We start from the raw sequence: 46,482 nt of genomic DNA on the forward strand, positions 1-46,482 counted from the left end.
CCACCATCCCGTCCGCTGGCCGTACCGGCGGCGTTCTACGGGAATGCCGGCACGGGAAAAACGAAAGCAGTTTTTACGGATGAAGATACTGAGGAGGAAATTTTAGATACGGCTTTGGCGGATGATACAACAGTTACAATATCACCGGTACGAACGAATAGCATTTCAGAAATCATGACGGAAGCAATTACCGGATAGAACTAAACATTAAGGTAAAGAAAGACTGATATGGAAAGGAGATTCCAAGGCCTCAGAACGTCCTTCCGGCGAGGACGTTCTTTTGCCATAACGGATTAAACTCTATCCGGCAAATCTTTAAATTTCCATCTGCTCACTTTCCGTCAGGAACGAGAGGCAGTCCATAATTCCCGCCATATAGGCCAGCACATTATTATTTGTGTCGATTTCTTCCCTTACTGCCAGCAGCTCGTCAACGGCCCGGCGCTCCTCCTGGGTCAGTTCTAATTCGCTGAATTTCCGTTCGGCTTCCTGCAGCTTATCCCAATGGTTACTGCAGCTTCGATCCATTTTATAAAATTCTGCAATCGTATCACCGGACATTCTGTCTGCCAGTCTCTTTAAAATTTTCCAGTATTCTTTTTTCATCATTGATGTCTCCTTTAAGTATGAATTATGTTATCGGTTATCTGTTATCTGTTATCTGCAGTCTGCACGGCCTGAGGCGGTCCCCGGCATCCCGTGCTCCTTCCGGTTTTCCGGCCGTATCTCTGAGATGTACATTTCTCCGCCGGTCTTGACGGACGAAAGTTTTCCATGGCATAAGCTCCTTCTACTGTTGATAAAAATATGGTATATGGAATAAAATCACCTCGGCCTGCCCGGATACGGCTCATATAAATGAAGCGTAGATATCAGTATCAGGACGGTTTTCCCTGTAAGAAAAGTTTAAGGAACTTTAAGAAAAATAGGGTGGGACAAAATCGGTCTATTATGTATAATAAGATAGAACAACCATTCTAGCAGTCCGTAAGACTGAAATCCACAATTAATAGTCAGGACCGTCGGCTGCAGAACAATACGGGAGGAACAGACTTGGAAGAAATCGGCAAAGAACAGATAAAAGAGAGGATTCCCGCCATACAGGTGAGAAATTTATATAAAGTATACCGTGTCGGAGAGACAAAGGTATACGCCTTAAATGGTGTGGATTTTACAATGTATAAAGGTGAATTCTGTGCCATCGTCGGTACCTCCGGTTCCGGGAAATCCACACTTTTAAATATGCTTGCGGGCCTTGAGAAGCCGACAAAGGGGGAAATTGTCATTGCCGGGAAACATATTGAAAAGCTGAATGAGAACCAGCTGGTTTCTTTCAGAAGGGAAAGGGTCGGCTTCATCTTTCAGTCCTATAACCTGCTGAACACAATGAATGCGGTGGAGAATATAGCGCTGCCCCTGTCGTTCCAGGGAATTCCCAAGAAGAAACGGATAGACAGGGCCCAAAAATATCTGGAATTAGTGGGCCTTGAAAAGGTCGGCAGGCATATGCCCAACCAGATGTCAGGAGGACAGCAGCAGCGTGTGGGAATTGCCAGGGCGCTGGTGGTTCATCCTCAGATTATCTTTGCCGACGAGCCGACCGGAAACCTGGATTCCAGGACAACGATGGAGGTTCTGAAACTGATGCAGAAGATTGTGCGGGAACATAACCAGACGCTTGTCATGGTCACCCATGACAACCATCTCGCTACATATGCGGACAGGATATTTCATATTATCGACGGAAAGATCGTAAAGATAGAAGAGAATCACCAGCGAGCCGGTGAGGAGACAGAAGACAGGGAGGGTGCTCAGGATGAATAAATGGAAAAGACTGCCGGTTATTGCATTGCTTGTAATGCTGCTGGCGATAACGGGAACCAGGACGGTAACAGCCGAGATGCTGGATATGAATGAGTTTAATGATGATATGATTACCGTTAACAAGGTGCCGAGAGGAAAAGCGGGAAGCAAGATTTCGATTAAGATGACAATCCATAACACCGGCACAAAGGGTGATAACAACATAGAGAAAATCAGGCTGGCCAATTCTTATGAATATGAGCGGATTATGGAGCGGCAGTTTGGAGAGGCTGACGACGGCGAAGACGGCGATCTCCGCTGGTACGATAAGTCCTTCCCGTTTGAGGCAGATTCTTCAACCTTCAAGGAGAAGGATGTCAACGTAAAACCCGGCTCTTCCAAATCGGTCACATTGAGCTATAAATTAAGGCGGGATCTGGCGGCCGGATACTATCAGGCATTCTTTATTATTGACGGAGGCACGGAGGTCGGAGTTAATATCTGGGTTTCCGCCTATGACGGCTCCACCGAAGAGGATGAAAATACGAAAATCGAGTACGATTTTTCGATTGGAGACGGTCAGTTTACCCCTTTTGCCGCTTATAACCAGGTGATGAATTTTGGCGTCAACCTGACGAATACGGGATTAAAAAAGGTCTACGACGTGCGGGTGGAGATGCAGCTCGATGCCGATGTGACAAAGTTCCCCTTTAATATTAACGAAGGAAATTACAGCCGGAAGATGGGGGATATGGAGCCGGGACAGATGGTTACGGTTCCCTACAGTATGGCGGTACGGGAGGACGTAAAGTCGGGATTCTTCCCGATTCATTATCTGGTATCCTACCGGGAAGAGGAAAACGGTGATTTTTCAGAACCGGTTGACCTTATATTTTATGTCCGCGTCAAAGGAGAAGACGATGATAAACTTTCGTCCGATGCGGGTGAAGAGGACAGAACAAAGGCCAGAATCATAGTCGACAGCTTTTCTACGGTTCCTGAAGAAGTGTTCGCAGGCCAGCCGTTTGAACTTCGGGTCAGAATGAAGAATGCCTCGTCTAATGTAACCTCCAGCAATATCATGTTTACCTTTGCCTCGGAGGAAGTGGAGAGCAGTCCTGTCTTTACTTCAGATTCCGGTTCGACTTCCATGGTAGTCAATCAGCTGGCGCCCGGCGCAACAACGGATCTGGTAATGGTATTTAAATCATCACCGACAGCGGAGCAGAAGTCTTACACGATGACAATCAAAGAACAGTATGACAGCCCGGAATTTAAGAATGCAAAGGAAGAAGTGAAGATATCAATACCGGTAAAACAGGTTCCGAGACTGAATACGGGAACGATTGAAGTCATGCCGGACAGTATTAATGTTGGTTCCGAGACCAATGTTATGTTTGGTATCAATAATACCGGAAAGGTCCTTTTATATAACGTTATGGTGCGTTTTGAGGCCGATTCCATTCAGACGACAGATGCTTATGTCGGCAATATCAAACCGGGTGATACCGGAAATCTGGACACGATGGTCTCCGGCGTGGCTCCGACCACAGATGAAGGCAAAGTGAAAATTATTATTTCATATGAAGATGAAAATGGATTGACAACAGAGGTGGAGAAAGAGATGATCCTTTTCGTCAATGAGCCGATGGACGACCTCGGAGGAATGGAGGCCGGAAACATGGACGTTGACGGAATGGGAGGAGCCGGCGGCATGGATGGGATGAACGGGGAACAGACCTTTTTCAGCCGGTATAAGAAGGTGATTTTCCCGGCAGCCGCGCTTTGCATTATCATAATAGGAACAACCGTAATCGTTATCAGGAAAAAGAAGAAGGCAGCGCAGGAAGAAGGAATGGACGATGAGATTCTTTGATCTTTTATCAATGAGTGTCAACAGTCTGCTGCGGAGAAAGCTCAGGACGTTTCTTACAGTCCTGGGAGTGGTGATAGGAACTGCCTCCATTGTGGTCATGATCTCCCTGGGAATCGGACTGAATAAATTCACGATGGAGCAGTATGAATCATCCGGCAGCCTGACGGCGATACGTGTCTATAATTACGACAGGGGAAACACGAATGATAAGACAAATCCGGAAGATGGTTTTATGACTGATGAAACCATGAAGGTTTTTGAGCGGATTCCTCATGTGGTCTCCGCTTACCCAAAGCTTAACATGTTTGTCATTATGAAGCAGGGTGTCTATGAGGGAAATATCCAGTTGATCGGAGTTCCCCGGGCTTCCATGAAGGACATTAAACTGGGACAGGGAGAGCTTCCTTCCCCCGATTCTCCGGATCTTGAGATGGTGGTGGGAAATATGGCGGCCCAGAATTTTTACAATTCAAAGACAGGAGAAGGATACTGGGACAGCGGTGAGATGCCGGACATAGATTTTATGAACAAACCGGTATTTACAATATTCGATACCGACAGCTATTATCAGTCCAAATACCCGTCCGGCGGGGATGGCAAGACTGCGGCAAAACCGCCGAAGAAATATATGCTGAAAACAGCCGGGATTGTTGAGGGAGGGCCGGAGGACTGGAATGAATACAGTTATGGCATATACGTTGACATTGAAAAGCTGAAAACCCAGCTAAAACAGATCTTCAAGAAGAAGCCGATACCCGGGCAGCCGACGAATAAAAAGGGTAAGCCCTATAATTACTTTGTCTATGAGCAGGCAACCGTGAATGTGGACGACATGAAGAATGTTATTGAAGTTCAGAAAGCAATTAATAATATGGGATACGAAGCAAACAGCCAGATGGAATGGCTGGAGCAGTCCCAGAAGCAGTCCAATATGGTTCAGGCCGTGCTGGGCGGTATCGGAGCCGTCTCCCTGTTTGTAGCGGCGATCGGCATTGCCAATACGATGATGATGTCCATCTACGAGAGGACAAAGGAGATTGGTGTTATTAAAGTACTCGGATGCGCAATGGGAAATATCAGAAGCATGTTCCTGATAGAGGCCGGATTTATCGGCTTTGTCGGCGGAGTTGCCGGTGTAATCCTGAGCTACGGCGTATCATTTCTGATTAATAAATTCCTGGCGGGAGCTTTGCTGTACGGTATGTCCAGCAAGCTGTCAATGATACCGCCGTGGCTTGGATTTGCTTCCATCGGTTTTGCCATATTGATTGGTATGCTGGCCGGATTCTTCCCGGCGCTCAGAGCCATGAAACTGAGTCCGCTGGCGGCAATCAGGAATGATTAAAACCACCTAGTCAACTGTCGTCACATCCTGTTTCCATCTCCCGGTGGCAATATAGGCGAATACCAGGATTCCGCCCCCGAGGGTGGCGGCAGGGACGGCGATTCCAATTCCCAGGATTCCCATATTAAGACCCAGCGCAAGAGCCCAGGCGACGGGGATACGGATAACAATTCCCTGAAGAACATTGCTGCACAGAGTGATCAGGGTATGTCCGGTACCGGTGATAAAGCCGTTGGCGGAAAAGACAAATGCAGTCAGAAGATAGTCTGCACAGAAGCCGCGGATATACAGTGTGCCGTACCGGATTACCTCGGGTTCTCCGCGGGCCAGTATGCTCATAAACTGCGGCGTGAAGCTGATGCTTGCCAGGAACAGGGGAATACCGACTATGAGAGAAAGTCCAATCCCTTCTTTCAGGCAGGAGAGGGCGCGCTCATATTTTCTGGCGCCGATATTCTGGCCCGACATGACCGCCATGGCTCCCGACATTGCGGAGCTGGGAAGCATGGCAATGTTATTGAATTTACCGGCCAGCTGAGCGGCTGCGGAAGCCGCGTAACCATACTGGTTGATCAGAGCCGTCAGAAACATGAAGGATACGGATGAGATACTGTTCTGAACGGCAGCGGGAAAGCCGATTTTAATAATTAAAAGAACCTTTGTACGGCTGAGCCTGAGATTCCTGCGTGTCAGCCGGAATATACTGCTTTTTCTGATCAGATATGCTGCGGAAATGACAAAACTGACTGCCTGGGATAGTACCGTTGCCCAGGCGGAGCCGTTCGGGCCCATTTTGAAGCCGGCAACAAATAAAAGGTCCAGAAACACATTAAGGGTCCCTGATATGGTTACAAATATCAGGGGCCTTTTAGAATCTCCGGTTCCGTTCAGAACCGAACTTATGGCATTGTATTCAAATACAAAAAAATTTCCCAGCATGCAGATTTGCATATAACTGCACGCATTCTCAAAGGACTCGGCGGGAGTTCTGAGCAGAACCAGGAAGGGGCGGGCGGCAATGTACATGACGGCAGTCATAAAGACGGCGGCTAAGGCAAACAAAGTCAGCAAGGTTCCGATCGTCTGCTCTACATCCTCCCCGCGCCGCGCTCCGACATATTGGGATATTAAGACGGTTCCGCCGGAGGCGAAACCGATTATCAAAAATGTAAATGCAGATACAATCTCGCCTCCAATGCCGACTGCCGAACTTCCGGCAGCTCCGTTGACCCACTGGACGATCAGCATATCGGCAGTCATGTACAGATTTTGAATCAGGCTGGACAGGAAGAATGGAAAACTGAATAGGATCAGCTGCCTTCTTACACTGCCTTCGGTAAGACTGTGTCCAATCTGCATGAGGTGAAACTCCTTTTCTTAAGTTTCTGGTTGTACATCTATTATGATAAGTCACAAATTATAATTCATAAATTATCAGTGCATCCGGTTTTCCGGAACTTGTTCCGGTTTTTGGCTGAGGGTGTGCGCGGCGGCCGGCATGAATCAGTTCGATGGAGTTTACGGCGCTATGGTGTTTAATCTCATCGGCACAGTCGATCTAATAGGGGAGTATCTCTTCTGCATCGAGGGGGACCATACGGCCGCGTGTTTTACCGGCAGAACAGTCTGACGGATTTTCTCCAATGGTTACAATACCGGCGCCGCCTTTTGCGCGTTCTCCGCAGAGGGCTATGTTTGCCGGAGTAAAATATTCTTCCGGCATAAGATTGGAGACGCCCATGGGTGTCACTGTTAGACCAATCATACAAAAAAAGCAGAGTGAAGTCATTTCAGAAAACAGGCAGTTTATTTTAATATTTGTGCATCGGAGCGGAAAATGATCTAGCCCAATGCTGTAAATGGTATATTTTTTATTAAAAATATTGTATAATTATAATCCAGGAGACGAGGTGGGACGAGATATGAGAATCAAAATCGATATGAACGGCAATTCACCGGCTTATATACAGATGTCGGCTCAGATTGCCGCGGCAATCAGGGCGGGAGAATACAGGCCGGGCGATAAACTGCCGTCGGAAGCAGAATTCTGCCATGAGACGGGACTGGCCAAAGGCACGGTCAGAAAGACATTCGACAAGCTGGAAGAAGAAGGCTATATCCGAAGAGTGCACGGAAGCGGCACTTATGTTCAGGGCTGGCAGCCGGAACTGCGCAGGATGGTGCAGTTTGATAATAGCTGCAAAAAAGAAGGAATGAAACCGGACGAATGCTACCGGCTTTTGAAAGAAGCCTGCGGCCGTTTTTTTGCCGCTGATATTCCGGATCAGGCAGCGATGATTGACTGTACCCCGGAGATAGCGGGAGATATTACGAGAGAACTTGTAAAAATCTGGAACTTTGATATGAAATACTATCAGATTGACGGAGTACGCGCCGGAACATTTATCCCTCCGGAGGAGATATGGATTACAACAAAAACTCATTTTGAAGAGATTCTGGCTGTGGCTGAGAAGGCTGGAAAGGCACTTTTGCAGGTCAGGCTTTCGGTTCCCGCTACGGAAGAAGAGGAGATTGCCGCTTTGGATGATGACTGTCTGCTGGGCATAGTGTATGACAGCCAGGATTTCCTGATGCATATCAGCCATACGCTGGCTTTGCTGGGAAGGCATAATACATATTATCTCTGCCAGAAAGAAGAATGGTGCGATAAAAAAAGAGCCATTCGGACAGAGGACATCATATGGCTGGTTTCCGTGCAGGAGGAAGAGATTATCAGGCAGATGGAGACGATGGGCAGCCATTATATTGTATTCAATTACGGGGTAACGAAGGATTCATTGGATGAAATCAGGGCAATTATGGAGCAGAGAAGAAAATGACAGATAAAAAACCAGAGAAGAAAGAAACGCCTGTTTATGGAAAGATTGTGGATGACGTCAGAAGCAGGATTGAGTCGGGACAGTGGAAAGAGGGTCAGAAGCTTCCCGGAGAGAGGGAACTCTGCAACCTGTATGGTGTGGCCCGGGGAACATTAAAAGCCGCTTTTTCCGAGCTTCAGAAAGCAGGGCTTATCAGACAGGTCCGGGGAAGCGGAACTTATGTGGAAAAGCGGGATGGGAGAGGGAATGCTTTGGAAAAACAGGCGGATGAACTGGTAGCTTATCTGGCCTCTTTAAAACTTTCCAAGGCTGAGATACTGTCTCTTGGAAGAACGATAATCTACAGTGATATAACGGCCCAGCACTTCCATAAGCAGCCGCTGTGCGATGACCGGAAAGAATAGAATGTACGGCCGCACAACACGCTTAGCGAGGCACAGAAACGGCAAGAAACGCAGTTTCGCGCCGTGAACCCCGGGTTTCCGTGCAGAATGCGCACGAAAGCACCCCGCGGAACACAACCGTGTGAACAGTAACGGGAATGAAACGGAGAATTAAAATAATTACAAATATATATTGACAATTTACAAAAAAAAATAGTAAACTTTGGACAAGTTACCGATTGGTAGTGAAGCAATCTGAGATATTGAAATGTGTGTGGAATTTCAGAAAGTTTTGCTAACCTTTATTTTAGTGAAAGCAATTCTATAATCAAATCAGTAAGGATATCGGTATTTCAGTCATTGCTTCCGTTCCTGTTAACGTATTAAGGAAAAGGAGAGAAGCAAATGAAGGGAATCAAAAATTTTAAAAGATCCAACAGGAAATATCTTGCGCTGCTTATGGCCGCATTGACGGCAGCAGCCTCATTGAGCGCATGTTCCGGAAGTACCTCGGGTGATGCGTCACAATCCTCATCAGCAAAAACAGAAAATAATGGAAGCGGTGCAGCCGGTTCTGTGCTTCGTGTGGGAAGAACATGGGACTCCGGGAGCGGCAACTTTGATCCGGCAACCTTCTCGGGGATCTCATTTCAGTTTGGCCCGGATGTGTTTGAATCGCTTCTTACCTACAACGACAAGCAGGAACCGGCTCCGTATCTGGCTGAGTCATGGGAAACATCCGATGATTTGAAGACGTATACGTTCAAGCTCCGTGAAGGCGTTCAATTTCACTATGGCTTCGGCGAGATGAAAGCAAGCGACGTCGTATTTTCAGTCGGCCGCCTTTTGGACCCGGCCATTAACAACACGGCAACCAATTCAACAAATCTCGGCCTGGCCAATATCGAAAGCGTCGAGGCCGCCGATGATTACACGGTTGTCTTTACTTTGAAGGAAGGAGACGTATTCTTCCCTGATAAAGTTGCCAGATCTTACCTAACCATTACCAGCCAGAAGGCAGTGGAAGAAATGGGTCTGGAAGAGTACCAGAAACGTCCGATCGGAACCGGTCCATTCATGCTGGAAGAAGGCGGTGTTCCCGGAGAAAAATATTGTACGGTTAAATTTGACGATTACTGGGGCCAGAAAGCAAAGCTGGACCGTGTGGAATATTATGTAATTCCCGACGATGTAACGCTTGCCAATGCGATGGAAGCAGGCGAGATTGATACATATGACGTAAACAATCTGGAAAAAGTGGAAGAGTATATGGCCGATCCGGATACTTACGTTCTTCTCAACGCAAGGGATTCCGCGCAGTCCTATATCGGAATCAATGCGAATTTCGAGCCGTTAAATGACCCGAAGGTACGAGAAGCGATTGCATTAAGTATTGACCGCGATATGGTTTGCGATGAGTATTTCAAAGGCACGGAAGAAAAATCCAAAGGTTTCCTTCCAACCTTCTGCCGCTATGCACTGGAAGACTACTGGAACCCGGAATATAATCCGGAGAAGGCAAAACAGCTGCTTGCAGAAGCCGGATACCCGGATGGTTTTGCCATCGACATGTATGCTCCTAATGATACGCTGAGCGCAGGACCGGCCACATTAGTGCAGCAGTTCCTGACACAGATAGGCCTGAAGGTGGATCTCCAGACTGTGGATTTCGGCGTATGGCTTGATAAGGCAAAGGCCGGAGAAATCCCGATTTATCTGTTCTGGGATTCCTGTCCTGTTATTCCTGACAACGTGTTAAAACAGTTTACAAGCGAGAGCACAATCAACTACATTGCTTACAATGATCCTGAGTACGACAGAATCGTGGCGGCAGCGGTGGAAGAAAACGATCTGGCAAAGAAAGCGGAGCTTTACAATGAAGCACAGAAAAATATCATGGATTCCGGCTGTCTCTATACGATGACTACATACTCTATTCATCAGGTTGTCAACCCGAGAGTAAAGGACCTTAAGATTACGACAGGACTTATGCTTACCTGCAGAGAGGCGTATATCGAAGAGTAAGGTTACGACGGCAAAGCGCGCGGGCCTGCCGCACGCAGCCTGCGCGCTTTGCAATGCGGTAGTTGTATAGCGCTGGACAATTACCAGTACGGTATAAATTTAAGGAGTAGTCTATGAAAAAATATTTTGGTATGCGGGTTTTGATGGCGATACCTACCATTTTAGGCGTGTTCCTTGCGGTGTTTCTGATCATCCGGATGGTGCCGGGTGATCCGGCTTCCGTTATGCTGGGCAAAACTGCCACCCCGGAAGAGATCTCACTGTTCCGTGAGCAGAACGGCCTGGATGAACCGCTAATGACGCAGATGGTAATCGCGGTAAAGAAATTCTTCACAGGCGATTTGGGAGAATCTCTTTCTTCCCATAAAAAAGTGACGGAACTTTTAAAGGAACGCTTTCCCAGGACGCTGGAGCTGGTGTTGTGGGGAATGATACTGAACTCCATCCTGGGAATTATATGGGGCGTTGTCGCCAGTGTGTATCGCGGCAGATGGCCCGATTACATGATTAGCGGCATGAGTACCATAGGTATGTCGCTGCCGTCATTTTACGTGGCGATTCTGGTGCTTGTAGTTCTGGCTGTGAAGCTGAAGCTGATACCGGTTATCGGCATTCAAAGTGAAAATGCCAATTACTTTCAGACCATTGTAGCTCCTGTTCTTACGATGGTTCTTGCCGGAAGCGCCCTGACCATCCGTACGACCAGGTCAAGCATGCTGGAAGTGATGGGAGAGGATTTCATCAGAACCGCCAGGGCAAAAGGGCTGAGCGAAAAAGCCGTTTTATTTAAGCATGGTCTGAGAAATGCGGCGATTCCGATTGCCACGATTATCGGATATAATCTGGCATCCAGTTTCGGCGGTTCCATTGTAATTGAGACGGTGTTCAACAGGCCCGGTATCGGAAAGCTTTTGATGGACGCGGTGACGAAGAGAGATTATCCCGTAGTCCAGGGAACGGCCGTATTCATCGCCATTCTGCTGATTGTCGTAAATCTGTTGACAGATGTCATGTACAGCATTATCGATCCGAGAATCCGTGTTCAGTCGGACAAATAAAGGAAAGGCAGTTGGGACAATGAGTGTAATACAGGAATGTATGCAGGATAATGACAATATCCTGCAGGTTGAAAATATATGTAAATACTATAAAGCCGGCAGCGGCAGATTATTTGATAAAACAGTTTTCAAGGCTGTCAATCAAGTGTCCTTTTCTGTAAAACGCGGAGAAACCTTCGGTCTGGTGGGAGAATCCGGCTGCGGAAAAAGCACTCTGGCGAAGCTGGTCATGAAACTATTGGAAGCATCGGGCGGCAGGGTTTTGTTTGACGGGCAGGATATTACAAAAATGCCGAAGAGGCAGCTGGATGCGATCAGAAAGGATATGCAGATAGTATTTCAGGATCCTTATGATTCCCTGAATCCCCGCTTTAATTTAAAACAGATCGTGTCCGAACCGATGGAAAATTTCGGATACAGCAGACAGGAAATCGATGCGCGCGTTAAAGAGCTGTTTCAGGAAGTCGGCCTGCCGGAGAAGCTGATGGTGCGCTATCCCCACCAGTTATCGGGAGGGCAGAGACAGAGACTCTGTATTGCCAGAAGCCTGGCCCTTTCACCGAAGCTGTTGCTCTGCGATGAGGTGGTGTCGGCTCTGGATGTATCCATACAGGCTCAGATACTGAACCTTCTGCTGGATTTAAAGGATAAAAACGGCCTCACCTATGTTTTTATTTCCCATAACCTGGCAGTCGTCAAATTTGTTTCGGATAAAATCGGAGTCATGTATTTCGGAAAGCTGGTAGAGGTAGCGGGAAAGGACGAGCTGTTTGAAAACTGCCTCCATCCCTATAGCTGCGCCCTGCTCTCGGCAGTTCCCATCCCCGATCCCGACGTGAAGACGAAACGTCTGATATTGGAAGGCGATCTTCCCAATCTTATGAATCCGCCGAAGGGATGTATCTTCCAGGACAGATGCCCGTTTGTAAAGGATATCTGCCGCAGGGAGGAGCCGGAGCTTACCGAGTTTACGCCGGGTCATCAGGTAGCCTGCCACAGGGCCGGAGAACTCGATTTGAGAATTGTTGAGGAATAGGCAGGAGGATAAAGCTATGATTAAATTTTTGAAGAAAAATAAGGGGATTGCGGCCGGCCTGTTCATCCTGACTATCATTGTCTGCCTGGCGGTGTTTGCCGACTTTTTAACTCCTTATGCATTTGATACGATAACGCTGTCGGATAAATTACAGCCGCCAAGCGCCGCCCACATCATGGGTACGGATAATTTCGGCCGTGATATCTGGACAAGAGTTATCTACGGAGCCAGAATTTCCCTGACCGTATCGCTGGCGGCCGTGGCGCTGGGACTGGTTCTCGGCTGCCTGCTCGGCCTGATGGGCGGATACTTCAAAGGCCCGTTTGACTTTGCCCTGGGCCGTGTTATGGACATATTCATGTCATTTCCTTCGATTCTTCTCTCACTGTTAATCGGAATCGCCCTGGGACCGTCCATTCTCAACATGTGCCTATCCCTGGGAATTCCGCTGATACCGGCATTCTACCGCGTCACAAGGGGAGCGGCCCTGAATGTGGGGGAGAGAACTTATGTTATGGCGGCCAGGTCCATGGGCACGAAAAGCAGTAAGATTTTGTTCCGCCACATTCTGCCCAACACTCTGCCGCAGATTTTTGTAATTCTGTCCTTCAGTGTCGGCGGCTCCATCATGGCGGAATCTTCCCTGGGTTATCTGGGCTTCGGTATTCCAAAGCCGACACCGTCCTGGGGGCTTGTAATCAGCGAGGGCAAGAGCTACATATTCAACGCCCCGTGGATTGCCGGTTTTTCCGGCCTGATGATTGCGCTTACAATCTTTGCATTCAACCTTTTGGGAGACGGTATCAGAGATTACCTGGATCCGAAATTAAAATAATGGCAGTGACGCTTTAGGAGGTACGAAGTTGGAGAATGATAAAATTTTGGAAATAAAAAATCTGTTTGTAAAATTTCCAATGGACGGCGGAGCAATTAATGCGGTAAACGGCGTTAACCTGTCACTGGGTAAAGGTGAAACTCTGGGAGTGGTAGGCGAGTCCGGCTGCGGAAAGAGCGTTACGATGTCAACGATTCTACGGCTTGTAAAGACGCCGCCTGCAAGGATTGAGGGGGAGATTTACTATAAGGGGCAGAATATTCTGGATATGCCGATGCGGGATTTTACCAGAATCAGAGGGAAAGAGATATCAATGATATTTCAGGAGCCGATGACCAGTCTCGATCCGGTCATTAAAATCGGGCCGCAGATAGCAGAGAGCCTGATGCTGCATGAAAAACTTCTGAAGAATGCGGCTATGGCAAAGGCGCTGGAGCTTTTGAAACAGGTGGAGATTCCCAACGCGGAAAAGCGGATTAATGATTACCCGCACCAGTTATCCGGCGGTATGCGCCAGAGAGTCATGATTGCAATGGCGCTGGCCTGTAAACCGCAGATTCTGCTGGCGGACGAACCGACGACAGCTCTTGATGTAACAATACAGGCGCAGATTATGGATTTGATCAAGAAGCTGAGAGGCGAATACGGAATGAGCATCATGATAGTAACTCATGACCTGGGTGTTATTTCCGATGTAGCCGATCGCGTCGTCGTATTTTACAGCGGACAGATTGTTGAGGAGGCCCGTACGGCCGACCTCTTTAAGCATCCGAAGCACCCTTACACAAAGGGGCTGCTGGCATGTATACCGACCCTGCAGACAAAAGCGCAGCGCTTACAGGTTATCGAAGGAAATATCGCAGATCCGGCAAACCGCCCAAGCGGCTGTCCTTTCCACCCAAGATGCCGTTATGCGACAGAGCGGTGCAGGAAAGAGAACCCGAGGCTGTATCCATGCGGAGACGGCCATATGGCGGCCTGCCATCTGATGGAAGATAACGGCTGACGGCGGATGAGCAGGAAAGGAAAATTAACAGAATATAGGAACGGGACGGCCGGTTAAGAAAAATGGAAGACGGCCGGTTAAGTTCAGGAGGAAACTATGTCAAGAATAACGACTGTATGCGGCGATATTGCGCCGGAAGAGCTGGGATACACCGATATGCATGAGCATGTGATGTTCGACGGAACAGATATGGGAAACATCTGCCGCCCCGGGATGCCGGGAAATCTTCCAATCCAATGGGAAGATAAGATATCGTTGGAAAATATCGGCCTTTTGAAGCGTAACTTCACGCTGTGCCGGGATGCAATGAATCTGGACGACGAGGAGGTTATGACGGGAGAGGTGGCTGATTATAAAGAGTCGGGAGGGGATTCACTTCTGGAACTGAGTGTTCCCGGGATCCGGCTGAACGTGGCTGCAATCAAAAGAATCTCAGAAAAAACGGGAGTTAACATTATTACGGCAACCGGATTTTATATCGAATCATCGTGGATGGGCCGTTTTGACGGATGGAATACAGCGGATTTCTATAAACGTATCATGGACGAATTTGAGAACGGAATTGAGGGAACCGGAATAAAACCAGGATGTGTTAAAATCGCTCTTTCCAGCTTCACCCAAAGAGAGGAGATGTCCCTGAGGGCAGGCGGGCAGGCGGCGAAGGAAACGGGAATGTCCATAACGGTGCATCCCTGCGGCCGGGGAGGAGGAGAACCCGGTAAGGTGGTGGAGATCTTAAAGGAAGAAGGCGTACCGGCGGAAAAAATAGTCATTGCCCATGTGCCGATGGCCAATAACCGGGGATTATCTGAGATGATTCGCTATCCGGAGCTGTGGGCGCTTAACCTTGATGTGGCAAAGTCAATACTGGCGGAAGGAGCCAATATATCGGTCGAATTCATGTCCGGGCAGATAGATTTAGAGGCGCTGGGCTCCCAGTCCAATCCGGATTATATGAAGCTGGCAGGTCTTGTAAAGCTGATCAATGAAGGCCACTGCCGTCAGATGGTGCTGGGGACCGACATGTGCGTGAAAACAATGACCAGACGCTGCGGCGGAGAGGGCTACTGCCGGCTGACCAAATTTGCCGTGCCGGCATTGAAGCAGTACGGCGGTGTATCGGATTATGCTGTCAGAAGCATCATGATTGAAAATCCGGCCAGGATTCTGGCGTATTAAGAGCCGGAAATAACAGCGGATTAAATGAAAACTAAAAACTTAATATAAAAAGAAAGAGGTATAAAATCATGGCAGAAATGTACAAAGTAAAATTAACCGTATTAAAAACAGCAATTTATCCGGAGCTGGCAGAAAAATATTTATCGATCGGAAAAGAACTGAAACCATGCGGCGGCTTTAAGGAAGGCCAGGAAATTATTGTAGACGCCTTTATGAACTGTCCGGAGGGCTTCTGCGCCCAGGCCTGGGCCGCGCTCTATCCACAGATGCTTACTATAAGCCGCGGCGGTTCCTATGCGCCATGGACAAAAGAGGATGGTGTGGAAGTCGGCTGCTGTACAGACGGCCTCAGACCGGTGACATTCCTGATCGAGAGAGACGAAGTACAGCCATTTGACGTATAGCCAATTGAATAATCCCCCCTGTTATGATATACTATGAGCACTTGATGAGGTTCCCCACGAATCTAGTGAACATGATAGCTGGAGGCATATATGGATAAGCAGGACAAGATTGCAGTACTGATTGACGCAGAAAACGTTTCTAAAAAGTACATTAAACTGATTATGGATGAAGTGAGCGACTATGGGATCGCTACATACAAACGGATTTACGGTGATTTTACAAATCCCAGTGTTATGGCATGGCAGGATGCGCTCAGAGATTTTGCACTGACGCCGGTATTTCAGTTTAACTATACGAAAGGAAAGAATGCGTCGGACTCCGCCCTGATTATCGACGCGATGGATATCTTATATTCGGGAAAAGTAAATGGATTCTGTCTGGTAACCTCCGACAGTGATTTTACGAAGCTGGCGATTCGTCTCCGCGAGGCCGGGATGATTGTAATTGGAATGGGGGAACAGAAGACTCCGAATTCTCTGGTATCGGCCTGCGAGACATTCAAATTCCTTGATTTACTGTATCAGGAGAGCCTGGAAGAACAGGCGGAGGACGAGAAGCTTTCTGAAGTTAAGGCAGCAAAAGCGGCAGAACCGCCTGCGGCAATCCGTCCCTCGGACGAACGCGATACGAAGAAAGCCCCGGAGGCAAAGACAAAGCCCCATCCGGTTGAAACTGCGGATACTCCGGATGACAAAGCCGACAATTTAAAGGATGATGCCAGACTCAACAATGTGCCGACGAAGGAGGAAATCGGCGCTGAGATAGTAGCCATAATTGAGTCCAGATCCGATGAGAACGGATGGATTAACCAGTCGGAGATAGGAACGGTACTTCCCAAAAGAGTTCCTGGCTTTGATCCACGAAACTATAAATGCAAGAAACTGGGCCAATTTATTGAAAGCTTTGATTATCTTGAGACAAGAACGATGAAAAATCCGAACAACAAATTATTAAAAGTGGTTTATGTAAAAATTAAACAGCAGTAAATGAAAGTCCGAAATCCCGGAAATCCCGGAGATTTCGGACTTTTAAGTATTGAAGGCGGCCTGTGCGCGGAGCATGCAGAATAACGGTATGGGATTATACAGGCCGGAGTTACAGTATTGTAAATTGTATGTATAAATATTGAATAAAAAAAGCAAATTTCTTTAATGACTTTGCTTACTAAAAATGTTATCCTTGAATCAGAAATAAATTCCACACACAATTTTTCCTTACTTAATTTAAAACAACAATAGCGATAATAATAACAAATCAATTCAGTGTTTCTTTTGAATTAAAAATGAGCTCACATAGTAAAAAATGGTGTACACCGGGAGACTGCATATCAATTTGATATGATTATTGTCTGTCGGTTTTTTCATTCAAGGCTATGGAAAAAGGAAAGATTTATGATACACTTGAAACAAAAACAGACTACAAGGAGTGCTGCAGATGGATTCGAACGAAATATTTATTAAAGATATTCCAGCATTTTTCAGGAGGTTTAAAGGCAGTACTAAAGACGGGCAGTATGATCTGTATTGCCAGGAGTTTGCTTACAGTATTATATATGGAAACCTGAACAGCAGCCATGTGGATGAAATTCTTCAGTTGATTGGATTGAGCTGTCTGCCTGACCGGCTTTTGCTGGTACAGACAGACTACAATGATGTGTTCCAGTTTTATCCTGAATTTAATCAGTTTCCCAGGAGATTTAACCAGACGCAGACGCTTCAAAGATGTGTGAAGCGAAGCGGAATTGAGGGGCTGGTCGCATCCTACCCGGCGCGGGGCGTGGTCGGTGTCTTCCTGTGTACGGGGCAGGAATCGTCTTCTGAAGAGAAAGTAATAACGGAGAAAATCAGGGAACTTGCAAAGGATATGATTGTAAGGGTCAACGAAGAGGTGGGAGAGAGTGTTGCGATTGGGATAAGCCGATATTGCAGCAGCCTGTCGCGTTTCCCGCAGGCTTATGCCGAGTGTAAGGAGGGACTGTTTCACTGCTTCAGGCTGGGGAAAAACCACATGGTATTTCATAAAGATATATGCGAACCCAGGACACCGTTTTCACGGGATGTGCTGAAAACCTTTGGGGCTGAGATTGTCTCCGGGATCACGAATGGAGAGCGGGCGGCGGTAAAGGACCATGTGGATGAGATGATGAAATACATGCTGTCCGTGGCAATGTCGCCCATTAACATACGTCTGATCCTGGTGAGTTTTGTAGATACACTGAGAGAACGCTTTTACAACTCCAGAATACCGGCCGATATATTGGAAAAAGCGTATCTGAACACATCCAAACAAGTCATAAACGGCATGTTTGCAGACGATATAAAGGAGACGATGGAGCAGTTCTGTGATATGTTGATAAAAGAACTGGGGGCGGAGTCGCAAAGTTCCGAGGAACTGCTGTTTCACAAAATTGATGAGGCCATTGAAAAATATTATCCCAACAGTGAGTTTAACCTGGATGTAATGGCAAATCTGTTCCATTACAGCTCCTATCATTTTGGCCGTCTCTTTAAAAATACACGGGGAGAATCCTTCCGGCAGTATCTAGCCAGGTACCGGATCGAGAGGGCGAAAGAATTTCTGGCCAGGGGGGACAAGCCGAATGAAGTGGCATTTCAGACCGGATTTAACAGCATCAGTTATTTTTGTACTGTTTTTAAGAACCTGACGGGCGTTTCACCGAAACAGTATCAGGAGAATTTTATAAAATAATCGGAACGGATATAGTTCCAGGCGGTGACCTGTGCGCAGAGCGTGCAGGTTATCGCTATTTATTTGTCTATATCGAGCCCTTTGTCGAAAAAAATATAATTTATCATTTACTTTATTAGTAAAAATATAGTATTATATTATTTTGTAAAAACAGATCGGATTCAGCAGGGGGAGGAGTAATGGACGTTGAAGTTTTTGACGGAAGTGAACCGGCATATAAACAGCTTTGTGAAAAGATTATAAAAGCAATAACAGAGGGAGAGCTTAAACCTGGTGACAGACTTCCCTCCGAAGCGGCGCTGTACCATTCTACCGGTCTCTCCAAGGGAACGATCCGCATGGCCTATGAGGAGCTGGAACATAAGGGGTGCATTAAAAGAAGCAGGGGAAGCGGAACCTATATCCAGGAATGGAGATCGGAAAGACAAAAAATGCAGGCTTACAGGGAGAAGGTTCTCAGGGCCGGAATACCGGCTGAGGAGGCATTTCAGCTGATTGAGGAGGCATGCCGGAAAAAATTCAGTAAAAAGGAAGAGGTACAGGCTGCCCTTTTTGACTGCACGCCTGAAATTGCCGCGGATATCTCCCGCAAAATAGAGGAGCGATTTAAGTTCCTTCCAGTATGTTATGACGTTTATGAAGTCCTTGAAGCATTCGGCGGTATTGTCCCGGAGGCAGAACTCTGGCTGACGACGACGGCTCATTATCACGAATTACAGAATCTGGCAAAGGCCTATAATAAAACACTGATAAAGTTACAGATCTCGGTAGACGACAAAGTAGTGGAGACATTGTCGGGGCTTAGCGGTTCATGTATAGTGGGAATTATCTATGAGAGCCGGGATTTTATTAAACATGTAAGCCTTCTTACATCATCTCTGTGTAAGCATAATACGTATTTTATCTGCCGGAAAGACGAATGGAAGGACAGGAGGAGTTTACTTGATTCAAAACCTGTCTGTTGGATTGTTCCGGCCCGCTATGAGGAAATGAAGACGGAGGCGGAAAAAGAGGAGAATATGGATGTTCTGTTTTACCGTTATAAGATACTTCCTGATTCCTATACAGACCTGGAAGCATATCTGCAGGAGGTATAGATGAAAGAGAAAACGCCGATTTATAGAAAAATCATAAAAGATATCCAGGATAAAGTGGAGGACGGAACATATCAATCCGGTCAGAAACTTCCGAGCGAAAGGGAATTATGCAAGCAATATCAGGTCGCACGCGGTACGCTGAAAGCAGCTCTTTCACAATTAAAGCAAGCCGGACTTCTGGAACAGGCGAGGGGAAGCGGGACATTTGTAAGAGAAAAAGGAAAAAAGCAGTCCTGTTATCAAAACGCTAAAAAACTGGTCGACGAGCTTTATGCAATGCACCTGACGGAGGAAGAAATACTCCGGCTGGCAAGCGAGATATTATTGGGGCAGATGGATAATTAAACCGGGGAGGACGCTCCGGACTATACCACTTTGTAAAGTGTATGTATGAATATTGTTGAAAAAAGCATATTTCTTTAATGACTTTACTTATCAAAAATGATATCCTTTAACCATAAAGAAATTCCACACACAAATTTCCTTACATTTTAAACAAGTCTATTCAGTGATTCTCTGAACGCAATGTGAGCTCACATATTAACAAATGGTGTACACCGGGAGACAGCATATCAGATATGGTATGGTTAATGTCTGTCGGTTTTTTGTTGAATTTTTGAAAAACGGGAGATTTTTATGAAGCAAATGAAGACGGAGGGCAAAGAGATGCCGGTTTCGGCAGATCTTGTGTTTTTCAACGGAAAGATAGCAAAAGTCGATCGGAAATTTGGCTTTTGCACTGCAATTGCGGTAAAGGACGGATGGATTATTGATATCGGCAGTGATGAAGAAATGAAATGCCACATCGGAGAAGCGACAGAGGCGGTTGATTTGAATGGCAGGCTGATGCTCCCCGGGTCCCAGGACTGCCATACTCACGCCTGCCTGGCGGGGCTTTATAAAATGCCATGGTTTCTGGACGTGGGAGCGGATAAGGTGTCCTGTCTTGCCGATCTCAGAAAAATCCTTGCTGAGGCTGCGGCAGAGACGCCAAAGGGTCAGTGGATCATGGGATCCGGCCTCAGCCCGGGCAGTATTAAGGAATGTGCCGATGCACAGCGGCAGATCACGCGGTGGGATATCGATGAGGCGGTGCCGGAGCATCCCGTATGGCTGGCTAACAGCGGTCTGCACCATATACTTGTTAACACGAAGGCGCTGGAACTGGCGGGAATCACAAAAGACACACCGGATTTAGAGCGACATGAGGGAAAGATTCAGAGAAGAGAAGACGGTGAACCGACAGGGTATCTGGACGACTTTATGCTGATGGACAAAGTCGGGAGAGTTTCGCCCCGGCTGAGCGACGGGCAGCTTCGCGAATGCATCAGGCTGATTCAGAAAGAAATGAATGAAAATGGCGTTACAAGCCACACCGATATGGTCGGAATCGGAGGGGATTATCTGTTTGCCGGTACAGGCGGCTCCCGGGTTATCGATATGTATGAGCAGATGGCCAAGGAGGGAGAGCTTACGGCCAGAGTTTCCGTAAATATTATGGCGGGGCTGAACGGTCTTTCCACTTATGATTCGATTATCGGCGGAGCCGCCGCTAAAAAGGTTCCGGCACTGACGGACAGAAAATGGGTGGATGCCTGTGCCGTCAAGCTGTTTGGAGACAGCATGTGGCTGCGCCCCGACGGAAGAAAAACGGGAGGGAGCAGTTATTTTCCCGGTAATACAATAGAAGAGCAGCAGGAAGAAATAACACGAACCATCGTGGAGCTTCACCGGATGGGATACCAGATAGGAATCCATTCCACCGGAGGCTGCGGGATCGATACCATTGTGGATGCCTATGTTAAAGCGATGGAGCTGTACCCCGGGAAAAACCTGCGCCATTTTGTGATTCACGGTGACGATTTCTCGGAAGATAACATGAAGAAATGCGCAAAGAACCATATTGTGCTGTCCTCCCAGGCCGTGGCTCCCTGGGGCTTCATGGAATCCCTGGTGGACTGTGTGGATCCGGAAGAACCTTCGCATATGTTCGATTACCAGAGATTTATGGATAACGGCGTTGTCGTAAGCCAGGGTTCCGACGCCCCCTGCATGACCGTTAACTGGCTGATGGGACTGAAGTTCGCGATGACGCGGACGACTGTCTCCGGCACCTGCTATAACAGGGGAAACGGCTGTACGATTGAGGACGGAATCAGGATGTATACGATTAACGGCGCATACCAGAACCACAGAGAAGATGTTACGGGCAGCATTGAGGTTGACAAGCTGGCGGATCTGCAGGTGCTTGACACCGATATCTTTGAGATATCCCCGGAACAGTTTGACGATGTCAGGGTTGTGATGACCGTGACGGGTGGAAAAATTGTTTATTCCCGGGAGCAGGATTCAATCAGAATTGTCTGAGAACCGGAACGATAAATAAGTAAGAGTAATACAATAAAAATCAACAGGAGAAGTCGAATATGGAATATACGTATTTGGGGCGTACGGGGCTGAAGGTGAGCCGCTTTTGCCTTGGAACAATGAATTTTGGAACATCCACCAGCGAGAAGGATGCATTTTATATCATGGATAAGGCGGTGGATGCAGGCATTAATTTCTTTGATACGGCCGACGCCTACGGCGGCTTCGCCGGCGAGGGAGAACACGGACTGACGGAGAAGATAATCGGAAAGTGGTTTGCCCAGGGCGGCAAAAGAAGGGAACGCGTAATCCTGGCCACGAAAGTTTTCGCTACGATGGAAGCTCCGCTGGAGGGGCCGAATGACGAAGACGGCTTGTCGGCCTGGAAAGTCCGCAGGCATATGGAAGACTCGCTGAAACGCCTTCAGACAGACCATGTCGATCTGTATTATATGCATCATATCGACCGCCATGTGACATGGCCTGAGATGTGGGGGGTGATGGAAGTTCTGGTTAACAGCGGAAAGGCAACCTACATCGCATCCTCCAACTTTGCAGGCCACGATTTGGTCCGGGCGCAGTGGGAGGCCGATAAACGCCACTTCCTTGGTCTGGTGGCGGAGCAGCACCAATATCACCTTCTGTCAAGACTTCCGGAGCTGGAAGTGATTCCGGCCGCCAGGGAGCTTGGGCTGGGCTTTGTCACCTACTCACCTCTGGCAGGAGGGATGCTGGGAGAGAATGCCCTGAAACGCCTGAGCGGATCGCGCGGTGAGAACCGTCACTATTCCGAGGCGATGATTAAGACGCTCACGGACTTCGCGGATTTCTGCCGGGAACTGGGAGAGAAGCAGTCCGATGTGGCAATGGCATGGATTCTGAAAAATCCGGTTGTCACAAGCCCTCTGATCGGGCCCAGGACGCCGGAACATCTCGATAATATCCTGCATGCGCTGGATGTAAAGCTGGATGACAGCGCGATGAAACGTCTGGATGAAATCTTCCCGGGACCGGGGGGAGAGGCACCGGATAGTTATGCCTGGTAAAGGATAAGGATAAAAAGATATAACAGGTAATTTTTAACATGAACAGACGGTAACAGAATAGGGGATTCTCTGAGAAGAGAAAAGCCCTTCTTCTGTTACCGTCTGTTTCAATTTGGATTCGCGGTGAAAGGTAATTCACGATCCATTCCACGTGGAGCGTGACTGGCCCGCCCAACTGTTATATACCACGCGGTAAAATTCAGAGTTTTTTTTAAAGTGGTCGCCGTTGTTTTGTGATGATAATTCTGTAACAATATGTTAATATTCTGGCATAGATGCATATTTTTATAAAATATACAAAAATTACAGGGGATAAAGGGGTAAAATTTACTAATTCGAAGGCGGAGAGGGGTAAGTAATTGAAATATTCATTTATATAATATCACGGATTTAACCGTGAATTGAAAGGAGCCAGAATATGAAAAAAATAAGATTACTGACAACAGCGGCGGCAATAGCGCTCTTTGCATCAATGATATTGACCGGCTGCGGCGGAGGCGGGAAAGCGGCGGACACAGGGGGGAGCTCAGCGGTTCAGCAAAGCTCCGGGGACAGTGGTGAGAAGATGCTGAAAGTTGCAACACATTGGGAGAAGGCCACCTTTGATCCGGCACTCTGGGGAGACGGAGGCAGTGTCAAGGCAGGTATATCCATCTTTGAAACCTTACTGGCCCTGGATGAAGACAGAAACCTGATTCCGAGCCTGGCGGAGAGCTGGGATGTATCCGACGACAGAAAAACATATACCTTTCATCTGAGGAAAGGTGTCCGGTTCCATGCCGGCTATGGAGAGCTGACATCGGAGGATGTGGCATACACACTGGAGCGCCTGAGTGATCCGGAGGTAGGGGCTACCGATACGAAATCAAAATGCAAGGTGGACAACATCGAATCCATGGACACATCAGATCCCTATGTGTTTGTACTCCATTTAAAGGAAGCAGACAATGAGATCCTGATGGATTTTGCGTCATGGTATACGAACATAATAAGCAAGAAAGCTTATGAAGAGCTTAAACCGTCGGGATTCGGTGCAAAACCGGTCGGAACGGGGCCCTTCGAATATGAATCGGGCAAACCGGCGGAGGCATACATCGTTAAACGATTTGATGACTACTGGGGAGAAAAAGCACTGCTGGACAAAGTTCAGATTACAATGCTGGCTGACGAGTCGAGCCGGATTAACCTGTATAACGCGGGCGAAGTCGATATCATGTCATTAAATGATTCCAACAATATCCTGAAATTCGGAGAAACAGAGGGGTGCGAGGTGAAGAAAGTCGCAGGCGCAGGCTGTTACTACCTGGGAATGAACCTGGAAAAAGAGCCGTTCACCAATCCGAAGGTCAGGGAAGCCCTGAAATATGCGATCAATTATGACGAAATGCTCAACGACTACTGGAGAGGAACGCTGTTCCCGCCTACCGGCTACGTTCAGTCCTACTGTATCTATGCCAGTACGGCAGAGGAGAGCGGCTTTACATATGAATATAATCCCGAAAAGGCAAAACAGCTTTTGGCGGAAGCCGGCTATCCGGACGGATTTTCCACATCGGTTGCTTCTCCGAACGATACGCTGTCAAAAGGACCGCTGCTTGTGATCCAGGAGTATATGGCTGATATCGGTATTGATATGCAGTTAAATCTTTCAGAGTTCGCTACTTTCCTCGACGATGTAAGGAACGGACGCCATGATATGTGGTTCCTGGTTAACGGCGACGGTTACCGCGGCGATCAGTGGCTCACCTCCTTCACCAGCGAAAAGATTCCGGGAAGCAACTGGTGTCAGTTCAGAAACGAGGAGTTTGATGAACTTGTGGCAAAGGGCTTTGAAGCAACGGAAAAGGCCGACAAAGATAAATATTTTGGAGATGCCCAGAAAATTCTTGTGGAGAGCATACCATCGATTCCGATTGCGGAATCAACGGGCGATATCCTTGTTAAAGATACGGTAAAGGGCTTCTCACTTAATCCGGAACTCCTTTTCCAGTTTAAGTATATGGATTTGCAGTAATTAACGGCTGCGTTTTCTGCGGCAGTGAACCACAAAAAATGCTGCCGCAGGAAACGGATGGAGGGGAAACATGAAGCGTTATATTTTAAAACGTCTGTTATTTGCGGTTCCCACGATTTTAGGGAGTATGATGGTAGTGTTTCTGATTATACGTTCGATTCCGGGAGACCCGGTAGCGATGAAATTCGGTAAATCAGCCACCGTCCAGGAGATAGAGGAGTACAGGGAGGAATATGGGTATAACCGGCCTATGGCGGTGCAGATGGTGGATTCGATTATTGACACATTCCGCGGTGATTTGGGATATTCGATGGCAAATAACCAGCCGGTATTTGATATGATTTTGGACTGCCTGCCGAATACGCTGGAACTGACAATTTTCGGAGTGCTGCTGGCAATCGTTTTGGGTGTTACATCAGGAATATTTGCAGCTCTTTACCGGGGCAGCATCTTCGACATGATGATATTGAGCCTGAATACGCTTCTGATGTCGATGCCCTCGTTTTTCTTGGGGCTAGTGCTTATTATTGTATTCGGAGTTCAGCTTAAGCTGATTCCTGTCATAGGTCTTAACCTGGCGCCGGAGCAGCATTTTGCAGGGCTTATCGGACCGGTGATTACGGTCGGCCTCGGTTCCGCAGCTTCTATTGCCAGGACTACGAGAACTTCCATGCTCAAGATTCTCGGAAATGATTTTATCAAAGTCTGCAAGTCCAAGGGAATCGCAAAGAGCGCCATTATAATTAAGCATGCCCTGAGAAATGCCCTGACACCGATTATTACGGTTGTGGGAGGGACATTTGCCGCGTATCTGGGCGGGGCGGTGGTTACGGAGACGGTATTCGCCAGGCCGGGTATCGGCAAGCTTCTTGTCGATGCCATCAATGCCAGGGATTACACGGTTATTCAGGGAACAGCCGTATTTTTGGCGGTATTTATGATTCTTGTAATTCTGGTAACGGATATTCTGTACGGTATTTTCGATCCGCGTATCCGGGTTCAGGATTCGTAACAGTTCAAACGGCATATCAGGATAATGCTAAATAATATAAACTGGAATTGGAAGGTTGACTTATGGCTGAACAAAATATAGATGATAAAGAGAATAAAGCAATAGAAACAGATAAAGAAATAATACTGGAAGTGAAGGATGTCAAAAAGTGGTTCCCAAACGCGGCTAAGAGTAAAGAGTATATTAAGGCCGTTGACGGCGTGTCTCTTTCGATTCGTAAAGGCGAAACCTTCGGCCTGGTAGGCGAGTCAGGATGTGGAAAAAGCACGCTTTCCAGCCTGATTCTTTCTCTGTATAAAGCAACGGCAGGCGAGGTGTATTTTCACGGAAAGCCGGTTTACAAAATGAATTCCAGGCAGCTTCGCGAAGTGCGCAGAGAAATGCAGGTTATTTTCCAGGATCCCTATGAGGCGCTGGATCCTTATCTCACAATCGAAGAAATTATAATGGAACCTCTCGATATCCACAAGTTCGGCACAAAGCAGGAAAAGCGTGAAAAGGTGGAAGAAATGTGCCGCCTCGTGGGCCTTCCCGTCAACCTTCTCACCAGGATGCCGCATCAGCTGTCCGGCGGCCAGAGGCAGAGGGTGAATATTGCAAGGAGTCTGGCCCTCAACCCGGAATTCGTTATCTGTGACGAAGCTGTTTCCGCGCTGGACGTGTCGGTTCAGGCACAGATACTGAACCTGCTCCGGCACCTGCAGAAAGAACTGGGGCTGACATACCTTTTCATATCCCACAATTTATCGGTGGTAAAATACATATCTGATACAATCGGCGTTATGTATTTCGGGCATCTGGTGGAGGTAGCTCCGAAGAATGAACTGTTTTCGGATGTAAAACATCCGTATACCCATGCGCTGCTGTCAGCCGTTCCGCTGCCGGATCCTGATTATCAGGTGAATACGGAAGCTTTGACAGGCGATGTGCCGAGTCTTTTAAATCCGCCGTCAGGCTGTATTTTCCATGAGAGATGCCCATACAGGCAGGAGCGGTGCGAGCGGGAAGCGCCCGGGCTTGAGTACGTATCAGAGAGCCATCAGGCGGCCTGTCACCGCTATAAAGAACTTACATTAAAGCTGGATTACAACTCCGGTTTTGGAAAAGGAGGGGAAGGCTGATGATAAAACGGCTGCTGCATAATAAAATGGTCGTATTCGGGACAGTAGTGATACTGGCAATGATTTTTCTGGCAGTTGCAGCTCCCTGGCTGACACCTTACGATTACAAGACGAATCATCTGGGCGAACGGCTTCTGGCGCCGTCGTCCCTTCATCTTATGGGAACCGACGATTACGGAAAGGATGTATGGACGAGATTGATATACGGAGCCAGGGTATCACTCAAGGTGTCTTTCTTATCCGTAATGCTGGCCCTCTCCATCGGAAGTACCATCGGATTTATCTGCGGCTACTTCCGGGGGAAAATGGATTTCTTTGTTGGGCGTATGATGGATATCATGATGGCGTTTCCATCTATGCTTCTGTCTATGATTATCGCAATCTGTTTTGGTTCCACGGAAACCAGAATGTGTCTGGCTATCGGAATCCCTGTAATTCCCGGATTTTACCGGATTGCACGGAGCGAAACCCTGTCCATACGTGAACGCACCTTTGTTATGGCGTCCAAAACTATGGGGGCGGGGAGCAGATACACGATATTCAAACATATTATTCCCAATGCCCTGCCACAGATTTTTATCACGCTGTCAGGAACCATCGGCGGCTGTATCATGGCGGAATCGTCTCTCGGATTTTTAGGGCTGGGAATCGCACCACCGACACCGTCCTGGGGAATGATTATCAACGAGGGAAAAGATGTTTTCATCGACGCGCCCTGGGTTGCCATCTTCGGCGGTCTTATGATCACGCTGACAACGCTTGCCTTCAATCTTCTGGGGGACGGTTTGAGGGACGTACTCGATCCGAGGCTGAGAAGCAATTGATTGCTGCGGCGATTCGAACGGGAGAACCAGGCAGCAGAAAAGGAGAGCGGATATATGGAGCATTTGCTTGAGATTAAAGATTTGAAGGTGGAATTTCCGTCGAAAGCGGGGAACATTCACGCTGTAAACGGCGTGAATCTGTATGTTGACGAAGGAGAAATCCTTGGCGTTGTGGGAGAATCAGGATGTGGGAAGAGCGTGACTTTGTCCAATGTCCTGGGGCTTGTGGAAGCGCCGCCCGCTGTTATCAGCGGAGAAATATGTTTTAATGGGGAAAATATTTTATATAAAAAGGATAAAGAATTCCGTAAAATAAGGGGTAAGGAGATTGCCATGATTTTCCAGGATCCTATGAACTGCCTGGATCCGGTCATCCGGGTCGGAAAGCAGATTATGGAGATGCTCCTGGAGCATGAGGATATGGACAAGAAGCAGGCGTATGACGAGGCGGTGAAGCTTCTGAAGGTGGTAGGAATACCGGATCCAGAAATCAGGATGAGCAGTTATCCGCACCAGTTGTCCGGCGGTATGTGTCAGAGAGTGATGATAGCAATTGCGCTGGCCTGTAAGCCGAAACTGCTTTTGGCGGATGAACCGACGACGGCTCTGGATGTGACGATACAGGCTCAGATTCTCGGATTGCTGAAGAGTATCCGGGATCAATTCGGGACCAGTATTATTATTGTCACTCATGATCTGGGAGTGGTGGCAACGTTAGCGCAGCGTATCGCCGTTTTTTACGGCGGGAAGGTTGTGGAGGAGGCGGCGACGAGAGCAATATTTAAGAATCCGACACATCCCTATACAAAAGGTCTGATCGCATGTGTCCCCAGCCTGGCGGCCGGGGATGAAGATTTGAACGTGATAGAAGGAAATGTTCCTGATTTGTCAAATATGCCGCCCGGGTGTCCTTTCCATCCGAGATGCCGGTATGCTTCGGATGAATGTAAAAGCGGAGAGCTGGAACGGCTGAAGGTATCGGAAGGACATTATACGCTTTGCAGAAATTACAGGGAGACAGAAAATGCAGCCACAGGAAAGCAGTTACAGAAAGAGTAGATGAAGAAAGAACGGATAAAGGAAACATAAGCAGGTGAATGAGAGGAAGCCGGATATGAAAAAGGTTGTAACAGTTACGGGAGAGATAAAGCCTGAGGAGCTTGGATTTACCGATATGCATGAACATATTCTGATGAAAGGACGCATTTTCAGGGAGCAGTTCAAAGAGGAACATCCGGGATTTAAAGAGACGGTTGGAGAGGATGAAAAAAATACGCTGGAAAATATCGGAATTATCCGCAGAAATAATATGTTTACCTGGGATACCCAGGATCTGGACGATCCGGCCGTTATGGAAAAAGAGGTTGCCGATTTTAAGGCGGCCGGCGGCCGGTCGCTGGTGGAAATGAGCGTCCCCGGTATCCGCGGCGATATCCGGGCGGTTAAAACAATAGCACAAAACACAGGGGTTAATGTGATCGGCACAACGGGAATTTATATCTATGAGTCCTGGCCGGAGTGGTGCCACGAAGCAGAGATAAAAGATTTTATGAATTTTATGAAGCAGGAGATCGAGGAAGGGATTGAGGGCACCGGCATCCGCCCGGGGATGATTAAAGTCGGAATTTCTTCGGGATTTCGTCCGAGGGAAGAGCTTCTCCTCCGGGCTGCGGCCAGAACGGCCAATGAAACCGGTCTTTCACTGACGGTTCATCCCTGTTTCACCATGGGCGGAGGCCCCCTGGAAATAGCTAAGATCCTGAAAGAAGAAAATGTGGATATGGAGAGAACCGTCATTGCCCATATGGGGGCATTTCTGGGAGAAGGAAGTCTGAAGACATTGATTACTAACCAGAAAAGCTGGGGAATCAGCCTCGATTACCTGCACCGGGTGCTTGATACGGGGGTTAACATCTGCATTGAAATATGCAACACCTCCGACAGGGAAGCCACAGGCTCCACCAGTATTCCGGGATGGATGAGGCTGGCGGCCGTATATCAGCTGATTCAGGAAGAGTATGCGGCTCAGCTTGTTCTCGCTACGGATACGTGTGCAAAACATATGGCCAGGTATTACGGCGGAGAAGGGTATGGACGCCTGACCCGGTTTGCCATTCCGACACTCCGCGATATTGTCGGAGTTTCTCCCTATGCCATTAACCAGATTATGGTAAAGAACCCGGCCAGAATACTGGCGTATTAGGGTTACTATTCACAGCCCAATGTCATTGAGTAACATATTAGGAGGAAGTCACAATGCAGAGAGCAGACACGATTTTAATGAATGGAGTGATTTGTACCGTTGATCCGTCATTTCGATTTGTACAGGCCCTGGCTGTGGGAGATGATAAAATTTTGTATTGCGGAAATAACCGTCAGGCGCTTCAGCTTCAGGGAGACGGCACAAAGATCATCGATCTCGAAGGAAAACTGGTTCTGCCGGGAACGTTTGACGCCCATATCCATGCGGCTTACGCCGGACTCAGTCTCTCCCCTGATTTTGTCAAAGTGGAACCGGAGGATGCCTCCAATCTGAAAGAATTGAATGACAGAATCCGGGAAAAAGCCGGGAACCTGCCGGCAGATACCTGGATTATCGGCTGGGGATTTAAGATCCGGCAGGTAGAAGAGTGGGCCAGGGAAGAACGGATGCCGACCTGGAAAGATATAGAAGAGGGCTCACTGGGGCATCCGGTCATTCTCAACGACGGCGGCCTGCATACCATGCTGGTCAGCAAACAGGCGCTCAAACTGGCGGGGATTACAAAAGATACCCGTTTTAAAAAGGAAGAGGGCATCATGTTCCGGTTTGAAGACGGCAGCCCGACCGGCCTGTTTACCGATTTCGGGACTCAGGCAGCGGTGGGAAGAGCAGCATATCATCTGCAGGGACGGGAGATGGATGAATGCCTGATACGGATGCAGAGGAAGATGAACAGCTACGGCATTACCTCCCATAATGATATCGTGGGGCCGGGCGGTAATGATATTTGTTTCGGTACCTACGGTGAAGAAGCGATCCGTGGTTATGAGAGGCTTAGGAGAGAAGGGAAACTGACAGCCCGCGTATTTATCAATCTGCTCGCGGGAAAGGGCGGTGTCCAGAGCTATGATACCATTATCGGAGGACTCGAAGAGATGAATCTGCCTGAATTTGGCGATCGGAAGTGGGTTCGGGCTGATGCTGTTAAAATCTTTGGGGATGACGGCTGGGAGCGGGATTTGCCGCCGGAAAAAAACGGCTACTGTATGTTTCCGGGAGAGACACAGGAAGAGCAGGGGGAAGAGCTGCGAAGAACAATCAGGGAGCTTCACCACAGGGGCTGGCAGACGGCGATTCATCTCACAGGAGGCAGGGGGATCGATATTTCGGTGGATGCTCTTTCAGAAGCAGAGGAAGAGGAACCTGGCCGCGATCTTCGCCATTTTATACTCCATGCCAGCAGTTCCAGTAAAGAAAACATTAAAAAGTGTGTGAGACATGAAATAGGGTGCGGGGCACAGGCAGTGGGCGGTTACGAATTTGGCGGGGAGACGGATTATAAAGTCCTGCTGGACGGAGGTATGCTGGTTGCTGAGGGTTCCGATGCCCCGGCCCTGCCGATGAACTGGATGAAGGGGCTGCATTTCCTGGTCAGCAGAAGGGCAAAGGACGGGAAGGTATATCATCCTGAAATGGCTATTGATATCAGAGAGGCTGTCCGTATGTACACAATCTATCCGGCATACCAAAACCATGCTGAAGATATCTGTGGGTCACTGGAAGTGGGAAAATGTGCGGATTTACAGGTTCTCGACCGGAATATTTTTGAAATACCGGCTGACGAGATTGAGCATACGGAAGTGCTTATGACGATGTGCGGCGGCAGAGTCGTTTACCGAAAAGGTGACAGTATTTAACACTAGAAAAAGATATCTGAAAAAGAGGGGGATTTGCTTTATTCTGGAGCAAGCCCCCCCTTTTTGCATATGTATGAACCTCATTTAAGCAATCAAAAGCTCAATATCATTCTTTTTTAAAATTTCAATCCATTCGGAGGAAATTCCATCATCTGTAACAACCGTATCGATATCTGCAATTTGTGCGAAAAGAGCCGGTCTTATTTTATTGAATTTAGAGGAATCTACCAGCAAAATCCGCTTGAGGGCGGCGTTGATAATTGCTCTCTTCGTGTCAATTTCATAGTGATTTCTGCAGGTGATGCCCAGAAGCTCACTGACTCCGGCAGCTGAAAGAAAAACCTTGGTTGCCCGTGTCCGGTTAATCAGACTCAGCCCCTCAGGGCTTTCAAACATCTGCGTATTTTCATGGTAAATTCCACCGGCAAACAAAAGGTTCAGGTGTGAACGGCGAATTAGTTCACTCATGATATTGATATTATAACAAAGGACGGTAAGGGGGACCTGATCAGGTATATGTTTCGCGAAATGTTCGGTCGTGGTTCCGGTATCAATAATAACAGTATCTCCGGCTGTCAAAAGAGTTGCCGCTTTCTTTCCGATCCGTTCTTTTTTTTCATTATTGACCAGCTTTTCACCGACAAGGTCGTATGGGTTTTGCTCATTATTTCGCTGACTGTCGGGATTAAAGATAGCGACTCCGGATATATAATGGATTACATTATGTTCCCGCAGCTCGTACAGATCACGGCGGGCCGTCATTTCAGAAACCTGAAGATAATCGGCAATATCCTTCAGGGAAGCTCCATTACAGTCTTTTAAATAAGCAATGATGATTTTCAACCGCTCGGTTTTCTTATTGTTATTATTCATATTCACCTCATATTTTCTCCTTTTGTTAAAATGTTACGTTTGTATCAGTATACCATTGTGAAAATATACTGTAAATAACAAAATTGAAATAATATAACATTTTAAATTGAAAATAAATAAAATTAAATCGATATAATCTGATGAAAATTGAAAACTGACGGAGAGGGAAAAATGAAAATGTTAATTTTACGATAAAAATGTCGATAAAACAAGGAAAAATTCAGTAAAAATTGCTCTGAAATTGACAATTAAATACGATTAAATAATTATTATTGACAGATAAAATATGATATGTTACCCTAATATCAAGAAAAAGAACAAAAAACGACATGATATTAGGGTCCAAACTTACAAATGTTATGAAACTAACAAAAGGAAATTTAACAAAAGAAATCCCGACAAAAGAAAGAGGGGGAAAAATGAAAAAAACAAATGTCAAAGGGGTTGGGTTGGCGGGCGTCATTACTGAAATTGTAACTCCCTGGAAGGCGGACGGTACATTGGATTTGCTTTCTTTAGAGCGGATGGTAGAGTTTCAGCACCAGTCGGGGATAGCGGGAATCTATCTTCATGGTATCAGTGCTGAAACAGCCTTTATGAGCTGGCAGGAAAAAACAGAGCTGGTTAAACAGGTTGTAAAATTTGCACGGGGAAGGATACCGGTTATAGCGAATCTATTTTGCAACGGACAGGATGAAGCCCTGGAACTTCTCCGGTATTATGTGGAATTCGGGGTTGATGCGGTCAGCATGTCACAGCCAATGATTTATTCCTATTCAGAGGCAGCTCTGGAGGAATATTTTTCTACACTCCTGGAAAGCAGTGAACTGCCGTTTTATCTGTACAATATGCCCCAGGCCGGATATGTGCTATCACCATCTCTGATCGGGAGACTGGCCGGAAAATATGGGAATCTGGCCGGTTATAAGGACAGCACTCAAAATGTAATCCATCAGCAGGAGGTGATATCAGCCGTTTCACGAGATGATTTTTCAGTGCTTGCAGGAAGCGACGCTACCTTTTATTCCACATTGGCATCAGGAGGAAATGGGATTGTCTCACTAATATCCGGTATTTACCCGGAACTTATCATTTCACTCTGGAGAGCCTTTGAAAGTGGGGATAAAGAGCAGGCTATGGCGCACCAACTGGCAATTATGAAGGTGAGAGCGGTTTTAAAGGGCTTTCCGTTAATAACAGGATATAAGGCTGCAGCCAAAAAGCTTGGAATTATAGAAAATGATACCGTGCGCAGGCCGCTTACCCCGATGACTGACAGGATGGCGGATGACCTTATGGGACAGCTGAAGGATTTGGAAATTGTATAAAGGAGGAAGACAATGAAAGGTGAAAAATTGTTTTGGGGAGCCGGTACTGAATTGACCATCAGCTATCAGGACGACGGTTCGATTGATCATGGGGCAATCCGCCATATGGTAGACTGGCAGATTCAAAAGGGCATCAGGTATCTGTTTGTAAACGGTATATCCAGTGAATCTTATATGATGACCTATGAAGAACAGGAATCGCTGGCTAAGACAATGTGCAAAGAGACAAGGGGCAGGGTCCCGGTTATGTGTAATGTGATGATTCCGGGCTATCGAGACGCCGCAGAGATGATAAAACGATATGAGGCTGCCGGAGCAGATGCAATCTGTATCACACCGCCCTATCTGGCGGAATATCCGGAAAAGGCGCTGGAGGAATATTTTGCCGCTTTAATTGAGTCCTCCAGCTTGCCAACCTATATTTACAACGCACCGCAGACCCACAATATGCTGTCTCCGGGACTCTTATCCAGGCTGGCTAATACATATCCCCATGTTCGGGGCTACAAAGACAGTACACAGAGCATCACACATTTGGAAACGACGATGGGGCTGATTCAAAAAGAATTTGACTATATTGCGGGAAGTGATTCTACCATATTTACGACACTGGCTCTTGGCGGCTGCGGCATTATATCCTTTATAAGTATTGCATTTCCGGAACCGGTTATCGAACTTTGTGACGCTTTTTTTGCAGGCGATTACCAGCGGGCCAGGGAGTGCCAGGCTTTTATAATGAAAATCAGGGAGATACTTAGGAAAGGAGGCAACAGCGCCGGCTATAAATATGCATCAGAGCTTGTGGGGTGTCCAATCAGAGGAACGCGGTACCCGGATAGTCTTCTGAACCTTCCTGAAAAGCTGAAAAGGGAGATTTATGGAGGGCTGAAGGAACTGGAATTAATACCATAAGGGAGTAATGGGGATGGAAAAAGTATTTGTTATAAACAGCTATTTCTGGCTGCATAGCTTTTACGGCAGAACATTGCCGGGAAACGGTGAATCACTGATTGGTACAGGCTATCGTCCTTCAGGCGGAGGTAAAGGCGTGAATCAGGCTTTTGCCGCAGCATATGAGGGCTGCCATGTTGAAGCAATCGGGCGAATAGGAGCTGATTATGCCGGCGAAATGTGCAGAAAAGAGTGTGCGTCGGTAGGGAGGATAGGCTGCAATTATCTTCGGATGGATCCGGAACATGCTACCGGAAGCGGCTGCATCCTGCGCGATGAGGACGGCGGAAATGCAATTGTTATCGTACCGGGGGTCTGCGACAATTTCTCTAATGAAGATTTTGATGCTGCCAGGGAATATATAAAACAATGTAAAACAGGCGGTTTTCAGCTCGAAGTAAATCCGGAGACAATCGGATATGCAATAAAAGAAAGCGCAAAGCTCGGCATAAGGACATTTCTGGATCCGGCTCCGGCCATTGTACTGCCGGATGAGCTTTATCCCTACATAAGCTTTATAAAACCGAATGAACATGAGGCGTTAACTCTGACGGGAATTCAGGTTCACAGCTATGAGGACGCTAAGGAGGCGGGAGAGAGGCTCCTGGAAAAGGGAGTAAAGGAATGTGCAATTATAACAATGGGGGATAGAGGCTGTGTGGTAGTAAGCAGAGAAGAGAGTTATGTTGTACCCTGCCCCCGCGTTGTGGTGGAAGATCCGACCTGCGCCGGAGATTCATTCGCCGGCAGCTTTATCGCTTCGATTGCAAAGGGGAAAACCATAAAGGAAGCAGTCATCCGGGCATCATGCCTTGCTGCGCTTACTGTTTCCCGTTCAGGGTCAATGTATAACTGCTTTTTTGATTCACAGGAGCAGCTTGATAAAATACAGAAGGAATATCTGGAGACTGTAGTGGAACTGATAGAAAAAATTTAATCAGATAACAAGGAGAAAACAATGAACAACAAAGAGATTCTGGGACATATTGATCACACATTATTACAGCCAACTTCTACATGGGAGCAGATACAGGTGATTTGTGAAGATGCGATTCGTTTTGGGACGGCGTCTGTCTGTATTCCGCCGACTTTTGTGGAACGGGTGCATAAAGCATTTCCTGATTTAAATATCTGCACGGTAATCGGTTTTCCTTTGGGGTACCATACAACCTATATTAAGACGGAAGAGGCTTTGGAGGCAATTAAGAATGGAGCCGGTGAAATTGATATGGTGGTGAATCTGGGAGACGTGAAGGAGGGGAGATTTGACCAGGTTACGCAGGAAATTGCAGCATTAAAATCTGCCGTTGGCAGCAGAGTGCTGAAGGTTATTATTGAGACATGTTACCTGACAGAGGATGAGAAAGTACAGCTTTGCCATTGTGTGACAAAGGCAAAAGCCGATTTTATCAAAACATCGACCGGTTTCGGAAGCGATGGGGCAAAGCTTGAAGATATCCTTCTATTTAAACAGAATATCGGTAGTCAGGTAAAAATCAAAGCAGCAGGGGGAGTCCGCAGCAGGGAAGATTTAGAAATGTTTCTGGCGCAAGGATGCGAACGGATCGGAACAAGTTCTGCAGTTAAACTGTTGCAGGGAGATAAAGCGGAAGGATATTGATGAAATAAAAAGAAGCTTTGTTGAGAAATTCGGGGAGATTAGCACAGAGATGGGAGGGTTATATGGTTAATTTTGTGCTTCGAAATTATACGGATATGATATACGGAAAAGGGCAGGAAACCAAAACCGCAAAACTGATAAAAGACTTTGGCGGTTCAAAGGTTCTGATCCATCATTCCGGCGAGGAATTTGTACTTGGCCTGATAGAACGGGTTAAGGAATATCTGAATGGGGAGGAAATCCCCTGGGTTGAACTTGGGGGAGTTGTTCCGAATCCGCATATCGAACTTGTATACGAAGGAATAGAGCTGTGCCGAAAGGAGCATGTGGATTTTATCCTCGCCGTGGGTGGCGGAAGTGTAATAGACAGTGCAAAGGCGGTGGCAATCGGAACCCTTTATGAGGGGGATGTCTGGGATATTTATGAAGGGAAAGATAAGCAGAAAAAGAGTCTGCCCATAGGCGTTATATCTACTTTTGCCGGAACCGGAAGCGAAGCGACCTTTGGCAGTGTCATCACAAAAGGAAAGATTAAACACGGAATTGAAGATCCGGATGATTTTGTGCTTATCCGGCCGAAATTTGTCATTTTGAATCCGGAGATTACTTATACGGTTCCGGAATTCCAGACCGCGGTAGGGATAGCGGACATGCTGACCCATCTGACGGAAAACTTTTTTACAGCAGATCCGGACAATGATTTATCTGATTATCTGGCCTGTGCCGGTATCAGAACCGTATTGAAGTTTGCACCTGTCGTAATGGAAGACCCTTATAATTATGAGGCCAGAGGGGCTTTGATGCTGTTAAGTCCGCTGGCGATTAACGGTATTATGAAGGTCGGCAGGTGGGGAGACTGGGGATGTCACGACATTGAACATGAGATGTCCGGTGAATGGAATATTCCTCATGGAGCAGGACTGGCGATATTAATGCCGGTGTGGATGCGCTATGTGTATAAAGACCATATGAAATCTTTTATTAAATTTGCGACGGAAATGTTTCGGATACCGCTCGACGTGGAGGAGCCGGAACGAACAGCGCTGGCCGGAATTCAGGCATATGAAGATTTCCTGTTTCATATTCTCAAACTTCCGTCCTCTCTGTCCGAATTGGGAATTTTGCGCCGGGAGCTTGGAGACGACGTGCTTTTAAAAGTTGCGAAGCAGGTATTTTACAGGGGGAATGAGACGACGGGAAGGACCCATCCCCTGCGTGAGCCGGATGTAGTCAATATTCTTAAACAATGTACAGGACTTTAACGATGGGAAAACGGATGGCGGAAGGAGGAGAAGCGTGATTAATTTTGAGTTGAGAAACATGCCGGATTTCTTTTTTGGGAGAGGGATGGAAAGGAAATGCGGAGAATTGATAAGAGAATTTGGAGGAAGCCGTGTGCTGCTCCATCATTCGGGGGAGGCATTTGTGCTGCCGTTGATAGAATCTCTGAAAGGGTACATAGAGGAAGCAGGGCTAAGCTGGGTTGAGCTTGGGGGCGTTGTTCCGAATCCGAGACTTTCAAAAATTTATGAAGGAATTAAATTGGGTAAAAAGGAAAAAATTGACTGCGTGCTGGCGGTCGGAGGAGGAAGTGTTATTGACAGTGCCAAAGGGATCGCAATGGGATGTGCGTATGATGGCGATGTCTGGGATTTTTACAGCCAGAAAGCTGTGCCTCAAAAGATGCTGGTGCTGGGAGTTATCTCAACCTTCGCCGGTACAGGAAGTGAATCCAGCAGGGCATCTGTGGTTACAAACGATGAAACACAGTTAAAGAGATCGGCCGATGATTTCGATTTAATGAGACCGGATTTTGCTATTCTGAATCCGGAGCTGACGCAAAGTATTCCTCCGTTTCAAACGGCATCTGGGGCGGCTGACATCTTCTCGCACCTGTGTGAAAATTATTTTTCTTCAACAGATGAGATTTACCTGAGCCGCCAGCTGCTGACGGCCGGAATGAAGACTGTGTTAAAAAATGCACCGCTCGCAGTCAGTGAACCGGAGAATTATGCGGCCAGAAGCGCTCTGATGATGACGGCGCCTCTGGCGGTAAACGGAATCATGCGGCTGGGCCTTATTGGGGATTGGGCCTGCCATCTGATAGAGCACGAAATGTCGACGGAATGGGATATTCCCCATGGGGCCGGTCTGGCGGTGATTACACCATTTTGGATGGAGTATGTATATAAACGGAATATAAAGCTCTTTGCCAGATTTGCAGTGGAGGCATTTAACTGCGAATATGATTTCGACGATCCGGAACTGACGGCAAAAGAAGGTATCAGAAAAGTACGGGCATTTTTCAGGAGTCTGGGGCTGCCGTCCGGAATCAGAGAGTTTGCCGGCGACGTATCGTGTGATACGCTTAAAAAACTGGCAGGAAGGGTTCCCTATGAGGTGATTGAGAACAGAAGGGTGATAGGCGGAACTTTCCGTCTGGAGGAAAAGGACGTTTACGAAATATACAGGATGGCATTGTAAAGGACATACGTCGGAGAAGGGAGTTTGAATATGAATTTAACATTATTAATGGTTGTTTTGGGGCTTTATTTTTTGCTGATGATCGCAATCAGCTTTGTTGGAAGAAGATATGCGAAAACATATGACAGCTATCTGAATATCGGCCGAAATGCGGGGATCCTTCTTATTATGGGCGGCGCTATCGGCGGTCATATAGGAAACGGGTTTGTGGTAGGCGGTGCCGGTTCGGGAGCTGAGATGGGTATTGGAGGCATATGGTATGGAATCGGTTGTGCTCTTTCCTATGTGGTACTTTCATTCACGATTAATGACTTTCTTTACAAAAAGGGATATATCTCCCTTTCAGATTTCCTGAGAGAACGTTATGGAGACCGGATTACAACCCTGGTTTACAGCCTGAGCACGGCATTTTCCTTTATCGGCAACATGGCCGCACAGATTATGGCGGGCAAGGCCCTGTTTATCGCTCTTGGTCTTGACGGTAATGTGGGAGCCGTCGTCATAACTATCGTAGTTTTGTTATACTCACAGATTGCAGGGCTGTGGGGAGCGTTCGCCACTTCAGTCGTCCAGACGGGCATTATCCTTCTGGGGCTGATTGGCACTACAATTTTTGTGCTGATGCAGGGCGGCGTGGGAGCCATTGTGGAGGCGGTAGAAAGCGGAGCGCTTCCAAAGAGTTTTTTTACCGCTGTACCATTTGACAAGGCGACACTCATCATGCTTATTGTTCCAACCTGTCTTGCGATTTTTACGGATCAGTGCGTATTTCAGAGAGTCAGTTCCGCAAGAAGTGCGCTTACGTCCAAGGCGGCCCATCTTTTCTCTACGGTTTTAATGATTCCTCTTGCAGTGATGCCGGTATTTATCGGAATGTACGGAGCTGCCAAATACGGTGTACGCGATACCTCGGCGTTTTTTGCCGTAGTTCTCAACAGCCTTCCTGCAATTCTTGCAGCGGTTCTTGTAGCGGCCGTAGTAGCAGCGGTAATGTCTACGATTGATACATTATTTATCGGAGTATCGGCGGTTGTGCTTCACGATTTATATAAAGGTTTTATCAATCCGAATGTATCGGAGGAGACAATTAAAAAAATGAATGTAGTTTTAAATATTATTGTTGCCTGTTTTGCACTCGTGATTTCATTGAGCTTTACAAGTATCGTGGGTCTTCTGTCTTCCACCTATACCTTCCTTGCTTCTTCCTGTCTCGTTCCGTTCCTCGGAGGCCTTCTGTGGAAAAAGGGTACGGCAAAGGGATCGGTTTGCAGTTCAGTGGTCGGCATGATCATCGTAATCCTGAATATGCTGGGAATACTGCCTCTGCCATATGCAAGCGTATTTCCGATTCTTCCGGCGTTCATCGTGTATGTAGCAGTCAGTCTTTGTTCACAGCAGAAAAATGCGGAGGCTTAATATGAATAAAAATAATAAGGCGTTTATACTTGGAAGTTATCATTGCTGCTATTCGTTCACCGCAAAGGAAATGCCTTCCATGGGGGAAACTGTCATGGGGTACCGGTTTAAAATGTCGGGAGGTGCGAAAGGGCATGGCCAGATGCTGGCCGCTGCATTGGCCGGTGCAAAAGTAAGCGGAATCATGAGGGTGGGAGATGACGAATACGGCCACCTTTGCATTAAGGATTTCGAGAGGGCAGGTATTGACTGCACACATGTAAAAATAGATAAAGACCATGCTACCGGCGCCGCCGGAGTCATGCTGAATGAAAGAGGGGAAAATATTATTATCGTGGTGCCGGGGGCCAATGCCCAGATTACCACCCGGGATATTGACGATGCAAAGCCGATGATCCGTGAATGCTCCGTAGCCGGTTTCCAATTTGAAAATAATTTTGATGCAATCGAATATGCAATTAAAGAAGCCCATGCTTTGGGTGTGGAAACCATGGTAGATCCGGCCCCGGTAGTGAAATTTGATGAAGAGCTTTACCGTTATATTACATACATGAAACCCAATGAGCATGAAGCTTCTCTGCTCAGCGGTATTCAGGTGTCGGATTATGAGACAGCCGTCCGGGCGGGGAGAATCCTTCTTGACAAGGGGGTCAACAAAGCCGTAGTAATCACGATGGGGGGAAGCGGAGCGGTCCTGGTGGAGAGAAACGGAGAAAAAGTATTCCCTTGTGCTCCGGTTCCGGTGCGGGACACCACCAGTGCGGGAGATACCTTTGCAGGAGCCTTCGTTGCCGGGCTTGCCTCAGGTATGGAGCTTTCCGAAGCAGTCATTCATGCTGTCTGCATCGCTGCCTGTGCCGTGAAAAGAGGACCGCAGGAATCAATTTTCGAATTTTTTCCGAAGGAGGAAGAACTGGAGACAATGAAAGAAAACTACAGAAAAATTCTGTGATCGGCAGGGAAGCATAAAATGGCGGGTAAGGCAGATACGGACCTGCCCGCCGGCAGAAGAGAAAAGGATGTGAACAGTAAGAATGGAAATTACGAAAAAAAGTGTGGAACATATGCTGGACGGTTCTATGGCGGCGGCAAATCCGACGATAGAAGAGGCAATTGCATTTACCAAACGGGCCTCTCAATATGAATTTGCAGGAATACTTGCTTCGGCCTATTTTATCAGGCATGTTGCCGATATTGCCCATGAAGCGGGAAGAAAGATTGTGTCCGTGGTTGATTATCCTATGGGGGGAGCGGTGAATACGATACGCCTGAAGGCGGCAAAGGAGGCATTCAATGCCGGAGCGGATGAACTTGATGTATCAATGAATATCAGTGCATTTCTGGCGGGAGAGTATGAAAGGGTAAAAGATGAAATTAAGGCGGTTCTGGACCTGGCGGGGGATGATAAACTGATAAAAATTATTTATTTTGCTACGCTGCTAACCCCGGATCAGCAATTAAAAGCAGCCGAGCTGTGTATCGAAGCCAATGTTTCGTTCCTGAAAACAAATACAGGTCATGGGTGCAGAAGCACGCCCGGGGAAGTGAAAAATATCAAATCACATTTTGGCGATGCGATTAAGGTTATGGTATCGGGCGGAGTCAGAAATGGGAAGCAGGCAAAAGAAATGATACTGGCCGGATGCGACAGAATCGCAACGAGCGCACCGTTTCAGATTTTAGACACCTTCGAATAGGAGAGAGATACATGAGAAAATCAGAATTATCGGAAAAGATGATAGCAACTGACCTGACAATCGGCCATACACAGGAGCAGGTGAGAGAATTTGTGGAAAAAGCGGTTCATTATGGCCTGTACGGCGTCTGCGTCTTTCAGAACATGGTCAAGACTGCGGTTGACACGGCACAGGGACGTCTGAAGGTATGTACGGTTACCGGTTATCCATCGGGCATTGATGTACCGGCTACAAAAATAGCGGATGCTTTTTTTTCCTCCAAAAGCGGCGCCGATGAAATTGATATTGGGGTCAATCTGTCGGCTGTTAAATCAGACGACAAAGAGACGGTAATCGAAGAATTAAAAGAGACAGCCGGTTTAATCCATGTGGAAGGCGCCGCATTATTTGCCGTTCTGAATACATATCAGCTTGAAGAACCGGAAATTTCGGAGCTTGTAAGACTTTGCGAAGAATGCGGCGCCGACGGTCTGAAGACAACTTCCGGCGATTCGGTTATTCCCAGAAAGACAACAGCGGAGGATGTTAAAAAGATAAGGTGCGCTCTGCAAAAGAAGCTGCCGGTCAAGGCGGAGGGACTGATTGAGACAGAAAAAGAGGCACTTGATTTACTGGAGGCAGGAGCTGATATCGTATGCAGCAGCCGGGCCTTTGAGATTCTGGATGCGATAAATGACTGACAGAGGGAAAGGATGTGAAAATACAGTGAAATATGTGATAAGCCATGAACCCGCAGCGGGAGGACATATTGCCTATACAGAAGATTTCTACAGAATTGACGGGGAAATTCAGGTATGGAATCTGGAACACCTGAAAAAGCTGCCGCCATTTGAAATACTGATCATGAAAAGCAGGAAATCAAGACAGCTCACGATTTGTCCGGAACGCGAATATGCAGCTTTGTTATTAACCAAAGAGTCTCGGGAATTTATTAGCTCTCTCGGCGTTCATACGATTATAACCGATACGGAAGAAGTAGAGGATACAAGCGGTACAGTCAGGATTTTACAGGCAGAGACACTGAACGAGATACTTCCGGGTTATTGTACCTGTAAAGAAGAGAATGGAACAATTACAATTGGAGATATGGAGAGGGGATTTTTGCCGTTGGGAGTCAGAAGAGACGGGAGCCTTTATTCACGAATCCAGTGGGCCAGCACGACGGAGAAAACCCCATATTACTGGGTCTGCAACCTGATTGATGACGATGTGGAGAGACACGGAGGAACATGGGGAGCCAATACGATGGGGCCTGCCAATGCCATTCTTGACTTTTTCGGAGAAGAGCAGGCAATTGAAACGGTCCGCATCTTTCATAATGTCGGTTCTACCATCAGCATTGAGGAAGAGATGGCGGAGCATATCCGTCTTTACGTCAGCAATGATGAGCGGTGCAGCCGGTTTGGGCGGGAGGATGAAGACATAGACACGGTACACTGGGAAAAAATTCTGGATGTACACATGGAGATGAAAGAAAAATGGAATACCTATTTTATTGACAGGCCGGTGAAGGCAAGATATCTTCGCATAGAGCTGGTCAGAAATTTTGGAACACCCGAGGATGTACCCTGGACGGAAACGGCAGAATTGAAGGTATTTCCTTGTCTGCCTGATAAGCATTTTCCTGGCTTTGAAAATGAATAATATAATAGAACTGCTGGCTCTGAGCTATACCTTCATAAGTGATTGTAGCGTTACCCTATGGGAGTATATTTCCTTTGCTGCCCTCCGCCGCCGGTTATATTGTTGAGATCTCCGCCTGCGGCAGGCCGCTTCGGCGGCTAAAAGAGGGACCCGTACGCATGCGGGTCCCTCTAAGCTATTTTTTCCTGGAAAAATTGTATGCTTTCATCGTTGTGCGTACGCTCTTTCCACGCTTATTTTCTCTTTTAAAGCCAATCATCCGGCCGGGATCGGCTTCACCAACCAGGATACCGGGTTTTTGTTTTTTTGCCAGAACCATAATGTCTGCCGCATCCTCCCTTGTGAAGAAAAGCCGCCGGATCCTGTCACCCTTGCTGATATGGAGGGCCACCAGCTCCGGATGATTCCTATCCTCAAGCGTCACGGAATCAATCTGCTCCCAGCTCCAGAAATCATACTGTGTGGTAATATGCATCTGATAAAAAATTTCAAGCCCGCGCTTGGTGATTACCGTATCCTTTTGCATTTTTAAGGCAAGTATGTATAACAGGCCAAATATAAATGCAACGCGATACGGTGTAATGACTCCTGCAGCCAGAAGCAGGCCGGACATAAACCAGCTGCCTGCCGTAACCCATTTGCTGCGCTGCTTTAATTCTCTGGCATGATATTTTGGGCCGGCTGTTAATTCCCATGGGAGATAATCTGCTCTCGTTCTCACATAAAACCATTCCTTTCCGTTCTACTGTTATCAGTGGTCAGGCTTTCTTTACGCCGGTTGGGACAGGGGCCTTGCCGGCAGCACGGAGAGCTTCCAGTCTTTCAAGGGCGTACGCATGTTCTTTGGGAGGCGCAGCGGCCGCTTTACGCATTGTGGTCTTACCGAAAATGCTGGTATAGGCGCCGTCGGCCCAGAACACATTGCGTTTCAGGCAGGCGGTGATCCCGCCGTAAATCGGATTCAGAAGATTTACAAATGCATATGGGAAATATACGAAGGGGTGCACGCCCAGGGTTGCATACTGATAAGCGCCGCAGCCGGTCCACGGGAACATAACGGCCCACAGGGTCCCGCAGTCCTCAAGGGTACGGGAAAGCATGTTTCGGGCCAGGCCCATCTCATCGTATTTATCTCTGTACAGGGGGCCAGGAACACCAATTCCCAGGAACTGGTCACACATGGTAGCGTCGCAGAACAGGGATGTGACCAGGGTTAATACAACCAGACCTCCTACATTGTGGATTTTACTCTTGATACCGCTGAAAAGTGTTTCGACACAGCCGCACCGTTCCAGCGCTCCGCCGTAGGCTACGGCCAGCAGTATCAGGTTGATGGTCCACATCTGGTGATCCATGCCGCCGCGGCTCAGCAGATTGTTAGCCAGTTCATTGCTGCTTTCAAATGTGGTTCCGTAATGGAGAATGTTAAAAATATCACTGACATTAGTGATTCCCTGGAAAACAGCCCCAAAGAGGACACCGCAGCCCACGGAAATGGCGAGGCCTGGCAAGGCCGGCAGTTTTAACACACATACAACGACAACCACAACGATGGGCAACAGAAGCACCGGATTTAAGTTGTATCCGCCTGCAAGAGCCTGCTGGAGTTCCAGGGCAACCGTGTTGTCATATCCGGTCGTTGAATAGCCAAAACCTATGATTGTATACAGGACCAAAGCAATCACGAAGGTTGGAGCCGTTGTTGATACCATTGCGGTAACATGATCAAAGAGGCCTGTTTCCGAGACTGCGGCGGCCAGATTGGTGGTATCTGACAGCGGAGAAAATTTGTCTCCCACATAAGCTCCGGATATAATCATACCGGCTGTCAGCGCAACCGGCATGCCCAGGCCGGCTCCAATCCCCATAAAAGCAATACCTATGGTTGCGGTGGTGGTCCAGGAAGAACCGCAGGCCAGACCGACAACGGCGCACAGGATGCAGCCGACCGGCAGAAACAGCTTTGGAGTCAGCAGATCCAGTCCGTAATAGATCAGGGCCGGAATCGTGCCAGACATGATAAAAGATGCCACCAGAATGCCGACCGTGCACAGAATAAGAATCGCTTCCATTGTACGGTTCAGACAGTCCAGCATACCTGCCATCATATCTGAAAAAGAGTGGCCGCAGATACAGCCGATAATACAGGCTACAACAATGGAGACAAGCAGCGGCATATGCGCATCTCCGTAACTGGTGCCGGCCATAAAGTGATACAACATCAGGCCTAACATTACGTCAATGGGTAACAATGCCTCAAAAACGTTGGGAAGACGAACCGTACGCTGTTTTTTTTCTTTTTCACTCATTTTAAACCCTCACTTTCTTAATCATTGCATACTGTTTTTCCAACAGGAAAAGCCGCCCCCTGCAGAACGCAATCCTTCTCAATTCCAAACGCCAGACCGTCACGGAGAGAAGAATATATACATTCTGCAGGGGGCGACTAGTTACCTGTCACTTAATACCACGGCACGTCATTTACTATCAGCCCGGAGCCGCGGCATTAACTGCTTTGTTCCTAATTTTCCAACATACAGCTGAAGCAGACACACCTCCTCCTAATATATAAGTGTAGGGTTTCAGT

Annotated in this window: 43 protein-coding genes; 37 read left to right on the forward strand and 6 right to left on the reverse strand. The window is 47.5% G+C overall.

All coding sequences use genetic code 11. The features are described from left to right. Window positions 1–198, forward strand: a 198-nt coding sequence (locus CLOSYM_RS22990; protein WP_021641447.1) for a hypothetical protein, incomplete at its 5' end; no start/stop codon positions are given. A 117-nt stretch (window positions 199–315) separates the two neighbouring features. On the opposite strand, the gene CLOSYM_RS06355 is transcribed toward CLOSYM_RS22990, so the two are convergent. Next, complete coding sequence (locus CLOSYM_RS06355; RefSeq protein WP_021641448.1) at window positions 316–609, reverse strand: hypothetical protein; 294 nt, start codon at window positions 607–609, stop codon at window positions 316–318. Between the two features lie 444 nt (window positions 610–1,053). On the opposite strand from CLOSYM_RS06355, the gene CLOSYM_RS06360 reads away from it, so the two are divergent. Genes CLOSYM_RS06360 through CLOSYM_RS06370 form a run of 3 tightly spaced genes read left to right on the forward strand, consistent with a single transcriptional unit; the run spans window position 1,054 to window position 5,024 of the window. Next, window positions 1,054–1,824, forward strand: a complete 771-nt coding sequence (locus tag CLOSYM_RS06360) for an ABC transporter ATP-binding protein (RefSeq protein WP_021641450.1) — start codon at window positions 1,054–1,056, stop codon at window positions 1,822–1,824. Beyond that, the gene (locus CLOSYM_RS06365) at window positions 1,817–3,679 is read left to right on the forward strand and encodes a COG1361 S-layer family protein (RefSeq protein WP_021641451.1); all 1,863 of its coding nucleotides are present in this window, start codon (window positions 1,817–1,819) and stop codon (window positions 3,677–3,679) included. Before CLOSYM_RS06360 ends, CLOSYM_RS06365 begins: the two co-directional genes overlap by 8 nt. Next, a complete protein-coding gene (locus tag CLOSYM_RS06370) occupies window positions 3,666–5,024 on the forward strand; it encodes an ABC transporter permease (protein WP_009297980.1) in 1,359 nt (452 codons plus the stop codon). Before CLOSYM_RS06365 ends, CLOSYM_RS06370 begins: the two co-directional genes overlap by 14 nt. 6 nt (window positions 5,025–5,030) lie before the next feature. Here the strand turns inward: CLOSYM_RS06370 and CLOSYM_RS06375 are convergent, their stop codons facing one another. Together CLOSYM_RS06375 and CLOSYM_RS22995 are read right to left on the reverse strand one after the other, a co-directional pair. Beyond that, entirely contained in the window at window positions 5,031–6,383 is a 1,353-nt protein-coding gene (locus CLOSYM_RS06375; RefSeq protein ID WP_021641452.1) for an MATE family efflux transporter, read from the reverse strand. Between the two features lie 199 nt (window positions 6,384–6,582). Continuing rightward, on the reverse strand, window positions 6,583–6,747 hold the full coding sequence (locus CLOSYM_RS22995; RefSeq protein ID WP_003507629.1) for a hypothetical protein: 165 nt from the start codon (window positions 6,745–6,747) through the stop codon (window positions 6,583–6,585). 199 nt (window positions 6,748–6,946) lie between these two features. Between CLOSYM_RS22995 and CLOSYM_RS06385 the strand changes: the two genes are divergently transcribed. The 22 genes from CLOSYM_RS06385 to CLOSYM_RS06490 all read left to right on the forward strand — a co-directional run bounded on the left by CLOSYM_RS06385 (window position 6,947) and on the right by CLOSYM_RS06490 (window position 31,881). Beyond that, the gene (locus CLOSYM_RS06385) at window positions 6,947–7,864 is read left to right on the forward strand and encodes a GntR family transcriptional regulator (RefSeq protein WP_044902202.1); all 918 of its coding nucleotides are present in this window, start codon (window positions 6,947–6,949) and stop codon (window positions 7,862–7,864) included. Further along, window positions 7,861–8,268 carry a GntR family transcriptional regulator gene (locus CLOSYM_RS06390; RefSeq protein WP_009297986.1) on the forward strand — a complete coding sequence of 136 codons (408 nt, stop codon included), beginning with the start codon at window positions 7,861–7,863 and terminating at the stop codon, window positions 8,266–8,268. The genes CLOSYM_RS06385 and CLOSYM_RS06390 overlap by 4 nt, the downstream gene beginning before the upstream one ends. Window positions 8,269–8,652: 384 nt before the next feature. Beyond that, the gene (locus CLOSYM_RS06395) at window positions 8,653–10,272 is read left to right on the forward strand and encodes an ABC transporter substrate-binding protein (protein WP_021641455.1); all 1,620 of its coding nucleotides are present in this window, start codon (window positions 8,653–8,655) and stop codon (window positions 10,270–10,272) included. Window positions 10,273–10,385: 113 nt separating this feature from the next. Further along, complete coding sequence (locus CLOSYM_RS06400) at window positions 10,386–11,330, forward strand: ABC transporter permease (protein ID WP_004462001.1); 945 nt, start codon at window positions 10,386–10,388, stop codon at window positions 11,328–11,330. Between the two features lie 19 nt (window positions 11,331–11,349). Beyond that, on the forward strand, window positions 11,350–12,366 hold the full coding sequence (locus CLOSYM_RS06405; protein WP_021641456.1) for an ABC transporter ATP-binding protein: 1,017 nt from the start codon (window positions 11,350–11,352) through the stop codon (window positions 12,364–12,366). Between the two features lie 16 nt (window positions 12,367–12,382). Beyond that, complete coding sequence (locus tag CLOSYM_RS06410; RefSeq protein ID WP_003507609.1) at window positions 12,383–13,201, forward strand: ABC transporter permease; 819 nt, start codon at window positions 12,383–12,385, stop codon at window positions 13,199–13,201. Window positions 13,202–13,229: 28 nt separating this feature from the next. Then, window positions 13,230–14,207 (forward strand): ABC transporter ATP-binding protein, encoded by a 978-nt coding sequence (locus CLOSYM_RS06415; protein WP_021641458.1) that lies wholly within the window; start codon window positions 13,230–13,232, stop codon window positions 14,205–14,207. A 96-nt stretch (window positions 14,208–14,303) separates the two neighbouring features. Next, window positions 14,304–15,386: a phosphotriesterase family protein gene (locus tag CLOSYM_RS06420; protein WP_021641459.1), complete on the forward strand. Its 1,083-nt coding sequence runs from the start codon at window positions 14,304–14,306 to the stop codon at window positions 15,384–15,386. A 68-nt stretch (window positions 15,387–15,454) separates the two neighbouring features. Beyond that, entirely contained in the window at window positions 15,455–15,790 is a 336-nt protein-coding gene (locus tag CLOSYM_RS06425) for a TIGR04076 family protein (RefSeq protein ID WP_003507606.1), read from the forward strand. 90 nt (window positions 15,791–15,880) lie between these two features. Further along, on the forward strand, window positions 15,881–16,777 hold the full coding sequence (locus CLOSYM_RS06430; RefSeq protein WP_009297996.1) for an NYN domain-containing protein: 897 nt from the start codon (window positions 15,881–15,883) through the stop codon (window positions 16,775–16,777). Window positions 16,778–17,225: 448 nt separating this feature from the next. Next, complete coding sequence (locus tag CLOSYM_RS06435; RefSeq protein ID WP_021641460.1) at window positions 17,226–18,500, forward strand: helix-turn-helix domain-containing protein; 1,275 nt, start codon at window positions 17,226–17,228, stop codon at window positions 18,498–18,500. Window positions 18,501–18,679: 179 nt separating this feature from the next. Continuing rightward, a complete protein-coding gene (locus tag CLOSYM_RS06440) occupies window positions 18,680–19,597 on the forward strand; it encodes a GntR family transcriptional regulator (protein ID WP_003507603.1) in 918 nt (305 codons plus the stop codon). Continuing rightward, the gene (locus CLOSYM_RS06445) at window positions 19,598–19,942 is read left to right on the forward strand and encodes a GntR family transcriptional regulator (RefSeq protein ID WP_003507602.1); all 345 of its coding nucleotides are present in this window, start codon (window positions 19,598–19,600) and stop codon (window positions 19,940–19,942) included. Window positions 19,943–20,233: 291 nt separating this feature from the next. Next, window positions 20,234–21,964 (forward strand): amidohydrolase, encoded by a 1,731-nt coding sequence (locus CLOSYM_RS06450; RefSeq protein WP_021641461.1) that lies wholly within the window; start codon window positions 20,234–20,236, stop codon window positions 21,962–21,964. Window positions 21,965–22,023: 59 nt separating this feature from the next. After that, window positions 22,024–23,010 carry an aldo/keto reductase gene (locus CLOSYM_RS06455; protein WP_021641462.1) on the forward strand — a complete coding sequence of 329 codons (987 nt, stop codon included), beginning with the start codon at window positions 22,024–22,026 and terminating at the stop codon, window positions 23,008–23,010. A 418-nt stretch (window positions 23,011–23,428) separates the two neighbouring features. After that, the gene (locus CLOSYM_RS06460; protein ID WP_004461991.1) at window positions 23,429–25,024 is read left to right on the forward strand and encodes an ABC transporter substrate-binding protein; all 1,596 of its coding nucleotides are present in this window, start codon (window positions 23,429–23,431) and stop codon (window positions 25,022–25,024) included. A gap of 70 nt (window positions 25,025–25,094) precedes the next feature. Continuing rightward, window positions 25,095–26,036: an ABC transporter permease gene (locus CLOSYM_RS06465; RefSeq protein ID WP_021641463.1), complete on the forward strand. Its 942-nt coding sequence runs from the start codon at window positions 25,095–25,097 to the stop codon at window positions 26,034–26,036. A gap of 62 nt (window positions 26,037–26,098) precedes the next feature. Then, the gene (locus tag CLOSYM_RS06470; RefSeq protein ID WP_009298009.1) at window positions 26,099–27,157 is read left to right on the forward strand and encodes an ABC transporter ATP-binding protein; all 1,059 of its coding nucleotides are present in this window, start codon (window positions 26,099–26,101) and stop codon (window positions 27,155–27,157) included. Further along, window positions 27,157–27,981, forward strand: coding sequence for an ABC transporter permease (locus tag CLOSYM_RS06475; protein ID WP_003507588.1), 825 nt, complete (start codon window positions 27,157–27,159; stop codon window positions 27,979–27,981). Before CLOSYM_RS06470 ends, CLOSYM_RS06475 begins: the two co-directional genes overlap by 1 nt. 54 nt (window positions 27,982–28,035) lie before the next feature. Then, entirely contained in the window at window positions 28,036–29,040 is a 1,005-nt protein-coding gene (locus CLOSYM_RS06480) for an ABC transporter ATP-binding protein (protein WP_044902204.1), read from the forward strand. 55 nt (window positions 29,041–29,095) lie between these two features. Then, window positions 29,096–30,184 carry a phosphotriesterase family protein gene (locus tag CLOSYM_RS06485; RefSeq protein WP_009298014.1) on the forward strand — a complete coding sequence of 363 codons (1,089 nt, stop codon included), beginning with the start codon at window positions 29,096–29,098 and terminating at the stop codon, window positions 30,182–30,184. A 53-nt stretch (window positions 30,185–30,237) separates the two neighbouring features. Then, window positions 30,238–31,881, forward strand: coding sequence for an amidohydrolase (locus CLOSYM_RS06490; RefSeq protein ID WP_021641465.1), 1,644 nt, complete (start codon window positions 30,238–30,240; stop codon window positions 31,879–31,881). Between the two features lie 84 nt (window positions 31,882–31,965). Here the strand turns inward: CLOSYM_RS06490 and CLOSYM_RS06495 are convergent, their stop codons facing one another. Beyond that, window positions 31,966–32,754, reverse strand: coding sequence for a DeoR/GlpR family DNA-binding transcription regulator (locus CLOSYM_RS06495; protein WP_021641466.1), 789 nt, complete (start codon window positions 32,752–32,754; stop codon window positions 31,966–31,968). Between the two features lie 419 nt (window positions 32,755–33,173). On the opposite strand from CLOSYM_RS06495, the gene CLOSYM_RS06500 reads away from it, so the two are divergent. The 11 genes from CLOSYM_RS06500 (at window position 33,174) to CLOSYM_RS06550 (ending at window position 43,895) form a co-directional block, all read left to right on the forward strand. Beyond that, entirely contained in the window at window positions 33,174–34,082 is a 909-nt protein-coding gene (locus CLOSYM_RS06500) for a dihydrodipicolinate synthase family protein (RefSeq protein ID WP_169728236.1), read from the forward strand. Between the two features lie 12 nt (window positions 34,083–34,094). After that, on the forward strand, window positions 34,095–34,994 hold the full coding sequence (locus tag CLOSYM_RS06505; RefSeq protein WP_021641468.1) for a dihydrodipicolinate synthase family protein: 900 nt from the start codon (window positions 34,095–34,097) through the stop codon (window positions 34,992–34,994). Between the two features lie 13 nt (window positions 34,995–35,007). After that, window positions 35,008–35,970, forward strand: coding sequence for a ribokinase (locus CLOSYM_RS06510; RefSeq protein WP_044902205.1), 963 nt, complete (start codon window positions 35,008–35,010; stop codon window positions 35,968–35,970). 21 nt (window positions 35,971–35,991) lie between these two features. Further along, window positions 35,992–36,654, forward strand: coding sequence for a deoxyribose-phosphate aldolase (deoC, locus tag CLOSYM_RS06515; protein WP_021641470.1), 663 nt, complete (start codon window positions 35,992–35,994; stop codon window positions 36,652–36,654). Between the two features lie 62 nt (window positions 36,655–36,716). Continuing rightward, window positions 36,717–37,916, forward strand: coding sequence for an iron-containing alcohol dehydrogenase (locus tag CLOSYM_RS06520; protein WP_021641471.1), 1,200 nt, complete (start codon window positions 36,717–36,719; stop codon window positions 37,914–37,916). Between the two features lie 34 nt (window positions 37,917–37,950). Beyond that, window positions 37,951–39,138: an iron-containing alcohol dehydrogenase gene (locus CLOSYM_RS06525; protein WP_049943609.1), complete on the forward strand. Its 1,188-nt coding sequence runs from the start codon at window positions 37,951–37,953 to the stop codon at window positions 39,136–39,138. Window positions 39,139–39,168: 30 nt separating this feature from the next. Continuing rightward, window positions 39,169–40,554 carry a sodium:solute symporter family protein gene (locus tag CLOSYM_RS06530; RefSeq protein ID WP_049943611.1) on the forward strand — a complete coding sequence of 462 codons (1,386 nt, stop codon included), beginning with the start codon at window positions 39,169–39,171 and terminating at the stop codon, window positions 40,552–40,554. A 1-nt stretch (window position 40,555) separates the two neighbouring features. After that, on the forward strand, window positions 40,556–41,506 hold the full coding sequence (locus CLOSYM_RS06535; RefSeq protein WP_044902207.1) for a ribokinase: 951 nt from the start codon (window positions 40,556–40,558) through the stop codon (window positions 41,504–41,506). Between the two features lie 82 nt (window positions 41,507–41,588). Next, a complete protein-coding gene (gene deoC / locus CLOSYM_RS06540; RefSeq protein WP_021641475.1) occupies window positions 41,589–42,251 on the forward strand; it encodes a deoxyribose-phosphate aldolase in 663 nt (220 codons plus the stop codon). An 11-nt stretch (window positions 42,252–42,262) separates the two neighbouring features. Beyond that, the gene (gene deoC, locus CLOSYM_RS06545; protein ID WP_021641476.1) at window positions 42,263–42,931 is read left to right on the forward strand and encodes a deoxyribose-phosphate aldolase; all 669 of its coding nucleotides are present in this window, start codon (window positions 42,263–42,265) and stop codon (window positions 42,929–42,931) included. A gap of 25 nt (window positions 42,932–42,956) precedes the next feature. After that, complete coding sequence (locus CLOSYM_RS06550; protein ID WP_147296728.1) at window positions 42,957–43,895, forward strand: hypothetical protein; 939 nt, start codon at window positions 42,957–42,959, stop codon at window positions 43,893–43,895. Window positions 43,896–44,070: 175 nt separating this feature from the next. On the opposite strand, the gene CLOSYM_RS06555 is transcribed toward CLOSYM_RS06550, so the two are convergent. Both CLOSYM_RS06555 and nhaC read right to left on the reverse strand, forming a co-directional pair. Further along, window positions 44,071–44,616 (reverse strand): hypothetical protein, encoded by a 546-nt coding sequence (locus tag CLOSYM_RS06555; protein ID WP_004461986.1) that lies wholly within the window; start codon window positions 44,614–44,616, stop codon window positions 44,071–44,073. Window positions 44,617–44,653: 37 nt separating this feature from the next. Beyond that, entirely contained in the window at window positions 44,654–46,204 is a 1,551-nt protein-coding gene (gene nhaC, locus CLOSYM_RS06560) for a Na+/H+ antiporter NhaC (RefSeq protein WP_021641478.1), read from the reverse strand. Between the last annotated feature and the right edge of the window lie 278 nt (window positions 46,205–46,482).

Origin of the sequence: [Clostridium] symbiosum ATCC 14940, from assembly GCF_000466485.1 — a bacterium.
Lineage (GTDB): Bacteria > Bacillota > Clostridia > Lachnospirales > Lachnospiraceae > Otoolea > Otoolea symbiosa.

Coding starts and splice junctions, on each gene's coding strand:
- CLOSYM_RS06410 (WP_003507609.1), top strand. CDS start 12,383: ATGATTAAATTTTTGAAGAAAAATAAGGGGATTGCGGCCGGCCTGTTC.
- CLOSYM_RS06390 (WP_009297986.1), top strand. CDS start 7,861: ATGACAGATAAAAAACCAGAGAAGAAAGAAACGCCTGTTTATGGAAAG.
- CLOSYM_RS06440 (WP_003507603.1), top strand. CDS start 18,680: ATGGACGTTGAAGTTTTTGACGGAAGTGAACCGGCATATAAACAGCTT.
- CLOSYM_RS06370 (WP_009297980.1), top strand. CDS start 3,666: ATGAGATTCTTTGATCTTTTATCAATGAGTGTCAACAGTCTGCTGCGG.
- CLOSYM_RS06455 (WP_021641462.1), top strand. CDS start 22,024: ATGGAATATACGTATTTGGGGCGTACGGGGCTGAAGGTGAGCCGCTTT.
- CLOSYM_RS06510 (WP_044902205.1), top strand. CDS start 35,008: ATGGAAAAAGTATTTGTTATAAACAGCTATTTCTGGCTGCATAGCTTT.
- CLOSYM_RS06365 (WP_021641451.1), top strand. CDS start 1,817: ATGAATAAATGGAAAAGACTGCCGGTTATTGCATTGCTTGTAATGCTG.
- CLOSYM_RS06430 (WP_009297996.1), top strand. CDS start 15,881: ATGGATAAGCAGGACAAGATTGCAGTACTGATTGACGCAGAAAACGTT.
- CLOSYM_RS06475 (WP_003507588.1), top strand. CDS start 27,157: ATGATAAAACGGCTGCTGCATAATAAAATGGTCGTATTCGGGACAGTA.
- deoC (WP_021641475.1), top strand. CDS start 41,589: ATGGAAATTACGAAAAAAAGTGTGGAACATATGCTGGACGGTTCTATG.
- CLOSYM_RS06530 (WP_049943611.1), top strand. CDS start 39,169: ATGAATTTAACATTATTAATGGTTGTTTTGGGGCTTTATTTTTTGCTG.
- CLOSYM_RS06435 (WP_021641460.1), top strand. CDS start 17,226: ATGGATTCGAACGAAATATTTATTAAAGATATTCCAGCATTTTTCAGG.
- CLOSYM_RS06520 (WP_021641471.1), top strand. CDS start 36,717: ATGGTTAATTTTGTGCTTCGAAATTATACGGATATGATATACGGAAAA.
- CLOSYM_RS06460 (WP_004461991.1), top strand. CDS start 23,429: ATGAAAAAAATAAGATTACTGACAACAGCGGCGGCAATAGCGCTCTTT.
- deoC (WP_021641470.1), top strand. CDS start 35,992: ATGAACAACAAAGAGATTCTGGGACATATTGATCACACATTATTACAG.
- CLOSYM_RS06395 (WP_021641455.1), top strand. CDS start 8,653: ATGAAGGGAATCAAAAATTTTAAAAGATCCAACAGGAAATATCTTGCG.
- nhaC (WP_021641478.1), bottom strand. CDS start 46,204: ATGAGTGAAAAAGAAAAAAAACAGCGTACGGTTCGTCTTCCCAACGTT.
- CLOSYM_RS06425 (WP_003507606.1), top strand. CDS start 15,455: ATGGCAGAAATGTACAAAGTAAAATTAACCGTATTAAAAACAGCAATT.
- CLOSYM_RS06405 (WP_021641456.1), top strand. CDS start 11,350: ATGAGTGTAATACAGGAATGTATGCAGGATAATGACAATATCCTGCAG.
- CLOSYM_RS06470 (WP_009298009.1), top strand. CDS start 26,099: ATGGCTGAACAAAATATAGATGATAAAGAGAATAAAGCAATAGAAACA.
- CLOSYM_RS06450 (WP_021641461.1), top strand. CDS start 20,234: ATGAAGCAAATGAAGACGGAGGGCAAAGAGATGCCGGTTTCGGCAGAT.
- CLOSYM_RS06490 (WP_021641465.1), top strand. CDS start 30,238: ATGCAGAGAGCAGACACGATTTTAATGAATGGAGTGATTTGTACCGTT.
- deoC (WP_021641476.1), top strand. CDS start 42,263: ATGAGAAAATCAGAATTATCGGAAAAGATGATAGCAACTGACCTGACA.
- CLOSYM_RS06375 (WP_021641452.1), bottom strand. CDS start 6,383: ATGCAGATTGGACACAGTCTTACCGAAGGCAGTGTAAGAAGGCAGCTG.
- CLOSYM_RS06465 (WP_021641463.1), top strand. CDS start 25,095: ATGAAGCGTTATATTTTAAAACGTCTGTTATTTGCGGTTCCCACGATT.
- CLOSYM_RS06355 (WP_021641448.1), bottom strand. CDS start 609: ATGATGAAAAAAGAATACTGGAAAATTTTAAAGAGACTGGCAGACAGA.
- CLOSYM_RS06495 (WP_021641466.1), bottom strand. CDS start 32,754: ATGAATAATAACAATAAGAAAACCGAGCGGTTGAAAATCATCATTGCT.
- CLOSYM_RS06400 (WP_004462001.1), top strand. CDS start 10,386: ATGAAAAAATATTTTGGTATGCGGGTTTTGATGGCGATACCTACCATT.
- CLOSYM_RS06535 (WP_044902207.1), top strand. CDS start 40,556: ATGAATAAAAATAATAAGGCGTTTATACTTGGAAGTTATCATTGCTGC.
- CLOSYM_RS06500 (WP_169728236.1), top strand. CDS start 33,174: ATGAAAAAAACAAATGTCAAAGGGGTTGGGTTGGCGGGCGTCATTACT.
- CLOSYM_RS06445 (WP_003507602.1), top strand. CDS start 19,598: ATGAAAGAGAAAACGCCGATTTATAGAAAAATCATAAAAGATATCCAG.
- CLOSYM_RS06480 (WP_044902204.1), top strand. CDS start 28,036: ATGGAGCATTTGCTTGAGATTAAAGATTTGAAGGTGGAATTTCCGTCG.
- CLOSYM_RS06485 (WP_009298014.1), top strand. CDS start 29,096: ATGAAAAAGGTTGTAACAGTTACGGGAGAGATAAAGCCTGAGGAGCTT.
- CLOSYM_RS06385 (WP_044902202.1), top strand. CDS start 6,947: ATGAGAATCAAAATCGATATGAACGGCAATTCACCGGCTTATATACAG.
- CLOSYM_RS06505 (WP_021641468.1), top strand. CDS start 34,095: ATGAAAGGTGAAAAATTGTTTTGGGGAGCCGGTACTGAATTGACCATC.
- CLOSYM_RS06420 (WP_021641459.1), top strand. CDS start 14,304: ATGTCAAGAATAACGACTGTATGCGGCGATATTGCGCCGGAAGAGCTG.
- CLOSYM_RS22995 (WP_003507629.1), bottom strand. CDS start 6,747: ATGCCGGAAGAATATTTTACTCCGGCAAACATAGCCCTCTGCGGAGAA.